The following is a 57311-nucleotide window of genomic DNA, read 5'->3' on the forward strand; positions in this document are numbered from 1 at the left end:
CTTTTTCATGTCCCACTCCTCAGTGGTCACGATGAGCCAGAAACTCTCCCTTATCAAACCGCCCTATTTGGACCCATAAGCGCTGACGTCAGACAGTCAGCGCCTATGCGCCGGATGTCGTGCCACAGGATTTTCATGCTGTGACAGAGGTCTATCTTGAAGGGCGGTGGCATTTGATTGATCTGACGGGCATGGCGCGTGTGCCGGAAATTGTACGGATCGGTGTCGGCCGGGATGCTGCCGATGTTTCGTTTATGACATCATACGGCTCTATGGAGCTTATAAATCAGTCAGTTCAGGTGTCCCGCCTGGAATGAATGGCACCATGGGGCAGGCAGTATTGCAACTCTGAGAGTATCCTCTACCATGTCTGAATGACTTCAGAACGACGTTACTTTGATGAGATGCTTTTGAGTTCTGATGACGTACGCGCGCCGTATGCTGAATATCAAAAGTGGTTTGCAAATGAAGACCCGACACGTCTTTCCAAGAAATCCAAAGAAGCCGAGGCGTTCTTTCGGCGAACGGGGATCACGTTTAATGTGTACGGCCAGGCTGCCGCTCAGGAACGGCTGATCCCGTTTGATTTGATTCCGCGCATTATCGCGAACCGGGAATGGACCAGGTTGTCCAAGGGGATCGAGCAACGTGTCAGCGCGATAAATGCGTTTTTGCATGATATCTATCATCGGCAGGAAATCCTGCGCGCCGGTGTTGTCCCGGTCGAACTGATTTCACGCAACGAGGCGTTTTTGCCGCAGATGATCGGTGTCACGCCGCCGGGCAATGTTTATACGCATATTGTCGGGACCGATATTGTCCGTACCGGCGAAGATGATTTCTTTGTGCTGGAAGACAATGCGCGCACGCCGTCAGGCGTGTCGTATATGCTCGAAAACCGCGAAACGATGCTGCAAATGTTTCCGGAGCTGTTCAGCCAGATCAAGGTGCAGCCGGTCAGTGACTATCCCAAGAACCTTGGGCGCTCGCTTGCTGCTTGCCCGCCGGACCATTGCAGCGGAAAACCGACCGTGGCGATCCTGACACCCGGAATTCACAACTCGGCGTATTTTGAGCATTCATTTCTAGCCGATCAGATGGGGGTTGAGCTGGTTGAGGGACATGATTTGCGAGTGGTCGATGGTCATATCGCAATGCGCACGACCGAAGGATATAAAGTCATCGATGTGCTCTATCGCAGGGTGGATGACGACTATCTCGATCCGCTGAACTTTAACCCGGAATCCATGTTGGGCGTGCCGGGCATTATGGATGTCTATCGCGCCGGGAACATCACGATTGCCAATGCGCCCGGAACCGGGATTGCAGACGACAAGGCGATTTATTCGTATATGCCCGATATCGTTGAGTTTTATACCGGCGAGAAGGCGATCCTGAAGAATGTTCAGACATGGCGGTGTTCGGAGCCTGACTCTCTCGCCTATGTTCTGGATCATCTGGCGGAGCTGGTGGTCAAGGAAGTGCATGGATCGGGCGGTTACGGAATGCTTGTCGGACCAGCGGCCAGCCAAAAAGAGTTGGCAAGCTTTGCGGCCAAGTTAAGAAAGAACCCGTCAAACTATATTGCCCAGCCGACCCTGTCGTTATCAACGGTGCCGATTTTTGCCAAAAAGGGTCTTGCGCCGCGGCATGTTGATTTGCGGCCCTTTGTGCTTGTGTCGCCAAAAGGCATCAACATCACGCCCGGCGGGTTGACCCGCGTGGCATTGAAGGCCGGATCGCTGGTTGTCAATTCAAGCCAGGGCGGCGGCACCAAAGATACCTGGGTACTGGAGGACTAGCGCGATGCTCGGAAAAACCGCTGGTGGTCTCTATTGGATGTTTCGGTTTCTGGAACGCAGCGAAAACACGGCGCGTCTTGTGGAGGCGGGGTTTCGCATTGCGCTGACACGGTCAAAAGATCCGGCGTCGGAATGGAAATCGGTTGTGACCACCGCCGGTGTGCGCAACAGCTATGATGCAAAATACGACAGTTATCTGGCCGCGAATGTGGTGGACTTTCTGCTGCGGGACACCACGAACCCGTCCAGCGTTATCTCGGCCATTGGGCAAGCCCGGACCAATGCCCGTATGGTTCGAACGGCCCTGACCACCGAAGTTTGGGAGGCCGTTAACGAAAGTTGGATGGGACTGAAGGAAACGCTGAAGAAACCCGTCAGGGAAACTGAGTTACCTGCGATCCTGGGCGAGATACGCCGACATAACGCGCTGGTGCGCGGCGCAATGCAAGGCACGATGCTGCGCAATGATATCTATGACTTTACCCGGATTGGCATGGTGTTGGAGCGGGCAGACAACACGGCCCGGATCATCGACGTGAAATACTATACGTTGCTGCCGACCGCCAGTTTCGTAGGGTCTGCGCTGGACAATGTGCAATGGGAAACCATTTTGCGGTCTGTGTCGGCGCATCGCTCTTTTCGCTGGCTCAATGGCGATGAGATGACGCCGGCGGCGGTTGCCGAATTTCTTATTCTTGACAGTCGCTTCCCGCGCTCGCTGTCGTTTTGCAGTCGCATTCTAGAAGAGAACTTAAGCTATCTGGCCAAGGATTACGGCATCCGCATGCCCTGTCATGATCTGATTGATGCGCAACGTGACAGGCTGCGCCAGCAGACGATCAGCACTATCTTTGACGAAGGGCTGCACGAGTTCATCACAACGTTTATCCGCGACAACAACGCCATCGGGCGGCAGATCGAAGAAGACTATAGGTTCATTGGATAGGCAATTGGCACCATGAAGCTGAAAATCACACATACCACAAGCTACTCCTATGACGCCCCGGTCACCTATGGCCTGCAACAGGTCAGGTTGACCCCGACCACCAACAAGAGCCAAACGGTTCTGGACTGGAATGTTGAAATTTCGGGTGGGGCAAAGGAGCTTTCTTTTCAGGATCAACACCAAAACCAGACTTTGCTGGTTCAGGCCGAACCTGGTGCAACGGAGGTCAGTGTTCAGGTCTCTGGCATGGTTGAGACACATTCATCTGACGGAATTTTCGGCAAGGTCTACGGCGGCGCCCCGCTTTGGCACTTTACTCAAAGCACCTCGCGCACAACTGCGGGAAAGGGTATTCGAAATCTGGCCAGAAAAATCCGTAAAGATGTCGATCCCTTGAGCGATTTGCACGACCTGTCAAAGGCCATTCTGATGGCCGTTCCCTATAGCGAAGCTGATACGGTGGCAGGGACCAGCGCAGAAGAGGCGCTCGCTGCCGGGGGAGGCGTGTGTCAGGATCACGCGCAAATCTTCATCTCGGCGGCGCGTAGCGCGGGTGTTCCTGCGCGGTATGTCAGCGGATACCTGATGATGAACGACCGGATAGAGCAAGAGGCCAGCCATGCATGGGCGGAGGCGCATATCGATGGGCTTGGATGGGTTGGTTTTGACGTCTCGAACGGCATTTCCCCGGATGAACGCTATGTCAGGATCGCAACTGGCCTCGATTCACGTGACGCAGCTCCCATAACCGGGGTCCGCCTAGGGGCTTCTGCTGAATCGATGATTGTGTCGCTGCAGATTCAGCAATAAGAACTGCGCAATCACTTCACGGTTTATTATTCCTACTGGACAAAGACAATGACTTACTGCGTTGGCCTTCGCTTGAACAAGGGCTTGGTCTTTATGTCGGATACGCGCACGAATGCGGGCGTCGACAATTTCTCTGTTACAAAGAAGATGTTCACATGGAATGTTCCGGGCGAGCGGGTCATCACACTGATGACCGCGGGAAATCTTGCAACCACGCAGGCCCTTGTCAGCCTTTTGGACGAGCGATCCAAAGTTGTCGCTGAACGCAACCCGACGCTGCTTGAGTTGCCGACGATGTTCGAGATTGCGCGCCTTGTCGGGTCGACCCTGAAAGAGGTGATCAGCGACAGCAGGCCGGATGGTCTGGAAGCATCATCGAGTTTCAAGGCATCCGTCATTCTGGGCGGTCAGGTCAAAGGCGGCGGGGCGACGATGTTCATGATTTATCCGGAAGGCAACTTTATCGAAATCACCGATGACAACCCTTTCTTCCAGATTGGTGAAGCCAAATACGGCAAACCGATCCTTGTGCGGGCCTATGACCCTGAAATGAGTTTTGAAGACACTATCAAACTGCTGCTCGTCTCGTTCGATTCAACGATCAAAGCAAACTTGTCCGTTGGGCTACCACTTGATCTTCAGGTCTATGCGAAAGACAGCTTTGAAGTAATCGAGAGGCCCCGAATTGAGTCAGGTGATAAGTATTATCAGGCCGTTTCTTCCGGCTGGGGTGATGCACTTCGCAATGCCCTCGCGCAGTTGCCGGGTTACGAACTAAAATAGGCTCTGGTCGGGCAGAGTGGTCGCCTCAGATTGGGCTTCATTCAAAGGTGAAATATCTTTGATCGAGCCGCATTCTCGACAGATGTAGATAGTTCGTTTCAAAATGAATTCACTCTGAGAGGCGTCAATTGGGTGATTTCAGAGGAAACTCGGTTGTGAAGGGTAGGGTGGCGATCTAGCTTCTGTATATGACAAAACACTCCCTTTTTCGCTCTTTCAAAACCAGTCTGGAAATCATCCGTCTGCGGTGATGATGTATGTCCGATTTCCACCATCGCTTAGAAACGTGGAAGATCTACTGGACGAACGGGGTATCGGTGTCAGCCACGAAACTACCAGGTTTTGGTAGAACAGATTTGGGCCACTGTTCGCGGCAGAGCCTCGTAAAAAACGGGTCAGTCGGATGCGATGTTACTCGAGCTGGCGTTGGCACCTCGACGAGGTTTTCGTGAAAATCAACGGTGAACGATACTACCTTTGGCGCGCGATGGATCACGAAAGGGGGGGTGTTGGAAAGCTATGTAACGAAGCGCCGAGATAAGGTTGCCGCCACTAAATATATGAAGAAACCGATGAAAAGGTACGGCAAGCCGGCGGCGTTCGTCACTGACAAATTGCGTTCTTATGGCGCGGTAATGAAAGTCATCGGGCATGCGTAGAAGCAGGAAACCGGACGTTGGAAGAACAATCGAGTTGAGAATTCTCACTTACCTTTTCGAAGGCGAGAACGAGCCATGCAACGGTTTCGTCGCATGTGAAGTTTGCAGAAATTTGTTTCCGTCCATGCATCCGTTTTCAATCACTTCAACCGGGAGCGCGGCCTTTCCCAAAGAGACCATTTCAGGCAGAATCGAACCGCCGCGCTTGCCGAGTGGCGTGTTCTTTGCTCGGCATAAAGGACAGCCATACTGGCCAAGTAGAGACTGGTTCGAATTGGTCTGACACCACCGCCACCGACCCCGACCCCGGTCTCGAATTCCCCTGCAGAATTGATTGCGATTAGTGGCGTGATTTCCGTCGGTTGCGGGGTTGCGTTTTGAACTGAGACGCACCGTGGCGCTGCATTTCCGTGACTATTCTTGAAAGTCTCAGAGACCCAGTTTCGCCGGTGGGGTTTGGGGCAGGTTTCCCGGTTCTGTCAGACAAAACTGGCTTGAGACGGGCAGGGCGGTTTCGTAGCTTCGTCGGATGGCCAAACCTGATCCATTCCGCTATTTCAAAACGAGCCGTGAGATAATCCGCCTGGCAGTGATGCTGTACGTGCGGTTTCCATTATCGCTCCGCAATGTGGAAGATCTGCTGCATGAGCGCGGCATCGATGTGAGCCATGAAGCTGTTAGATTTTGGTGGCATCGGTTCGGTCCGATGTTCGCGTCCGAGATCAGAAAACGGCGGATTGCGGGCATGAAATCCAGCAAGTGGCGCTGGCATCTGGACGAGGTGTTCGTGAAAATCAACGGCGAGCGGCATTATCCATGGCGGGCTGTCGATCATGAGGGTGAAGCCCTGGAAAGCTTCGTTACAAAGACACGCGACAAGAAAGCCGCATTGAAATTCTTAAAGAAAGCAATGCGTAAGCATGGCAGTCCTGACGTGGTCGTGGCGGACGGGCTGGCATCGTATGGCGCGGCTTTGAAGGAGATTGGCGCTGCAGGCAGACAGGAAACCGGTCGCTGGTTGAACAACAGGGCCGAGAACTCACGTCTGCCGTTCCGACGACGAGAGCGTGCGATGCTGCGTTTCAGGCGTATGCGAAGTTTGCAGAAGTTCGCCTCCGTCCACGCTTCAGTCTACAATCACTTTAATCAGAAACGCAGCCTTTCAACGAGACCAAATTTCAAGCTCAACCGCGCCGCCGCTCTGGCTGAGTGGCGTGGTCTTGACGCGAGTTAATGGACAGTGTCACTGGCCCTTCAGAGACCAGTTCGAATTAGTCTGCCAGCACCCACGTTGCTGCAATTTGCACTCTGGGCTCATACGGGACCTTAGCTGGATGATACCTGAAGGGCCGGTGAGCGGGACAAACCATCCCTTCGTTGTGTCAATACCAAGGTCTGCTTCAAGTCTAGCTTGGAGTCAGTCCGGGTTTGAGTGGGGTGTTCGTTGTTCGGTGGGCGCATTTCCAGCGATACGCCCCAAAGCCGCCGCGGCCAGCAGGCCGTTTCCGGATAGATACCCACTATCTCCACGACCGGACACACCGCAGGCAGCGCCGCCGCCAGCGAACAGATTGGGGATCGGCAAACCGTCGCGGGTGATGACCCGCGCCGAGTTGCCAACACGCAAGCCCCCCTGTGTGTGAAACAGCGCGCCGGTTACTCGCACGCCGCAATAGGGTGGCGCAAGGCGGGTCTTTCCGAAGACGCGGCCAAAGCTATCCGTGCCAGCCGCTGGGAGACTGTCTATGGTTCCCCCGAGCGCGTCAGCAGGCAGGCCAAGGGCGACGGCCAGTTCGTCCAGCGAGTTGGCGGTTTTGATCACGCCCTGCGCTTCGGCGCGTTTGAAATCTTCGAACTGCCGCGCGATTTCGGCGATGCGCGCGTCAAAGATGGCAAAGGCCTCGCCGCCGGGTTGCGACAGCACGGCGCGGGCCGCCTCGGAATAGCCTTGCGCCTCGTTCCAGAAACGCTTTCCTGCGCGGTTCACTTGCACACCGCCTTCGGTAATCGTGGCCCAGGTGATGAGGATACCGTGGGGATGGGCCACGTTGCCATGGCCCTGATAGGCGCCCAGATGCTGGGTTGCCGCGCCAATCTGATCGGCCCAAAGCACGGCCTCGCCTCGGTTGCCATCATGGCCAAACCAAAGGCCGCTTTCGATCTCAGGCATATGCTGGGCCACCAGCGCGCGGTTGCCGCCAAAGCCGTTGCAGGCAAGGATCAGGCGCTTGCAGCCGATGGTTTCCACCCCGCCATCGGGGCGTCGCGCAGCGATACCATGCACCAGGCCGCCAGTAAAATATAGCGTCTCGGCACGGCGTCCGCAGATGATGTCGATGCTTGCACGCTCGGCGGCGCTGCGCAGTGCGTCGATCAGTTCGGCACCCGCGCGCGTTGGCAGCCCGTGCATGCGGCGGCTGGAATGGCCGGGATAATCAAAATCATCGACGACCGAGAAGGGCAGCCCATGCGTATCGGTGAGCCAGTCGATCACTTCGGCGGCATTCTGCGCCATGAGATCAACAAGCTCCTGATCGTTCTCGCCATGGGCCTTGGCCTGAATATCTGCTGCGAACTGCGCCGGGTTGTCGTCTATGCCGGCCGCCTGTTGCAGCTTCGTTCCTGCCGCTGGGATCAGCCCAGCCGAAAGCGCGGTGGAACCTGAAGGGACGGCATCGGCTTCAATCACCAAAACCTCTTGGCCAGCCTCCTTGGCCGAGAGCGCGGCAATCAGCCCACAGGCGCCCGCGCCAATAATCAAGAGCTCTACCTCAAGATCAAAGCTATCGGGGGGTGGTTTAACTGTCGGAGCCGTCATACCGCGCCCCATTTTTTAACATTTCGTCGGTCCCGATCACGCCGTTAAGGCCGCCGAAATCAAACATCCGGTCGGCAAAGGGCTTGTTCGAGCCGTTGCCGGCCAGGCTCTGGTAATAGTCCTGCGCGGTGCGGGCCAGTGCACGGACAATGCCACCGGGAAAGATCACGATGGAAAACCCTAGGTTTTCAAGGTCATCCGCACCAGTGATCGGCGTGGCTCCGCCTTCAACCATATTAGCCAGAAGCGGCACGCGCTCCGCAAAGCGCGCTGCGATCTGTTCCAATTGCGCGCGGTTTTGTGGCGCCTCGATGAATAGCACATCTGCGCCTGCTTCAAGATAGGCCTCGGCGCGGTCTTCGGCGGCGGCAAAACCTTCGACGGCAATCGCATCGGTGCGCGCAATGATCAGCGTTTCGTCCGAAGCCCGAGCATCGGCCATCGCGGAAATCTTGCCGACCATTTCCGGGGCCGGGATGAGCGATTTATCCGCCAGGTGCCCGCAGCGCTTCGGATAGGTCTGATCCTCCATCTGTAGCGCCGAGGCGCCGGCCCGCTCATAGAGCCGCATTGTACGCTGCGCGTTGAGTGCATTGCCAAAGCCTGTGTCGGCATCAATGATCACCGGCAGCGCGGTGCGATCGGCGATGAGCGTCATCGTATCGGCCATCTCGGAAGCCGTAGTAAGGCCAATGTCGGGCCGCCCCAACCGCGTGTAGGCCACGGCCGCACCGCTGAGGTAGAGCGCCTCAAACCCTGCCGCCTCGGCGAGTGATGCTGTCAGCCCGTCAAAAACTCCGGGCGCGACAACGATTTCCTTGTTCTGAAGACGTGTCCCGAGGCTCATGACGTGCCCTCGATCAAGGCCAGTGCATCGGCGCAGCTCATCTGCTGAGTCACCGTGCCCAGCGACAAGAGCGTAGCGTCGTGCACCTCTGGTTTGAAGGCGGCGCAGCCATCTGTCAGAATCACGGTTTCAATGTTGCGCAGATGCGCATCGCGCAACGTAGAGGCTACACCGCCATTGGTGACGATGCCCCCAACGATAAGATGGTCGATCCCAACGGCGCGCATCAGGTATTCCAGCCGGGTCTGGTAGAAGGCTGAATAAGCCACTTTTTCGATCACGAAATCTGCAGGCTGGAGCGTATCCACTAGCGCATGCCCAAAGCTACCCGGCGCAAAATCACCCTTACCCAGAAAAGGGCGTAACTCCTTGAGATGTGGCGCAATCAGCGGCTCGCCGTCCTTGTCAGGAACCAGCGTAAACTGCGCCGAGAAGTAGCGCCCACCCCTAGCCCGCAGCGCCCGCGCCAGCGGCGCAATGCGATCGGGCAGGTCCGCAATGCTTTCTGCGGCCTGGCCGGCGCGGCCATAGGCGCCCTTAGGGTGAATAAAATCATTCTGCAAGTCAATCGTCAGAAGTGCCGTGCGTGAGATATCCCAAGTGGCTGGATTGCTCATGATACGTCCTCCAAGGGTTCGATGATGGTGTTGCCAAACTGATCGACTCGGCCCTGTAAATCGGGTTCGATAAGCACCGTGGTGTCAGGCTGCGTGAGGATCGCGGGGCCCTTGATGACAGTTCCCACAGGTAGAGCAAGCCGATCATAGATCGCCGTGGAATACCAGCCTTCGGCGAAATGCACCTGCCTCTGGCCCGTAGGCTCGGCCGAGCCGGTCCCGGACGGGGCTAGAGCGCTCAGGTCGAACTTTGGTCGCTTGCCGGTCACGGCGCTGCGCAGGTTCAGGATACGTCGCACCCCGTTCTGCAAGAGCCTGCCAAAGGTTGCGCGGTAGGCGGAATCAAAGGCCTCTTCAATCTCGGTGCGTGTCGGAGCAGCGACCCTACCACCCACCGTTTTCACGGTTAGAGGAACCGACACGGTATGCGTCTGCCCGATATAGGCCATGTCGAGCTCGAAGCTCAGCTCACGCGCTTCGAATTTGGTACGGGCGGCATCAAGCAGCGCCATTCCCTGATCGGCATGATCCTGCATGAAAGCACCTAGTGCTGTCTCATCAAGCGTGTCCACCAGCGAGTTGATTGTCTGTACGAAATCCTGCCGCATATCGGCAATTACACATCCCATGGCCGATGTGACCCCGGGATAACGCGGCACGATGGCCCGCGAGATGCCCACTTCGACCAGCATCGCACCTGCATGGAGCGCGCCACCACCTCCAAACGGCATGAAGGCAAAGCGCTTGGGATCAAAGCCGCGCTCGATGCTAACAAGGCGGATCGCGCCCGCCATGCGGCTGTTGGCGACCTTGAGTATCGCCTCGGCGGCGTCCACCGTGGAAAGCCCCAGTGGGCCGCCGACATGTTCATCAATTGCCCGGCTTGCCGCGTCCACATCCAACCGGTCAAGTTTGCCGCCGATGGGATTGTCCGGATCGATCCGGCCCAGGACTACATTGGCGTCAGTCACCGTCGGGCGGGTGTTTCCAAGGCCATAAGCTACGGGGCCGGGGTTGCTGCCGGCGCTTTCGGGGCCGATGTTGAGCAACCCGCCCTTGTCGACCCAGGCAATAGATCCCCCCCCCGCGCCGATGGTGGTGATCTCGATCATCGGGTTTCGCACGACCATACCGAAATCAATCGAGGTCTGTGGCGCCAACATGGATTGCCCTTCGGCAATCAGGGAAACGTCAAAACTCGTCCCGCCCATATCGCCAGTGATGATATTCTCGAACCCGGCCGACCCAGCGATATAGCCCGCGGCGATCACCCCAGCCGCAGGGCCAGAAAGCGCCGTACGCACGGGAAGACGGCAAGCGGTGTCCACGGCCATGACGCCGCCATTGGATTGAACGATCATGAATTCGCCATCGAACCCGCCCGCCTTGAGTGCGTTTTCAAGCCGCCCCAGATAGCCCGACACCTCGGGCTGCAAATAGGCGTTGAGCGCGGTGGTCGAGAAGCGCTCGAACTCGCGGATTTCGGGCAAAATCTCGGAGGATGCCGACACATGTTCATTGTGCCAGACCTCGCGCAGCGCTGCGACTGCAGCGTCTTCGTTGGCGGTATTAGCGTAGGAATTGGCAAACAAAATCGCCACGCCTTCGCAGCCTTGTGCCTGCAGTGTTTTGGCAGCGGCGCGTACGGCCTCAAGATCCACAGGGGTGCGCACAGTGCCATCGGCCAGGGTGCGTTCCGGCACCTCGAGACGGTTGCGACGGTCCACTACGGGTTCGAAGTCGCCGCGCAGTCCCCATGTGCGCGGCCTGTCGCGGCGGCGCATTTCCAGCACATCGCGCAGACCTTCGGTGCAGATCACACCTGTTTTCGCGCCCTTGCGTTCCAGAAGCGCGTTCGTGCCCGCTGTGGTACCATGCACCACCACAGCAATCTCGGACAGGTCCTGAACCTCGCGCCCGATTCCGTCGAGGAAACCGCTCGATTGGTCGGGCCGTGTTGTTGGAACCTTGGCAACGCTTGCCGTGCCTTCGGCCTCATTCAAAACGAAGACATCAGTAAATGTGCCGCCCACATCGACACCGATCATTCGGCTGCTCATGCTGTGACCTCTCGCCATTGCGTGCCATATGCGGCATCTGCTTCTGCGCCGCTTACCAGTCCTCGCGCAACATCGCGGGCCACGGTTTTGGGATCTCGCTCGGACGCCACGCCGTAGCCGCCGCCGCCCGGCGTTTCAAGCCGCACAGCTTGTCCCGGCTTGAGCTTGATGCCGCGCATCTTCGAGGCCAGTGGTGGGCTGTGCCAGCCGTCATCCTGCTCATAGGTGAAGGCGTTAAGCGCGGCATCGCCGCCGCCGGCAATCCCCTTGGGAGCAAAGCGCCCGCGTTCGCCGAAGAGGAACGCCTCGGCGCCGTTTTCTTCCAGTACCTCGATCTCGTAGACCGCGCCAAGCCCGCCGCGATGTGCACCCGCACCGGCGCTGTCGGGGCGCAGTGCCCATTTGCGGAACATGACGGGATAGGCTGCCTCGAGGATCTCCATAGGCGGGATCGTGGCGGTCGAAATGGGCGCATTGCCGTGGTTGAGCCCGTCGGTTTCAACTGACCCTCCATGGCCGCCGCCATAGAAGGAGAACATGACCCATGGCTGGCCATTGCTGCGCTTGCCGGCGATGGAAAGCGCATTGATGGTGCCATAGGCGTTGGCGACGACACGCTCGGGTGCGGCCTTCGCGAAGGCAGAAAAGACCACGTCGATCATCCTCAGGATGGTTTCGGTATAGCCGCCTGTGGGCGCGGGGAACTGCGCGGCCAAAAGGCTACCCTCGGGCACGATCACATCAATGGGCCGCATTACGCCTGCATTGGCAGGCAGCGCGGGAAAGACGTGTTTGATGGCCACATAGGCGGTCGCCACGGTTGTCGGCACAGCGATGTTCACAGGGCCAGCGCATTGCGGCGAAGACCCGGTGAAATCAAGCGTCATTTCATCGTCTTTGATCTCAAGCGCGATCTTGATCTTTAGTGGTTCGTCGGTGATGCCGTCATTGTCTAGGTAATCCTCGGCCTCCCAGCGGCCATCGGGCAAATCGGTCAACTCTGACCGCATCAACGCCTCTGCGCGGTGGCCGAGTGCCGCAAGCGCAGCGGTGATCGTCTCCGCTCCGTATTCATCCAGTAGTTCGTCCATCCGCTTGACGCCCAGATCCAGCGCGCCAAGCTGGCCATTGAGATCGCCCATGGCCGATTGCGGCAGGCGCGTGTTGCGCAAGAGAATGTCGATGATGTCCTGATTAATTTCGCCTTTTCGGGCGAGCTTCACAGGCGGTAGGTTGAACGCTTCTTGGAATACATCGGTCGCCGCCGGGTTGTAGTTGCCCGGCACAGCGCCGCCCACGTCATGCCAGTGGCCGACAGAAGCGAGATAGCAAAAAAGCTTGCCATCGTGGAAGTAAGGCCGCACGAGACGCATGTCCGACAGGTGCGTGCCGCCGATGTGGGCATCGTTGAAGATGTAGATGTCGCCATCTTCCAGATCGCCATCCCTGGCGGCCTTTTCGATCACGGCTTTCACCGCAAAGGACATGACGCCCACGAAAATGGGCAAGCCCGATTTCCCTTGCACGAGCGTATCGCCCGACACTGCGTGATAGATCCCGTGACTAGCATCATGCGCCTCAGCGATGATCGGATTGAAGGCCGCGCGAAACAGAGTAGCGTCCATCTCGTCTGCGATCTGCTCCATGCGGCCCGCAAGAACCGACAGGGTAATTGGGTCAATCTCGCTCATGCATTCGCCCTCACTTCGGCCATGTCGTTCCATACATCCTGCCGTGTGATCCTGCCGCCGGTGATCTCGAAACGATCCACGAAACGAATACCTTCAAAGGTGCTGCCATCGTGGTATTCGCCTTGCAGCATGCCGCGGCAATAGACGATGGCGGCATCCCCCACGCCCTGCATAGCATCAAACCCGTCATACGTCTTCGTGACAAATTTATAACGCGGTTTTGACCATTCGATCAGTTCTTCCAGCGTGCGCATGGGCGCTGTTCCAGGGAAGGTCATGGCAAAGCCGTCCCCCAGCATGGCGCGCGCCGTTTCCAGTTTGCGGGCCTCCATCGCGGCGAGGTAGTCTTTCACGATCTGCGCTGGATCCGGGAGCGCGGGCGCGGGGCTGCGCTGTATGCGGCCACGATAGTAATTGTCTGTTGGCACATCATGGATCATCACCGTCACAAGCTCCGGCGCGGCGGGGATGACGAATCGCACCGCATCCGTCAAAACTTCGCTTAGACGTTGTTTTTCCAGAGAATTATAGCCTTCAAGAACATGCAATTCGACGATCGGCATGGCTTCCCCCAATGTTCAATTGGTATTATCTGTAATACAAATAATGTATCTTACCAGAAAAAAAATTTGGATATCTGAAATACTAATACTTGCTTTTGAATGTAACATATCTACCCTCCACTGAGAAATACGGGGGAATCACAGGTGCGGGCGGAAGCTGTCCAAATACTGCCAGAGGGGGTCAAGGCGCGGCGCGTTTACCTTTCTCTGCGCGATCAGATCACCGGTGGTGTTTTGCGCGATGGTGAGACCTTGCCAGGCGAACAAAAGCTTGCCGAAACCTTTGGGGTCAGCCGTGTCACCGTGCGTCGCGCGCTTGATGCGCTGGCCCAAGGCGGCCTGATTGAGCGGCGCGCAGGCAGCGGCACCAAAGTGCGTGCGCGCCCCGCCAACGGCCAGGCAGCCGCGATGGATTTCACAACGCTGATGCCGCAGCTGGTCGAGATGGGCCAGAAAACCACAGCGCGGCTCTTGTCGTTTTCTTATGGCCGCGCGCCTGATTTCGTGGCCTCCGCCATGCGGCTTGGCGGCGAAAGCAAGGTCCAGATCGCCACGCGCGTGCGCCTCACGGGGGACGTGCCGTTCTCTCATCTCACAACCTACGTGCCGGCCCAGATCGCGCAGAACTATTCCGAGAATGACCTTGCGACGACGCCGCTGTTCAAGCTTTTGGAACGTAGCGGCGTGCAGATCGAAGAGGCACATCAATCGGTGAGCGCCACGCTTGCGGGTCCGGATGTGGCCGAGGCGCTTGAGGTCGATGTCGGCTCGGCGCTTCTTTCGCTGCGCCGTGTCGTTCGCGACATCGAAGGCAATGGCGTTGAATATCTCTCGGGGCTTTACCGCCCGGATATGTTCCGTCTTGAAATGCCACTTACCCGCGTCGGCCAAGGCGCCGCGCGCCATTGGGAGCCGGCGATTGGTCAGAGCGAGGGAGAGGGCTGATGCACACCCCGCAGACCATGCTCGACAAGCTTTGGGCCGCGCATGAGGTGCTGCAACGCGAAGATGGCGTTTCGCTGCTCTGGGTCGATCGGCATCTTGTGCATGAGGGCTCGCATCACGCTTTCGCCAAGATAAAGGAACGTGGCTTGCCCGTGGCCGAACCGTCGCTCACCTTCGCAGTGGTCGATCACTACGCGCCAACGCAGGGCCGCTCAAGGATCGCCGACCCCCAGATCGCGCGGATGATCGACACTCTGCGCAGCAATGCCAACATCCATGGCTTGCGGCTCTATGATCTTGCCGATCCGCATCAGGGCATCGTGCATGTTCTGGGGCCGGAAGAGGGGCTCACGCTGCCGGGCCTGCTGGTCAACTGCGGTGATAGCCATACGTCCACCCATGGGGCTTTCGGCGCGCTGGCCTTTGGGATTGGCGCGACCGAGGTGGCCCATGTTCTAGCCACGCAAACGGTCTGGCAGCGCAAGCCTAAAGCCATGCGCATCACCGTTGATGGCGCACTTGGCGCAGGCGTCACGGCCAAGGATATCGCGCTTGGGTGGATCGCCAAGTTGGGCACGGACGGTGCACAGGGCCATGCGGTCGAATACGGGGGCAGCACGATCCGGGGCCTTTCGATGGAGGGCCGAATGACGCTATGCAATCTGTCGATTGAAGGCGGCGCGCGTTTGGGCATGGTGGCACCGGACGAGACAACGTTTGCCTATCTTGAAGGTCGCCGTTTTTCGCCCAAAGGCGCGGATTGGCATGCTGCTTGCGCCGATTGGGCAGGGATTGCCAGCGACGAATACGCGCGCTTTGATCGCGAGGTCACGCTCGACGCCGCCGAGATCTCCCCCAATGTCACGTGGGGCACAAGCCCCGAACAGGCGGTACCTATCAGCGCGACCATCCCCGATCCCACCGATGTGCCGCCCGATAAGGCCGAAGCCGCTCGCGCGGCGCTTGATTACATGGGGCTGAAGGCGGGAGAGATGCTTGAAGGCACACCTATTGATCAGGTCTTTATCGGCTCTTGCACAAACGGGCGGATCGAAGATTTGCGAGCCGCAGCCGCCGTACTAAGGGGGCGCAAAGCCAAAGTTCCAGGGCTTATCTCGCCCGGCTCGACACAGGTCAAAGCGCAGGCCGAAGCCGAAGGGCTTGACCGGGTCTTTATCGAGGCAGGCCTTGATTGGGTCGCCTCTGGCTGTTCAATGTGCGTGGGCATGAACGGCGATCTTGTGGGAGAGGGCAAGCGCTGCGCCTCGTCCACCAATCGCAATTTCAAAGGCCGTCAAGGCCGCGGAGCGCGGACCCATCTGATGAGCCCGGCCATGGTTGCCGCCGCTGCGGTGACAGGTGCGCTTACCGATGTGCGCCCGTTTCTTGAAGGACGGGTGAACTGATGACAGGGTGGCGCACACACAAGGGCAAGGTGCTTGGCCTGGCGGTCGCGAATATTGACACCGATCAGTTAATCCCGGCGCGCTTTATGTCCGTGCCGCGCGCTGAGGGCTACGGATCTTACCTGTTGCACGATATGCGCCGCGGCGAAACCGGAGAGCCGCGCGTGGATTTCCCGCTTAATGTCCACCCAGAGGCAAGCGTGATCCTTGCAGGGCGCAATTTCGGTAGCGGCTCTTCGCGCGAGGCAGCGGTTTATGCGCTTGTCGATGCCGGTATCCGCGCGGTCATCGCGCCTGGTTTCGGCGACATCTTTGCCGCCAATGCCATCAACAACGGCCTACTGCCGGCCAAGGTCGACGAAGGCAGCTACGCTGCGCTCGACGCGGCACTGGCAAAGGGCCCGCAAGACATCACCATCGATATCGATGCCCGCACTCTCACACTCGGAGCCCTTCAGGTCTGCTTCGCGCTTGATGACAGCTGGGCGACCAAGCTCATCAATGGCTGGGATGACATCGATCTCACGCGCAATCATAGCGCGGCGATCACAGCGTTCAAACACATCCGCAGTCAAACCGCAGCCTGGGCATGGCCCGCAGCGGCGGATTGAAAACGGCCGCAAAACGCGGCAGCCAGGGCCTGAGGAGGGCCAGACAAACGGGGCATAAGCCCTAATTCATTGGAGGACGACAAGATGAAGATGAAATTACTGGGAAGCCTACTTGCAGGAGCCACGCTCGTTGCGGGCACGCTCAAAGCAGAAGAGACCATCTCGGCGGTACATGCCTTCCCCGAAACGCTGATCTACACAAAAAGTTTTCTGAGCTTTGTCGATAAGGTCAACGAGGCAGGCAAAGGCGTGATCCAGATCGATGTGCGCGGTGGCCCCGAGGCGATCGGCATGTTCCAACAACCCGATGCCGTGCGCGATGGTATCGTGGATATGGTTTACACTCCCGGCTCGTTCTATGGTGGCGCCCTGCCCGAAAAAGATGCGATGGTCGCATCCAACCTGACAGCCGTTGAGACACGCGCCAATGGCGGCATTGCCCTGATCGATCAGATCCATCAGGAAAAGATGGGGCTCAAGTACCTTGGTTGGTTCGACAGCGGCGTCTGCTACAATCTCTGGACACGCAACGAGCCGAAGTTCGATGCTGATGGCAATCTGGAGGTCGAAGGCCTCAAACTGCGGGGCAACAACGTCTACAACGCATTCTTTACCAACTATCTAGGCGCGCAAGTCATCGACCTGCCGACAGGCGAGGTTTACTCCGCGCTCCAGCGCGGCGTCGTGGATGCGACAGGCTGGACGCAGATCGGCCTCATTGACCTCAAGTGGAACGAGTTCCTCAACTACCGTATCGAGCCGTGTTTCTTCTCGACCGACCTTGGCGTGATCGTGAACAACGAAAAATGGAATTCGCTGTCGGATGATGCCCGGAAAGTCCTTCAGGACGTGGCGATCCAGCATGAGAAAGACAGCGTTGAAGCCCTTCGCGCCAAGCGTGATGAAGACTTCGCCGCGCTTGATGCGGCGGGCATGAAAGTTGTCTCGCTCGAAGGCGAAGCCAAGGCCAACTATCTTGCTGCGGCCCGTGAGAAAACGTGGGAACGCATGAAAGAGGTCATGTCAGGCCAGCCCGGCGGCACTGGCAACTATGATCGTCTGATCGAGCTCTTCTACGATCTTGGCGCCGAATAATAAGCCCCGTCGCAGGCCTGCCAATTGGTGGGCCTTCAACTTCTTTGGAGCCATGCATTGATCAATACAACCTATAAGGCGCTGCTATACGGCTTAGCCGGCATTTCCGGCCTGATGCTCGTGTGGATTATGGTCTCTGTCATTGCATCTGTCGTGATGCGCAACATGGGGATCCAGCCCTTCGCATGGCTCTTTACATCGGCTGAATACGGCCTTCTCTACATGACGATGCTCGGCGCGCCGTGGCTGGTTCGCGAAAAGGGCCACGTGCATATCGAACTGTTGACTGCCGCCTTGCCTGGTGCCGCCCGTCGCCTTCTTAGCCGCGCCGTGGCCGCCGCCTGCGTGCTGATCTGCGTGATCCTCACATGGAAAGGAATTGAGCTGGTGATGACCAATATCGAGCGGGGCGATTTCGACACGCGCGCGTATTATTATCCACGCTGGCTTCTGACCATCGCCTTTCCGCTCTCATTTGGCATGATGGCTGTTGAATTCTCCCGCTTTGTCTTTGGCCGAGAGCTAATGCACAGTGGTGAAGCAGGGATACATGAGTAATGGAATGGTTCGAGGCACTGGCCCTGCTGCTTGGTACGATTTTGCTTCTTATGGCGATCGGAATGCCGATTGCGCTGGCTTTTCTGGCGGCCAATATCATCGGTGCATGGGTCTTCATGGGTGGCGAACGCGGCGTGATGCAGCTCTTGAACAACGGTCTTGGGGCGCTCACCAAATACGCGCTGATGCCGATTCCGCTATTCTTGTTGATGGGCGAGATCTTCTTTCACACAGGTCTTGGCGGGCGCATGTTCACCGCCATCGACAAGCTCCTTGGCCGCCTGCCGGGACGGCTCAGTTATGTTACGGTTCTGGGCGGCACGGCCTTTTCCACACTCTCTGGCTCATCCATGGGCTCAACAGCGCTTCTGGGCTCTCTCATGGTCCCGGAGATGAGCCGCCGGGGCTATAAATCACACATGAGTATCGGCCCGATCCTTGGCACCGGCGGCCTTGCGATCATCATTCCGCCCTCGGCTCTGGCCGTGCTTTTGGCAACCCTGGCGCAGATCGACGTGGCGGCGCTACTCATCGCGGGTGTTATACCGGGGCTGATCCTTGCAGGTTTTTACATTGCGACGATCTGGTTGCAGACCCGTATCGACCCGACAGCCGCCCCGGCCTATGACGTGGCACCTATGTCATTCCTGTCAAAGCTGGGCCTTTTGCTGCGCGAAGTCATCCCAATGGTCAGCGTCATGGTCATCATCATCGCGCTGATGATCAGGGGTTTTGTCACCCCCTCCGAGGCCGCCGCCTTTGGCGCGCTCGGCGTGCTGATCCTGGCGGCAATCTTCCGCTGCCTGACATGGGAGGCGATGAAAAAATCGGTCATCGGTGCGCTCAAGGTCACACTGATGGCCTATCTCATCGTTTTTGGTTCGGCCACATTCAGCCAGCTTCTGGCATTCTCCGGAGCATCGCGCGGGCTTGTGACCTGGGCGACCAACTTTGACCTTGCACCCTTGGCTATGCTGCTGGTGATGTTTGCCGTGCTTCTTCTTCTCGGCATGTTCATGGAGCAGATCTCGATCATGTTGTTGACGGTGCCGATCTTCTTTCCGCTCGCACAAACGCTTGGCTTTGATCCGATCTGGTTTGCGCTCATCATGTTGCTTTCTCTGGAGATCAGTTTCACAACACCGCCGTTTGGATTATTGCTGTTCGTGATGAAAGGGGTGGCGCCCGCAGGAACAACCATGCGCGAGATTTACACCTCGGCGTTTCCGTTCATTTTCTGCTCGCTTTTCTTGGTGGCACTGCTGATCGTCTTTCCGCAATTGGCTCTTTGGTTACCATCACTCTAAATTGGTCTTCCGGCAGGAGCGAAAGATCCGGGCCTCCCCTAAAAAACCAAGCCACTGGATCTACTGAAACTTGAAAACGGTACGCAGCTGGCGGTGCTGGGTTTCAGCCAAACCGTCGCCGCCCGAGTTGGGATCAGGAAACGCGGAACTAATCAACGCAATGTCGCGCCATGTAACGGGGCGGCGCTCCATTTCACCGTTCCAGCCACCATGTGCCAGGAACTGCCGCAAGCCAAATCGGGCATTGCGCTGACACTCGTCCTTGCCGTTATCCTTCCGTTCAGCCTCATATTCGGCACGTCATCCCGCTTGCTTTTGACGGATTGGCTATGAGCTATCGCGCCTGCCAAATCTTGAAGACCGGCCATTCGCCTGATAAGCAGCATTCGGTAAAATGGGCTCTTTTTACTCTTTCCTCGCGCGGTGCGTTAACGGCTGACCTGGGATGAACTGACCTTCGCCGCATGGCGCACGAACTGGTAAGTTGCGGACAAACCGGACATGTGCAGGTGCGGCTGTTGCTGACGCAGCATTTTCTCGCAGATGCAGAATCTCGTTCGTCAGCTCACGGCGGCTATCGCCTTTCCGGTCTTTCGTAGACATCGGATTGCCTGAAACCGAAGCCGCACTTTCGCTGTCATGTGCTTGAACAAGATTGACGCGGGACAAGAACGGGCGTTCGAATCGCGCACGCGCGGTAGCCGCTCAGGACCACTGATCAAAGGTCCGAAAATGGTTCGTTACGACCCGAAGCCGTATGAAAGGCGCTGTCAGAAGAAACTCGGTTGTGAAGGGCAAGGTGCCGATCTAGCCTTCGGTCATGACAAACCGTTCACCATTTCGCTACTTCAAAACCAGCCCAGACATCATCCGCTTAGCGGTAATGCTCTACGTCAGGTTTCCGCTCTCGCTTAGAAACGTGGAAGATCTGCTGCACGAACGGGGCATTGATGTGAGCCATGAAACTGTACGGTTTTGGTGGAACAGATTTGGTCCTATGTTTGCTGCTGAAAAACGCAGAAAACGGGTCAGTCGGATGGGATGCTACTCGAACTGGCGTTGGCATCTCGATGAAGTTTTCGTGAAAATTAACGTTAAACGACACTACCTTTGGCGCGGTAGATCACGAAGGGGAGGTGCTGGAAAGCTATGTGACGAAGCGCCGAGATCGCGCCGCAGCTCTTCAGTTCTTGAAGAAAGCGATGAAAATATATGGGTCACCGGAAGTCATCGTGACCGGCAAATTGCGTTCGTATGGTGCCGCGATGAAGGTTATTGGGAATGTGGTGAAGCAAGAAACCGGCCGTTGTAAGAACAATCGCGCAGAAAATTCACATCTACCTTTTCGAAGACGGGAGCGAGCGATGCACCGCTTTCGTCGTTTGCGAAGTCTGCAGAAATTTGTGCCCGTTCATACGTCTGTTTCCGACTATTTCAATAAGGAGCGCAGCCTTTCCCAAAGAGATCAATTCACGATTAACCGCACCGCTGCTCTTGCCGAGTGGCGCGGTCTTTGCGCGGCTTAAAGGACAGCCATACTGGCCAAGTAGAGACTGGTTCGAATTGGTCTGACACCACCCTTTTTGGCTTTCGCGCCGGGAGGGCAGGCCGAGATGACCGTTCTGTCCATTGTGGTCGGGGCGGATCTGGGTTTTGTGAATGCTCACCACCTCACCCAGATCGTGCTTGTGATCACTGGGTTACCGATTGTGGCTACGATTATGAGCCGGACCAGACCTCGGGATTAATCATATGGATCGGGGTGCCGTCGGCAAAGGCATTGAGTTGTTCATAAATGTCAGAAAACTGAAGGTCGAACTCGTCCTCGGTCACAAATCCAATATGCGGAGTTGCAATCAAGTTGGGATGCGCAAGTAGCGGGTCGTTGGGATCGGTCAGCGGCTCGGTATCAAACACGTCAATTGCAGCCTTGCCTGGATGGCTGGCGGTCAACGATTCCAGCAACGCGCCCGACACGATGAGCCCTGCGCGCGACGTATTCACGAACAGCGCATCAGATCGCATCACTGCAAAATCATTCGCTGTGATGATCCCTTTGGTTTCCGGTTTCAGTCGAACGTGCACGGAAACGATGTCGCTATCTGCAAAGAAGGACGTGCGATCAGCCGCAATTGTTCTACCGTCTGCAGCTGCGCGTTTGCGACCCTCGTCGGACGCCCACCAGACTACACGCATTCCAAACGCCTCTGCGTAGCCTGCAACAGCTTTGGCAATCCGGCCGTAGCCGTAAAGCCCCAATTGCCTGCCGTTCAAGGTCTTGCCCAAACCGGATTGCCAATTGCCTGCCTTTACACTTCCCATCTGTGCAGGAAGGTCACGCATGCCCGCCATGATGAGAGCCCAGGTCAGCTCGGCGGCAGCGTGATTGGTGCCACCACCGCTGGGTATTTTAGAGCAAACAAGCACTTTGTGCTCGGTACATGCGGGGATATCAATGTGCGGATAGACACCGCGTTGACTGATCAGGCGCAGGTCAGGCAGACGCTTAACAAGGTCTCTGCTGACTTTGGTTCGCTCTCGAAACAGGACCAAGGCATCTGCATCCGACAAGCGGTCAGCCAGCATGTTCACATCCTTGACGTGGTCGGTCCAGACCTGAACTTCGTGACCATCCAGCTTTCTGAAACTGGGCAGCTTGCGCAACGTATCAAACCAATCGTCCAGGATGTGAATGCGCATGATTAATTTCCGCGTTTGTAGGCTTCGATCGTCTGGGCGACACGATCATGCAGCTCGGACAACTGCCGCTTTTCACTGGATTGGCAGCTTCCGTCGACAAGTTGCTTGCCAAGGGTGTCGCGCACGGCGCGAAGGCGGTCGATAGCTGTGTTGATTTCGACAATGGCGTCGTGGCTGGTCATTCTTTCGTTCCTTCAGTGGGAGAGCAAGACAGGGATCGGCGCGTCCCGCAAGACACGGGCGGTTACGCCGCCAAGGAAATCTTCGCGAAACTTTGAGTGTTCATATGCCCCCATGACAAGCAGGCACGGATCGGTCTCTCGGCAATAGGCGATCAGCGCACGTGCGATACCCGGCTCGGCGGGGATGGCTTCGTGGGTGGCGTCGACATTGTGGCGCGCAAGATGGGTCATCACATCTGCGACCGGACGCGGGGTTGGTTCATTCCCGACAGTCAACACTGTCACGCGCCCCTGATCTTCCAGCAGTCCCAGACTGTCGGACAAGGCCCGCGCCGAGGCCCGGCTTCCGTCCCAAGCAAGCGCGGCATGGGCGTGGCTTGCATCCGCATCATGGCCTTTTGGCACGATCAAAACGGGGCGGCCACTCATTAGCGCAATGCGGTCCGGGTGGATCGAGACATGTTCATCCACTTCTTCCGTGCCTTCGTGTCCGACAACCAACAAGTCATAGTTGCGCGCGGTTTCCGATAGGACCGCATCAACGCGACCGGAAACCTGTTTGACGTGCAAACGGTCGCCAAGGGAAAGCCTTGGCCGCAAATCCTCGAAACGGGTTTGGATCCCGGATAGGATGTCGGCGTTGGCCTGCGCAATGATCTCGCGCGCCTTGGCAGGCACCCACGCCGCATTGCTGTTCACTGCCTCGTGTTTCGAATGCGCCAGCAAGGCGGTGACATGGGCGCCATTGCGCGCCAGTGACGCTGCGTATTTCAACGCGTATACCGAGCTGTCCGAACCGTTGAAGGCGACAAGTATGTTGTGAACGCTCATAGATTATCTCCTTGTCCCTGCCAGAGGCTCGCAGGAACATATACATTTCCGTCTGCTAGTTTTCTTGCCGTGCGTACAAGTCCGGCAGTGTTCAACGAAAAGCCGTTTTCGATTGAGAAGTCGATCAACACGTCGATCTTGCCAGAGGCATGTTCCAATACCAGTTCGGTCGGGCTTTCGTTGGCGCGCTCTAACAGCCCATCCGAGACGCTGCCCGGGGTTAAAGCGCAAGATGCCAGGCACTGTGCGCCGGTCACGGCCATAGTGGGATGGGTTTTCCACGGCATGAAATAACGAACCGCAATGCTTCCACCTTCACGTGCGGGGGCCAGCAGGCCAAATTTTGGCGTCACCGATTTTGATACATCGCCCATGCCCATCTTTTCACCGGCAGCAACGCGGATGGCTTCCATGCGGGCAAAGAAGTCGGTATTGGCGTCCAGTTTGTCCGCACTTTCATAGCCGGTCAGGCCGAAATCTTCGGCGCGCGCGATGGCCACGGGCATGGCCACATCCATGCAAGTCACCTCTATCCCGTCGATGGTGTCGCGCAGGTTGCCCGTGGGCAGAAATGCCCCGGTCGATGACCCGACGACGCCCATGAAGCTCAACTGGATGGGGGCCGACGTTCCGGGAGCGCCAGCGATCTCGGTCGTGCCCTCATAGGACAGTTTTCCGCTCGGGGTCTGCACCTTGGCAATCACCTGCGCTCCGGTGTTCACAGCGCGAATGCGAATTTCAGTCACATCGCCAGTGGGGGTAACCAATCCCATTTCAATGGCGGCGGGGCCGACGCCGGACAGGATGTTTCCGCAAGTGGGCTTGTAGTCAACCAGTCGATCCTCGACCGAGACCTGAGCGAAGAAGTAATCCACGTCGGCCCAGTCATCCATGCTTTCGGACAGTATCGCGACCTTGGTGGTCACGGCGGCCCCGCCGCCGATCCCGTCGATGTTCAGGCCATGGCCCGAGCCGACCGCCGCGATCAGGACCTCGGACAAGGTGTCCAGATCTTCGGGCAGATCTTCGCGGCGGAAATAGGGACCTTTCGAGGTGCCGCCACGCATGTGGACATAGGGGATAGCTGTCTGGGTCATTTCAACGGCCACGGCAGATCAACCGCCCCTTGCAACAGGCCCGGAGGGAAGTCGCGGTTCAACGCGCCTGCCATCAGGCACATGAAGCCGATACCGCAGGCGGCCAGGATTAAGGTTTTGCCCCAACCCGCGCCCGCGCGCACCCGCAGGAAAGCGATCAGGAAGCCAACCAGCGCAAGGATGAAGCCCAGGAACCACGTGGCGACGATCAACCCGGCGAACCAGGCCAGCGTGGACCACAGCCCATAGGGCGCATCCGCGTCCTCGCCCGCGACTTCCTTATCGGCAAAGATCGCGTCTCCTTCCTGGCGTCGCATCATCTGCACCAGCAAGATCAGGCAGCACAGCAAAGCAAGGCTTCCCACCACCAGCGGGATGATCTTGTCGGTCAGGTTATAGTCCGGGATCATGTTGGCGTTGATCAGGGCGACCACCAGATAGGCGGCAATCACAAGAAGGAAGATCAGCGGCGCGCGTTTCGAGCCCGACTGAACCTCGCCTTCGGCCATAATGGCTTTCGCCTGACGAAGGCCCAGCACCACCGACACAAGGGTGATGATGATCAGTACGATCACGATGGGCGAGAAGACGTAGTCGATACCTTCCTCGAAGCTTTTGCGGAAACGGAAGGACGCGATTTGGAACGCTTGGTTCGAGAACTTCTCGACCGGGTTGGACAGCACAAAACCGATCAGGAAGGCCGGGCGCGACCAGTCAAAGCGGCGCAGGAAGATGCCGATCAGGCCGATGGCGAACAGCGCCAGAAGGTCTTCGAAGTTCTGGCCCGACTGGAACGCCGCAAAGCTGATCAGCATAAACAGGAACGGCGCCAGATAGGTGAACCGGATCGTCGTCAGCTTGGCGATCCCGCCCGAAGCTGCGATACACAGGATCGTGCCCACCACATTGGCCAAAGCCAAGAGCCATACGATCGAATATGTGATGTCGAGGTTGTTTTTCAGCATCGCCGGTCCGACTTCGATGTCGCCCGAGCCCAGCAGGGCAATCGCGCCGATGAAAATCGCCATCGAGCCTGAACCGGGAATGCCGAACAGAAGGGTGGGGACCAGTCCGCCGCCCTCTTTCGCGTTGTTCGAGCTTTCCGGCCCGATCACACCCCGCACTTCGCCTTTGCCGAAGTTCGTTTTGTCCTTGGTGGTTTGTACCGTGTGGCCATAGGCGATCCAGTCCACGACTGATCCGCCAAGGCCGGGAATGATCCCCACCACGACACCGATGATCGAGCAGCGCACCGACAGCCATTTGTTTGCCATCCAGTCGCGTACGCCGTCCATCCAGCCGGCGCCAAGTGACGCACCTTTGGCGATGGACCGATCCTGACGCAGCAACGAAACGATCTCGGGGATGGCGAAGATGCCAAGGCCCACGATGACCAGCTTCAGCCCGTCGGTCAGATAGGGAATGTCATAGGTCGCCATGCGCAGAGAGCCTCCGGCATCCGCTTCGCCAATAGTGCCGATCATCATGCCCAACCCGGCAGCGGCCAGACCCTTCAAGGCAAAGCGCCCCGCAAGGATAGCGACCATGGACAGGCCCAGAATGGTGATCATCAACATCTCGGGCAGGCCGAACGCCAACACGATGGGGCGGGCGACCAGAATGAACATGGTCAGGAAGGTCGCGCCCACAAGTCCGCCAAATAGGGACGAGGTAAAGGCCGCGGCCAAAGCCCGTGCGGCCTGACCGTTTTTGGCCATTGGGAATCCGTCCAGCACCGTCGCCTGTGATGCGGATGACCCGGGGATCCCCATAAGAACCGACGCGAATGTGTCCGAGGTCGGCACAACGGCGACCATGCCAATCATCAGCGCCAGACCCAGCACCGGGTCCATTCCGAACATGAAGGGCAGAAGCAGGGACAGGCCTGCGATGCCGCCCAGACCGGGGAACACGCCCACGGCCAGACCCATGACGACACCAAGGACCAGATAGCCCAGAACAACGGGTTGCAAGATCAGAGCCCACGCGTCTCCAAGCGCAGGAAGTGCGGTGGCGAAAATCTCCATGGGAGCCGCCTTTCTGTTAGGAAATGTTGGCAAGGGCGCGCGATCGATTGCGGACCGCGCGCCGAAAAGGTCGCTTACTTCAGCGAGACACCATATGCGTTTTGCAGCCAGTCAGTGACATAGGCTTTGGCGCTGTCCGGCACTTGCGTGGCTGTGCCAAGCGCGCCCTGAGCACCTTCGCCAGTGAAGACCGGGTATTTGCCAACGCGCTTAGACGAGATCTCGGCGAAATCAGCGCGGGCTACGACATCTTGGAACGCTTTGGTGTAGGTGTCGATCACGTCCTGCGGCGTGCCAGCGGGCAGGAAGGCCAGTTTCTGAACCGGGAATCCGGCCACGAAGAAGGCTTTCCATGCGTCCCACGCATCGCCCGAGGTTTCGCAACCATCGGTGGCTTGGCAGACTTCCTTGAAGGTCGCGATATCGGGGAAGGTCGGGTCACGCACGATGTTGCCATCGGCGTCCAGAGCGCCCCAAGTCATCATCGGAATGGCCTTGCCATCATTGACCAGCGCGGTCGATCCGCCCAGATAACCGGACGAGGTCTGGTAGTCGATGTTGGCCTCGCCACGCTCGAACATCAGACGACCATCGCCGCGACCTTTGATGCCGAAGACAGGCTCAACATTCATGCCCAGCATTTGCCACGCCAGCAGGGGTACAAGGTCAAGGCGAGTTGCACCCTGCGAGCCGTAGATGAAATCGGTGTCTTTCAGCGCGTTGGCCGAGCCGTCAAACTTGGCACCATCTTCGGCGTTCAGGTAAGCAACACCGCCGGTGCCAGACGCCATGACTGGGTTCCAGTCATTATATTCATAGCGTACGCGGGGGTCGCCCAGCAGATAGGGGAATTGCGTCGACCCCGAGGTGCCGAACAACAACGTGCCGTCTTCGTGCTCTTGTTCTTGGAACCAGTTGGCCCCTTTGGTGGAACCAGCACCGGGCATAAATTTCACGACCACGGTCGGCTTGCCGGGCAGGGCTTCAGACAGCAGCGGGCCGAAGAAGTTCGCCCATTTGGCCGAGCCACCGGTTTCCGAGAACGGGATGACCCATTCGATGGTCTTGCCGGTGAAATCGACTTCGGCAGCGGCGGGAGCCGCGATGCCGGCAGCGGCGATAAAGCCCATAACAGCACGACGGGTGAAGTTAAATTTGGTCATTGGTTCCTCCCTGGTGACCAGACAAACACAAGGGCGTCCTCTTCGCCAGTGCGCAAGCCATATGAATTCTTGGGGTTGATTCCCCCTTCGATCCAACGATCATGGGAGGCCAACCTTGCGTGAACCTTGCGGAACCGAAAATGCGAATAGTCATCGTCGAAGATAATGAACCACTGGCGAAGGCAATTTCCTATCGTCTGCGTGACCGTGGGCATGCTGCGGATGTGTTACACGATGGCAGGGATGCAGATGCCTTTCTGGCGCAGGAAAGCGCCGACCTGATTGTTCTCGACATCAATCTGCCCGGCAAGACAGGCCTTGAAATCTTGCGGGACTTGCGGGCGCGGGGGGACAATGCCCATGTAATCCTTCTGACCGCCCGGATCGAGACCAGCGACCGGGTCGCCGGGCTTGACCTTGGGGCGGACGATTATTTGGTAAAACCATTCGAAATGGACGAGCTTGAAGCGCGGATCCGGGCTCTGTCACGCCGTCGGGACCTGGAATTTGGCGCGATCGAAGCCATTGGCGCGCTGTCCTTTGATCGCACCGCGCGTCAGGTGTCGGCCAACGGATCCTCGCTGGGGATCCCGCGAAAGGAACTGGCTGTGTTCGAATGTCTACTGGAACGACGTGGCCGGATAGTGTCCAAATCCGTGCTGACGGATCATGTCTATGGGATTGGTGCCGATGTTGACGAGACGGCAGTTGAGCCTTTGGTGTCCCGCTTGCGGCGCCGACTGGTCGACCACGGTGTCGCGATTAAAACTGCGCGGGGCCTTGGCTATATGCTCGATGTGGTTCCCAAATGACGCGGGTTTTTTCTCTGCGTCAGAGGCTCTTCATCCTCATTCTTGTGCCTCTAATGCTGATGGGGCTGGTGTTGGGTTATTGGCGCGTTGCCGTGGCGCAGGACACAGCCGAAGAATTTTTTGACCGCTCTCTGTTGTCTACTGCATTGGCGATCTCACGCGATGTGGCGATCTCCGGAGGCGACGCGCTTTTGCCCTCGACAAGTGACTTGATCAAGGATGCGGCGGGAGGCGAGGTGTTTTATCACGCTACTGGGCCGGGCGGGATCTATGTGACGGGCTATGCCTATCCGCCCACTGGGGCCGAATCAGAGATCGATCCTGATACACCACACTACTTCATGGCCGAATATCGCGACGAAGGAGTGCGTGTTCTGAAAATCGTGGAACGGGTCACCAGCGATGGTGTGTCCGGTAATGCCACAGTGACCGTCTGGCAGAGGTTGTCCGAACGCAACCGCTTTGCCACGCAACTTGCCTTTCGTGCCGTTGGACTGATCGGGGGGTTGCTTCTAACCCTTGCCTTGGTGGTGTGGTTTGGCGTTGCACGTGGATTGCGCCCGCTGCTTGACCTTCAACAAGCCATCGAGGTCCGTTCACCCGACGACCTGGGTCAGATCCGACGCCCTATTCCAATCGAGGCGCAGGGCATTGTCGAAACGCTTAACCGCCTGTTTGCTAGGGTGCAGGACAGCATGACGGCCCAACAGGTCTTTATCTCAAACGCTGCCCACCAGTTGCGCAACCCGGCTGCGTCAGTGCAGTCCATGGCCGAAAGTTTGCGCGATGCGCAAAACAGTGAGGACCAACAACAGAGAATCGAAGACCTTGTCGTTGCGGCGCGCGCGTCGACACGCGTGACAGAACAGTTGCTTTCTATGGATCGACTGCGCCAGCCCATGCCCGGCAATCGCCGATCGAGATTTGACCTGTCCGAATTGCTCAGGACGATATGTGCAGATATGGGTCCCGAGGTGTTGTCGCGTAATATCGAGTTCGAACTTATCGCGACGAGACATCCGATCGAAATGACGGGTGACCGAGTGTTCATTGCCGAGGCAATTAAAAACATGATCGACAATGCGACGAAGCACGGCGGCCCCAAGCTGAGCTCGATTGTGGTGTGCTTACGGCAGGACGGGAACAAGGCATTGATCACAGTTTATGACGATGGAAAGAACTTGTCCCCAAGTGAAAGTGAAACGGCCCTTGGGCGTTTTTCACAAGTTGAGCCGTCGCAGGGAAGCGGTCTTGGTCTTTCCATTGTTTCAGCGGTTGCAGAGCGACACGGCGGGAATCTTGTGATTGACCAAGTGGAAATTGGCGCAAGTCTAACTCTTTCTTTGATGCTTCAAGCAGAAGGAGAATCTGAGCCACATTGGACGCCATTCAGATGATTGTAGAGCAACAGCAGATATTTGCGGAAAGGAACATCAGGATAAAACAGTAGGCAATGCTGACCGACTTGAAACCACTTACCGGCACTGTCAGAAGAAACTCGGTTGTGAAGGGCAAGGTGCCGATCTAGCCTTCGGTCATGACAAACCGTTCACCATTTCGCTACTTCAAAACCGGCCCAGACATCATCCGCTTAGCGGTAATGCTCTACGTCAGGTTTCCGCTCTCGCTTAGAAACGTGGAAGATCTGCTGCACGAACGGGGCATTGATGTGAGCCATGAAACTGTACGGTTTTGGTGGAACAGATTTGGTCCTATGTTTGCTGCTGAAATACGCAGAAAACGGGTCAGTCGGATGGGATGCTACTCGAACTGGCGTTGGCATCTCGATGAAGTTTTCGTGAAAATTAACGTTAAACGACACTACCTTTGGCGCGGTAGATCACGAAGGGGAGGTGCTGGAAAGCTATGTAACGAAGCGCCGAGATCGCGCCGCAGCTCTTCAGTTCTTGAAGAAAGCGATGAAAATATATGGGTCACCGGAAGTCATCGTGACCGGCAATTTGCGTTCGTATGGTGCCGCGATGAAGGTTATTGGGAATGTGGTGAAGCAAGAAACCGGCCGTTGTAAGAACAATCGCGCAGAAAATTCACATCTACCTTTTCGAAGACGGGAGCGAGCGATGCACCGCTTTCGTCGTTTGCGAAGTCTGCAGAAATTTGTGCCCGTTCATACTTCTGTTTCCGACCATTTCAATAAGGAGCGCAGCCTTTCCCAAAGAGATCAATTCACGACGAACCGCATCGCTGCTCTTGCCGAGTGGCGCGGTCTTTGCGCGGCTTAAAGGACAGCCATACTGGCCAAGTAGAGACTGGTTCGAATTGGTCTGACACCGCCAAAGTTGTACTTTAAGGTTCGTCAGGAATTGGCTTTGGAGGGCCAACGGGTCCTTGGGCCGCCTCTTGGGCTGCACCTGCAACGGCACTGCGTTGTTCTTCGGATAAATGTTCACCACCCTCGATTTCGACTTTGACGTTTCGTTCGGCCATACGAATGCCGTTTGCCTCGAAGATGTCCCTAACCTTTTGATAGGCGTCGCGTCGGACCAACCATTGTTCGCCCGGTTTGGTCATGAATTTCACCCCGACGACCATGTTGAACTCCTCCATCCGGCGAACGCCCTGAGACTTCAATGTGCTCAAGATAGAAGGGCCGTAATGCTCATTTGCTTGCAACTCGGCGCCTACCTTTTTGACGAGCTTTTTGACCAATTGCAGATCGGTGTCGAATGGAACGCGGAATTCCAACTTCATGATCACCCAGTCTCGGCTGTGGTTGGTCAGGCTTTTGAGCTCGCCATAGGGTACTGTGTGCACCTTGCCACGATGGTGGCGGATGCGCATTGATCTGACAGAGATGCCTTCGACTGTACCCATGAGATCGCCCACTTCGATGTATTCACCCAGCCTGAACGCGTCGTCGATAAGAAAAAAGATGCCGGCCACAATGTCACGCACCAGAGATTGGGTGCCAAAGCCAATTGCGATGCCCACGATTCCGGCGCCCGCGAGGATTGGAGCAATGTTCACACCAGCGGCGCTCAGCACGCTTAGGATGACCATGATAAGCAAAGTTACCATCAATATCGTCCGTAACAGGGGCAACAATGTAATCATTCGGGCCTCTGGCCCCGGAGCCTGACCGTCGACAGGTGGTTCGTAGTCGGCAATGCGTTTGTCGATTACCGATTTGGCCCATGTCCAAACCAGATCTGCGAGGAGCAGGGCAACAATACTGTCGATCAGAATTTCGAGAATTCTGCCAACGAGACTGCGATCGGAGGAAAGGTCAAAGATATTCACACCCCAAGCGGACGAGAGCACCACGACACCCGAAATGATGAAGACAAACCGCGCCGCGCGCTGCACAATTGGGCGAGTGGCGACATAAGGGTCGGCAAACTCTGGTACATCAGGCTGCGGCTCGCCTTCCAGCAACTTTCCTTCGCCTTCGGCTGCTGCAAAGTCATCTAGTGCCTTTTGTGCTTCGCCCATGTGTGCTTCGTTTAATGCGGCGGTAGACTGATCAAAGAAGTGATCGATCCAAGCGCGCATCAATTTTAGGCTAGGCACCATCATGCCAATGACCAAAACGGCCCACATAGCGGAGAACAATCCGCTGAGCCAAAGGGCGAACACGACCCCCACAAGGATCATGAGAAAGTTGCGCCAAAAAAGGATCGCGCGCGGCGCGACAGCCATGTCACAAAGGACCGGGAGCCGCCTGAATGCTACCCATATGCACGACCAAATCACGAGAAGAACAGCCAGTGCCAATGTCACGGTTTGTGCCAGCGCTACGGTGGCGAGGCTGGTGTCGATATCCATTCCGTGTTGCTCGACGATGCGGTTCAGCGTGTATGACAAAGCGAAGGCAAGGACGATGGCAAATGCCATAATGCAAATCAGGCGGTGCAGGAATTTGGCGGCCTTTGTCCCGTAGGGAACCAGACGCAATTCAGGCGCTCTTGGGGCCTGGAAAAACAGTGAAATGGTGGTCAAGATACGGAACAACAGCACAGACACCAGTAAGTCCAAGACAATGCCCTCCAACAATGGATGCCAGTCAAAGCTGTCGAATGCGCCAATGCTGCCCACGGCAAAAATTGCAAGACCTGTAAAGATGATGGCAGCGCGAACGAGTGCTCCGACAAATTTCTGAGAAGGCGCGTCTTTGGGGGCTTGTTCAATACGCAGCAGAGGTCGGCGCAGAAATTGACGATAGAGCCATTCCAGTCCGAATCCGATGAGTAAAAAGATCAGAATATAAGTGACAGAGCGAACCTTTTGGGCGTGAGAAAGCTCAGTGTCCCAGACATCCTGTAGCACCGCAGGCATCTGCGGTAACACTTCCCAAGCCAAAATCAGAGACTGAGCGCGGGCTGAAATCCGTTCGATTTGCGTATCAATCTGCTCTCTGAGAGTCAGCACGGATCCGTTGTCGAGCGAGCCATCGGTGTTAGCACTTTCTGTGATCCAGTTTTGAATAGTTGGATCACCCAGCAGGCGCAGGAACTCTTTAACATCGTTTGGGGATGGGTCAGAGACTGCGACCGTCTCGGAACTGGCGGAGCTTGGAGCAAACTGGGCTTGTGCCGTCATGGCACATGCGTGCAGTACAACAAATGTTAGGGCAATTCTCAGAAAACCCATCATGTTGCGCTCGCCGCCTTTTGTGCTACTTGGCGAGGCTGGTCATAATCCAAATTGGAATAATCAGGTTCAATGACACGCTCTACTTCCAGAGCGCCGGTCGTAGGCTTTACTTGGCACGCCAGCCGTTCGTTGGGGCCGGCTTGCCATCGCTCCAGAACTTTTGCCTCACCGTCGCTCGGAGGTTGAAGGGTTTCGGCTCCTGCAAGGATTTTGACACGACACGTACCGCATCGACCACGTCCACGACACACGCTTGCATGCGCGATATTGTTTTCTCGCGCCAATTCAAGAAGTGTTAATCCGGTTGTGGTGTTAAATGTCGAAGATCGTTTGCCTGTATAGGTGATGCGAAGCTGTCCGTTTTGCAGCCTTCTCAGTCGGAACCAGCGAGCCAGGAACGCGAAGGTGATCAGGCCAAGCGAAACGCTTGTAACAAGTTCCTGGCGGTCTCTTGCCTGATCAATAATGTCCGGAATCAGTTCAGGAGCTACCGTGGGGCCATTTAGATTAGGATCGGAGTCCAAGACAAACCCCATACCGCCCTCTTCGACAGGAATAATTTGCCGGCCGGCCTCGACGTAGCCGAGCATAGCGAAAATCGGCAGGGCCACGACAAACGGATAGAAGAACCGCATAGTGCGCACCGAACCGTCTCGGGACTGCAGCCAGGTGTAGACCCCGATTGCACCATGGATCCATGCGACCACCAGCATGACAATCTGTTGCAATCCATCAAACGGCGACACGACCCAAAACTGCCCAAGCACGAGCGCGTAGGTCGGTTCAAGACCAAGCTCTTTCGCGGCCATTACACCAAAGACGTGTTTCGCCAATAGGGGGATAATCAGTATTCCGGCGATCATTTGGGTCATGTCGTATGCCGGAATACGAAGTGTATTTCGCCTGTAGAGTGACAGCAGCGCCAGTAAAAAGTGCAAAATTAGAGATAACTGCAGCAAGATTTTGAGCGGCAAGAAATTTGACCATATGCCACTCAGAAGCCAGCGCCAATCTTCCATCAGCTGAACCGAGAATAGGCCCAAAGCGAGATTTGCGAGGTGCATCGTCACAAAAATGAACATCACTAGGCCGGTCAAAATCATAGCGCGAGTTCGAAAAGATGCGGCCCAAGGTCGTGTGGTTGTTGCGCTGGCCATGATGACATCCCTCAATTTTAAATCAGCTCTGCAGAACGCTGATCTGGTGGGCCGTGAGCCTCTAGAAAATGCGCCAACTCGTCAACCCAAGCCGCTAATTCTGAACAACATGCGGTCAACGTGGATTGTAGTCTTCCATTGCGGATTGTTACGACAGAATGGGTTGGGTGCTACAGTTGTTTGGGTCGCGAGCGCCAAGCTTTAGGTTGAATCGCGGTTTCAATACCATCTGGCGGAACAGTCACCGCAAAATAAGTACGGAGCATGGGGCGCGACGGGCGACACGGGCTGCTGTTGAGCCAAGCGCATATCCTTTGGCGTGGGGACTATGCGAGCCGATGATGATGAGATCAACTGCGTTTGCCCTTGCGAACTCAGCGACTTCCACACCCGGCTTGCCGGACGTCACCTGAGTTAGAATATCCGAGGCATCGCCAGCGGCGGTTTCCAGGGCGCGTTTGACCCGATTGGACAGGTGGTTGCTTTCTTTGATGGTTACGAATTCATTGACGAATCCGGGGATGCTTTCAAGGATCGTCAAGAGAGTAATGCGCCCGCCGTCGTCGAGTACTTTGCGTGCCGTCGTTATCTTCCTTTGAACGAGGTCTTCGTGATCAAGGGCGACTGGTATCAGAATGTGTTTGTGCATCTTCTATTCCTTTTCGAACGAGTAGAGATCAGTCGTATAATTTGATGTACAGTGACGTATGTGGTGCGCCTTTTGGCGCGCGGGCGAGCACAGAGATCACACAATTTGGCCAGCGGTTTCACGGAGCTGGTCGACATAGTGTTTTGGCACGTTGATCCCGTTTTGTCGGGCGCTGGTGATTGCGGCGGTGCGCCGCTCGCCGGGGAGGCGGGCGCCGTCCAGCTCTGATATCAGGGTGAGTGTTGGTTCCAACCGATCCATGAATGCGCCGGGATCAGACGGCTTGAGAACAAGCAGAAATTGACCAGAGCCAGACGGCGGGCCATCTGCGGTAAAGAAGGACGCAACGGACCTGCTGGGGTTTGCCGCGGGCAGGATGGCGGCCAGGATTTCCACCATAAGCGCCAGCGCGGTTCCTTTTGGACCACCCATTGGGAGCATTGAGCCCGCCAAAGCAGCGTCAGGATCGGTTGTTGGCAAGCCGTCAGCGTCGACGGCCCATCCTTCAGGAATGGATTGGCCGTTCTTTTTGGCATGCATGACTTTTCCGCGTGCGACTTTGGAAAGGGATAGGTCAATGACCAAGGGTTCCCCGGTCTTTCGCGGTGCTGCGAACGCAATGGGGTTTGTCCCAAAAACTGGCACACTCGCCCCCCATGGTGCAATGGCGGCGGGCGCGTTGGCGACCATGAGGCCGATCATTCCTTGGCGGGCGATCTTGTCAACTTGCACCGAAAGAGAACCGCAGTGATGTGAGCGGGTCACGGCAACCGACGCGCAGCCGTAGCGTTGGGCAGCTGCGGTTCCAGCGCGAACTGCCAAATCAAGTGCTGGGTAAGCAAATCCGTTGCAAGCATCGATGGTTAGGGCTGCTTCGCCATCCGTACTGCAACCGGGGATCGCGTATCCGTCAACCTTACCCGAACGGACTTGGGCTATGTAATCAGCGAGACGCGAGAAACCATGCCCGACCTGACCTTCTGCTTCTGCTGAAACAAGTGCTGTGGCGACGGATTGCGCATTTTCCCGACGAGTACCAGCCGCGACAAGGGTGGCCGTGACCAGTTTTTCGGCTTCGGCAAGAGTTAGGTGAATTGTAGATGAGGTCATATACGTTGGTCGGGCAACCATGCGGCCGCCCGACCCCTTTTGTTATGCGCTGCGATAAAGCTTGGTCATCGAGAACTCTCGGTGGCCCAATGCCTCGGCGGCAGTGCTGCGCCCATTGGCGGTACGGCAAATCATGTCGATCAGTGCATCTCCTGCCTCATCAATGGTCAGCTCGCGGCGCAGGATGCCAGAGACATCCACGTCGACATGCTCGCTCATGGTGCGCACGGTGCGCGGATTAGCGGTGATCTTGATAACGGGCACAATTGGGTTGCCGACGACATTTCCCTGACCCGTTGGGAATGTATGGATGACAGCACCACCAGCAGCCATCAGAGTCACGCATTCCGCCGCCGCAGACGATGAATCCATGAAGTAGAGGCCATTGCCCGAACTTGGGGCTTCGGCGGGTTCGAGGATGTCGATATATTGTGACGTACGACCGATTTTTTCTAGGTTGCCCAAAGCCTTTTCTTCGATTGTGGTCAAACCACCTTCGATATTGCCCTTGGTAGGCTGGCTGTCAGACAAGTCGTCGGTTTGATGGGCAAAAATGACGTCGTCCTGATAGGCCTTCCACATTTTGTACCAGCGTTCGCCGACTTCTTCATTAATCGCGCGCTTTTGGCAAATGTGCTCGGCGCCAGTGATTTCAGAAGTTTCTCCAAAGAATCCGGTGATCCCCTCGGGCAGAAGCTTGTCGTACATGTTGCCAACGGTCGGGCACGAGCCTAGCCCGGTGGTGGTGTCGCTTTCGCCACATTTGGTCGAAACCCAAAGCTCGGAAATGGAACATTCCTCGCGTTGGTATTCGGACGTCATGTGCACAAATTCCTTGGCGGCCCAGCTGGCTGCGCGGATTGTTTCGAAGTCGCCCTTTTGCTCGATCGAGAACTCTGCAACGGGTTTGCCGGTTGCTCGGATCCCGTCGGCAATGCGTTTTGTCCAGCCGGGTTCGATACCGATGACAACAACGGCAGCAACATTGGCGTTTGCACCGGTGCCGATCATGGTACGAAAGTGCAGATCGAGGTCTTCTCCGAATTGCAACCTGCCATATGCGTGGGGCAGGGCCATTGTGCCTTTGACATTATTAGCGACAGCCTCACAGGCCGCGTTCGAAATGTCGTCGACTGGCAAGATGATCACGTGATTTCGAACACCTACGCGTCCGTTTTCGCGACGGTATGCCTTCACCGTCATGTTGGAATATTTTGATGCCATCTGATCGGTTCCTTACCAGCGTTTCGTCTTGCAGTTATGGGTGTGGACATGGTCGCCCTTGACGATGTCGGCGACGATTTTACCGATGTCTTCACCGTATTTGATGGCAGTGTCGCCCTCCTTGAAATCCTTCAGAGCGATCTTGTGGCCAATCGGAACATCCGCACCCGCAGTCAGTCGGAATGTAGAATTGTCGTGGGTTACACAGCACAGCATATCTGTGCCGGCGGTCAGTCCCTCGACGACAACAACGCCAACATTGTCGTCGTGCTCGTGAACGAGAAGGTGGGGGATTTCAGACATCTTTTTGTCTCCTTGGTGAAATGCACCGTTTTCTGGCGCTATGGTTTCAGAACGATTTTGGGGGCGGCGACCCGCCCGAATTTGATGTCAGCAAAGGCAGCGGCGCCGTTGGAAAGCGGGCGTTGTTCGATCCAGTCGAGCGGGCCCAGACGACCATCAAAGAGGGCCTGCGCGGTGTCACGGAAATCCTGAGCTGTGTAAGTGTAAGTGCCGATGAAGGTGATTTCCTGAAGCGTCAGGCGGCGGATATCGAGGCCGCCAGTGTCTTGACCCAAGCCGATGTGCACGATCACACCACCGGGTAATGCGAGCGCCGATGCGGTTTCGCGGGTTGCCGCATAGCCGACAGCGTCAACGATGATCGAGGCGTGGGAACTGTGCTTAGCAACCGCGGTCAAATTGCAATTGACCTCAAGAAAGCTTCGCCTTGCTGGGTTTGGCTCGACAACTACAACGTCGGGTATTCCCATCGCCTTTAAGGCGAGGACAGCGGCGAGGCCGATGGCCCCACCGCCAATGACGACGGCGGTGCGTTCCATACTCGGATGTAGCGCCTCGATGCCTAGTCGTGCCGCGTGCCAGCTTACGGCAAGTGGCTCGGCCAGCGCGGCCTTTTCGATACTGACTGTGTTTGGAACACTAATCAGGTTGCTTTCTGGCATTGACACAAACTGTGCGAATGCGCCCTCACGCGGGGCCATCGAGATTATCTGACGATCAGGGCAAAGGTTCTCTCGGCGCGCAAGGCAAGCGGTGCATCTACCACATGCAACAAGTGGGTTGATCGTGACACGCTCGCCATCCCGAGAGCCGCCCACAACGACACCAGCGGCTTCGTGGCCTAGGATGATTGGGGGAGGGCGTCGTGCGTCGTGACCGAGAAACGCGTGCATGTCAGAACCGCAGATGCCAACCGCCTGCACTTGGATCAAGAGCTCCTGCTCAGCGGCCTTGGGCTCGGGCACATCGCGAAACACAAGGGTTTCCGGGGCGTCATAAACAAGTGCTTTCATTTGGCGGTAAATCCTCCATCGACCATTAGGACCTGGCCAGTCACGAACCGGGACGCCTCGGAACACAAGAACAGCAGCGGGCCATCAAGGTCGCGAAGTTCGCCGTTACGTCCAACACAGGTTTGATCTGCGTTGCGGGCCGCCCGATCACTGTCTTCGAAAACCGCTTCGGTCAGTTCAGTAGGGAAAAAGCCCGGACCGATGGCGTTGACGTTGATACCTTTGCCAGACCACGCCTCTGCCATGGCGCGGGTCAATTGGGCGATGCCGCCTTTGCTGGCGCCATAGGCGAGACCGGCCGGAAACGCGCGAAAGGATTGCAAGGACGCAAAATTCACGATCCTTCCCCAGTTTTTGGCTTGCATAGCGGGAGCTAATTTTTGGCTCATAAAGAAAGGAGCGGTCAGATTTACCGCAATCGTCGCATCCCATCCTTGAGTAGAGACATCATCCGCAACTTCGCGCGGGTTCAGGCCAGCTGCGTGGATGAGTATGTCTGGTGATCCGAAAGGGTGCTCAATGGCGCGCGCGCAGGACGTTAGGTTGTCACGGTCCGCTATGTCAGCGGCCACTGCGGCGAAGCTGTCGCCGACACTGTTGCGCAGTTCCTCCAGCGCCTCTGCCCGTCGAGCTACGCCGACAACCTTCGCGCCAGCGCGTGCCAAAACACTAGCGGCGTGACGCCCCAGACCGGAGCTTGCCCCGGTAACGCAGGCCACCCGACCGGATACACTAAACAAGTCTTGTTCGCTCATGCGCTTACCCTTCGGCCGAAAGGTCGAAGTTTTCCTCTGGGAAATACTTCTTCAAGCGGATGTCGGCCGTGCGGGCGTGACCTTCCATGCCTTCAAGGCGGGCAATGCGCGCCGTCGCCTCTGCGACTGGTTTTGAGCCCTCGCGGGTTGCGCGTTGCCAGGTTACGATTTTCATGTATTTGTGCACGCTGAGCCCGCCGGTGTAGCTGGCAGCACCCGAAGTTGGAAGAACGTGATTTGTGCCAGAGGCCTTATCGCCAAAGGCAACGGTCGTTTCCTCGCCCAAGAAGAGCGAGCCATAGCATGATAAACGTTCGAGCCACCATTCGAGGTCTTTAGCCTGTACGGTCAGGTGTTCGGGCGCGTAATCATCTGAAGTTGCCGCCATTTCCTCGCGATCGGCGCACAGGATAACTTCTGCATAGTCGCGCCAGGCAGCCGTTGCGTTTTCGCGGTTCACGTCCGGCAAATCGTCAATCAGAAGCGGCACGAGGCGCATGACTTCTTCGGCAAGCGCTTTATCATCTGTAACCAGCCAGACCGGCGAGTTATAGCCATGCTCAGCTTGGCCAACGAGGTCGGTCGCTACGACCATGGGGTCGGCGGTGGCGTCTGCGAGGATCAGGCTATCGGTTGGGCCTGCGATCATGTCGATCCCTACGCGTCCGAACAACATCCGTTTTGCTTCGGCAACAAATTGGTTTCCCGGGCCGACCAGAATGTTTGCTTTGGGGAGATTAAAGAGACCAAATGTCATTGCCGCGACGCCCTGTACTCCGCCCATAGCCAGAATCTTGTCAGCGCCGCACACATGCGCCGCGTAAATGATTGCCGGTGCGATGCCGACATCTGGCCGGGGGGGAGAGCATGCGATAATATGTTTGCAACCAGCGACTTTGGCTGTGGTTACGGTCATAATGGCGCTTGCGATGTGGCTGTAGCGTCCGCCGGGCACGTAACAGCCAGCCGCAGCAACGGGAATGGCCTTTTGGCCCGCGATCAAACCGGGCACAACTTCGACTTCGAAATTGCTCACAGTTTTCTTTTGCGCCTCGGCAAAGCGTTTCACATTTGCATGAGAAAACTGGATGTCACGTTTGAGCTTGTCCGGCACCAGCTCGGCTGCGGCCGCAATGCTTTCTGGCGACAACAGCACTTCGCCTTCGTATTTGTCCAGCTTCTTGGCATAGTCCAGTGCAGCCTGATCTCCTCCAGCTTCGATGTCGTCAAGGATGCTGCGAACGATCTTCTTGGTTTCCGAGGCGTCGCTCTTGGCGGTGAGCGTTGCTTTCTTGAGGTAGTGTCTCGGCATTGTCGCGTCCTATTTGTAGATGTCTGGTAGAAGAGCGGTGGAAATGATCGGCATGTAAGCGATCATCAGTGTAACGATGAGCATGCACAGCACAAAGGGTACGGCCCGGTAAGCGATCTTGAGGATCGATTCACCTGTTATGCCCGCCACCACGAAGAGGTTCAGCCCCAAGGGCGGAGTAATGAACCCAACACCCAACGCGGTGATCATCATGATGCAGAACTGAATTTCGTTCATACCGATGTCATCAGCGAGCGGCTTAAGGATGGGGGCAAGAATAACGATGTTTGGTGTGGTTTCCATCACGCAGCCCGCCGCAATAAGGATGCAGATCATCATAAAGATCAGAACCATCGGATTGTCGCTGACCGAGGTTGCAGCAGAGACGAAGCCCTGCGGAACGCCAATGATTGCCAGTGCTTCGGCCAGTGGTGCGGAAAAGGCGATGATCGGAAGAATGACACCATTTACTTTGGCGGAGCTGACAAGCATCGCTGGAAAGTCGCTGAGCTTGAGCGTTTTTAGGAAAAAGCCCATTAGAATGGTTACGACAACGGCGGTTGCGCCGGCCTCGGTTGGAGTGAGGCGGCCCGAGAAGATGCCGTAAAAGATGATGCCGGGCACGAGAAATGCATACCAGCCAGATTTCAACGACGTTCCCAGGCGGGAGAAGTATTCCGACATGGAAATGTTTCCGCCGCCTTCCCAGCCGTTCAGGCGGTTCATGATCACGTTGGTCGCAAGGATCGACAACAGAATGGCGACACCCGGAATGAGCGCGGCGAGAAACAGCGTGGACGCAGATATGCCCAGTACCAAACCGATAATGATATAAGCAATCGATGGTGGAATAAGGATGCCAGTACAGGCACCTGCAGCCACCAGTGCGCAGGCATAGGGACGCGGATAGCCTGATTCAACAAGGCGATCGATGGTCATGCGACCGACCGCAGCTGCGCCTGCCGCGTCAGAACCAGAGATGGCTGCGAACATGCCGCACACAAGAACTGTTGCAGAACCAAAGCCACCTTTGGCAAATTGCGTCAGTGCCTCGGCCACGTCGAGAAATTTTCGGCTCAGGCCGGTGCGCACCAGGACGTCTCCGGTTAGGATAAAAAGCGGCACGGCGGTCAGCGCGAAGAAGTCTATTCCTGAAAAGAGCTTTTCTCCCACAAGGCTAAGCGGCAGCGCACCGGACCAGACCAGCATGAGGATCGCAGATGCGCCAATTGCGGCCCAAACAGGTACAGCGAGCGCAACAAAGACGACGAAGAGAATGACGGGCCCGTAAAAATCCCATCCAAGAATAACGGATTGATCAAGTTGGTTCCAAAGCATCGTTGTATCCCTTAATCAAATAACTTGTCGCCTTCGTAGACAGGGCGACCCGCTCGAAGGTCCGCGAGATCACGGATGATGGATTGAAAGAGGCGTAGTAGAACGAGGCCAAAGCCGATTGGCACAGCCATCAGGAACCAGACCCTACTGATGCGCAGCCCGTCTGTTACGGAGCCGAATTTCGCGGATACGTGAACGGTCTCGTACGAGTAATAGAGGGCGACAACGGAAACGGCGACCATCACAAAATCACCAAAAAGGTAGAGCAGTGCTTTTACCCGTGGTGGTACGTAATGCATGATCACGTCGATCCGAATATGCCCCCGTTCGCGCACTGCTGCTGCTGCGCCGATCCATGCGAGATAGATGAACGAGTAGCGGACAATCTCTTCGCCCCAGATCGACGAGTAAGAAAGCAGTTCACGTCTCAGGACTTCGACAAACATCGTCACGACCAACATCGTGTAAAAGACCAGCAACGCCCATCGTTCAGCGTTTCGGTTCAAGCTTTGCAATATTCGTGCCATGCACGTTTCCTCCCCGCGCCACTACGTGACGCCATCGACCATGTGATCGTTTTCGCGTCAGGAACTCGGATAGATTGGGGGCGGCAAATATGCGCCGCCCCGGATCGAGCGGTTATGCGTCGTGAACGTAATAACGCCCTTTGGTGCCGGCGGCCGCTTCCAACTTGGCAAAGGTGTCCATGGATCCGGCAAGCTCTACTTTGAACTCGTCCCATTCCGGGCGTTGGTATCCGCCCGCAGCCTGCCATTCACCAAGTTGGTCATCGCTGAGCGAGTGGAACTCGACGCCAGATTTGACAAGCTCGGCCATGGCATATGCACGTGCCGATGGAACCTTGGCTAGATTTTGGTGCGCAGTCAGTTCGCCAGCAAATTCAACACCTTCCTGTACATCGGCAGGCAGCGAATTGAACCATTCGAGGTTCATCGAATAGACTTGGCTATCCGGTACAGCCTGGGTGAATGTGACGTGGCTCAGGATGTCTTTGAAGCCAAACACGAACAATGCGCCAACTGATGGGTCAAGCGCGTCGGCCACACCTTGTTTGATCGCCGATGGTGTTTCGCCCCAAGCAACCGGTGTCGGGTTAGCACCAACCATTCGATAGTATTGCTGGAGCATCTTTGAACCCGGAACGCGGAATTTCACACCCGACATGTCGCCTGGAGTAATAACGGCGTTCCCACCCTTGCGAACGGCCACAACGCGCGGGTCGATGTTGATGTAGAAGAGCGCTTTGAAGCCTGCAGCTTCGATCTTGGGGTGGACTTCTGATTTCCACGCATCAGACGTCACGAGGTTCGTGAAACGTTGATTGGAACCGCAGAAGTAGGGCATGTTGATCAGATCTGCAGCGCTAGCGAAGGGCGCGAAGTTAGACAGTGAATGCTGTGCGCACTGGATTGTGCCAGCCTGAACCGCCTGAACAAGAGCGCCACCCGCGCCAAGCTGTCCGCCGGGTGCAAGTTTGACATAGATTTTGCCGTTCGTGGCGTTCTGGATGTTTTCCTTGAGGTCGAGCTGCATGATCGGGTAGCTGCGCGATGCGCCAAGAACATATGCAGTTGCCAACGTCATTGTGTGATCAGCAGCAGCCTGGCGTTCACGCTCTTCCTTGGCAGTCTGAGCCGAGGCTTCGCTCGACCAGAGCAAGCCACCTGCACCAGCGACGACGGCTGCGGTAAAACTGCCGGACCCGGCCAGCTTTAGAAAGTTACGCCGCTCTTCCGAAGCCAGTTCTAGTTTGTCACGGTCCATGTTTTCCTCCCTTTGGATCATGTAGTGTTCAATTGTCTTTTGATTTTTCGGCCGTCTCTTTTTGCAAAGTCACAACGACAAACGCCAAAGATGCGCAGAACAAGACGATCATCTCGCCGACGTCGCCAAGAAACTGAGTTCCGCCATTCGCACCGATTACGACGTTCGCAACAAAGACCGAAAACAAACCGATCGCAGTAAATGTAAACAAAGCAGCCTCCCCACTCCGATTCTTGATGAATGTAAGCGCTTACATTGATTTATGCAAGCGCTTACATTTGGCGTGGTGCGAGATAAGTTGCTACTGGTTGAAACTGGAGTTATTGGGCGAGGGCCACGCACTAAGGGCTGATTTAGATATGGGAAAATCGGGACAACCTCGGGCGAGCGGTAAGCGACCTTCGTCTCCTACATTAGAAGATGTCGCGCGCATGTCGCGTGTTTCGACAGCAACGGTGTCGCGCTGTCTGAATAATCCATCTCAGGTTTCAGAGGCGACGCGTGAGCAAGTTCTGAAGGCGGTCAACGCATTGGGGTATGCGCCGAATTTCGGTGCGAGGGCGCTGGCGGCAAAAAGAACGAACACGTTCGGCGCAATCATTCCAACCATGGACAACGCCATTTTTGCGCGTGGCTTGCAGGCATTTCAGGAAGAGCTGGGTCGACATGGTGTCACAACACTTGTGGCGAGTTCGTCTTACAGCCCAGAGTTGGAAGAAGAGCAAATTCGCGCGCTAGTGGCACGGGGTGCAGATGCTCTGTTGTTGATCGGACATGATCGCACCGAAAAAAGCTATGCATTCCTCGAGCAACACCAGATACCTTATGTTGTCGCCTGGACATTCAACAAGGATCAGGCCCGACCTTCCATTGGCTTTGACAATCGCAAAGCAATGGCAAGTTTGACTGAACATGTTTTGCGGCAAGGGCACAGGCGCATTGCACTTGTGTCTGCACCCAAATCGGGAAATGACCGCGCCCGAGAACGATGCGACGGTGTGCATGACGCCATGATGGCTAATGGCTTAGAACCCGCTGACCTTGTCGTCATTGAAACGCCGTATTCGATTTCCAATGGCGCCAAGGCATTTGAACGCCTGATGGAGCAGACAAATCGCCCGACTGCTGTTTTGTGCGGCAACGACGTGTTGGCGGCGGGTGCGCTGACGATGGCGAACAAATTGGGCGTAGACGTACCGGGCGAAGTGTCGATCACTGGCTTTGATGACATTGAAATTGCGGAAATTGTCTCACCGGCTCTGACGACTGTGCATGTTCCGCACAGAAACATGGGGGCGGGCGCGGCCAAGTTGTTGGTAGGCATGCGAAACGGGGCGAGTGGCGCGACGCGCATTGAGTTGCAGGCGGATATCAAACTGCGTGCTTCGCTTGGGCCCGTTTAACCGACAGGTGCGCATTTTGGCGGCGCGGGCGGTTTAATCTGACCCCGAACAAGTGGTGCAGCGAAGGCTTTGCGCAATGGCGAGTCTCGCTTGCGCCCCGGTCAGCGGAGGGGTAAACGCTTGCTGCACGTATTTACCGGAGAGAGCCCGCTTATGTCGATCGACACCGATACCGCCGCGCGCGTTGCCAAGCTTGCGCGCATCAAAGTCGAAGAAGATGCGTTGCCTGCGTTGGCGCAGGAGTTCAATACGATTCTCGGCTTTATTGAGCAGCTGAACGAAGTGGATGTTGATGGGGTTGAGCCGATGACGTCGGTCACGCCGATGCGTCTCAAGCGCCGCGAAGATGTGGTGACCGATGGCGGTCAGCAAGACAAAGTTCTGTTCAACGCGCCTGACGCGCGCGAAGGTTTTTTTGCGGTTCCTAAGGTGGTTGAATAATGAGCGATCTAAACACGCTGGGGCTGGCTGAAGCCCGCGATAAACTGCGCAATGGTAATGTGACGTCGGTCGAACTGACTGAGGCATGTTTGACCGCGATCGAAGGCGCCGGGGCGCTGAATGCCTTTGTGCACAACACGCCCGAGTTGGCCATAGAGCAAGCCAAGGCCGCGGATCTGCGGATCAAGGCGGGAGATGCGCCGGATATGTGCGGTTTGCCGCTGGGGATCAAGGATCTGTTTTGCACCAAAGGTGTTCCAAGTCAGGCGGCCAGCGGCATTTTGAACGGTTTTGTGCCAGGGTACGAGTCCACCGTTACCCAAAACCTGTTCGATGCGGGCGCAGTTATGCTGGGCAAGTTGAACATGGATGAGTTTGCGATGGGGTCGTCTAACGAGACGTCCGTCTATGGCAATGCGGTTAGCCCGTGGCGTCGTGGGAATGAAGAGACAGCCTTGACGCCCGGCGGAAGCTCGGGTGGATCGGCTTCGGCTGTCGCCGCGGATCTGTGCCTTGCCGCGACAGGGACTGATACAGGTGGGTCCATCCGACAGCCTGCAGCCTTTGTAGGTATCACGGGTATCAAACCGACCTATGGGCGCTGTTCGCGTTGGGGTGTGGTTGCCTTCGCGAGCTCGCTAGATCAGGCGGGACCGATGACGAAGAATGTCCGTGATGCGGCGATCATGCTGGAAACGATGTGCAGTCATGACCCCAAGGACAGCACAAGTGCCGATCTGGCCGTGCCAAATTTTGAGGCGATGCTGACCGGTGATATCCGCGGCAAGAAGATCGGTATTCCAAAGGAGTACCAAATGGATGGTATGCCTGCGGAGATTGACGCACTTTGGGCCGAAGGGCGCGAGATGCTCAAGGTGGCTGGGGCTGAGATCGTGGATATCAGTTTGCCGCATACAAAGTATGCGTTGCCCGCGTATTATGTGATTGCGCCTGCCGAGGCCTCCTCGAACCTCGCACGGTATGATGGGGTGCGCTACGGTCAGCGCGCCACTTTGGCGCAAGGTGATGGCATCACTGAAATGTACGAAAAAACCCGTGCTGAAGGGTTTGGTCATGAAGTGCAGCGTCGCGTTATGGTTGGCACCTATGTTCTGTCAGCAGGTTTTTATGACGCCTATTATAACCGTGCCCGCAGGGTCCGTGCCTTGATCAAGAAGGACTTTGAGGATGTGTTCGCACAAGGTGTGGACGCAATCCTGACCCCGGCAACGCCGTCTGCGGCTTTTGGCCTTGGTGAGATGACAGACGCGGATCCGGTTAAGATGTACCTGAACGACGTGTTTACAGTGACAGTGAACCTCGCTGGGTTGCCCGGGATTGCAGTGCCAGCCGGACTGGATTCACAAGGTTTGCCGCTTGGCTTGCAGTTGATCGGGCGTCCATGGGAAGAGGGTGATCTGCTGAACGCCGCCTATGCGCTGGAACAGGCTGCCGGGTTTGTGGCCAAGCCGCAAAAATGGTGGTAAAATAGCCGCCAGGCAAGAAAAGCAGGTCAAATAAATGAAACGGTTTATCCTAGCGGGATGTGCGCTGGTGGCACTTGGTGCATGCCAGCCAAAAATACCGGACAGCGCGGCGGGTGTTGGGTTTGATAACCAGGTAAATTCACCACAAGCACGTGCGCGCCGTGATGCGCAACTTAGCGGGCAGGCGGTTCCACCGTCACAGGTTGTATCACAGGAGACCATACCAGAGGCTCCACGTGTTACTGCACAGCCCTTGAGTTCGGGAGAACCGCTGTCGGCAACGTCTGCTGTTAATCGCCCGGCGCCAACCGCAACGGTAACAGCTGCTAGTACTACAGGTGCGACGACGCAACGTACTAGCGCGCCAGGCACGTCAGGTAACGATGCATCCGACATTGCAAGAGACACTCAAGCAGCCCTTGCAGCCGCGCAAACCAATTCTGGACAAGCACCGCTTGAAGCGAGCCCGTCCAATCCACCGCCACCTGTTTTGTCCAATCCAGGTATCTCGGACGAGAATGACTTTGCCGCAGTAGGGGAGCGTCGCTCGCTTGAGGCGGATGCTGCACAGCGCGAGCGCAACAAGGCAAATTATACACTGATCCAGCCAACAGAAGTGCCAAAGCGCAGCGGGAATTCCGGGCCGAATATTGTGGCTTACGCGCTATCTACAAATAACCCTAGAGGTACACGCGCCTACCAGCGCATTGGATTTAGCTCGGCTTCTAGATATGAAAAGAACTGCGCAAAATATGCCCGTGCAGATCAGGCACAAAGCGCATTTCTGTCTCGCGGTGGCCCAAAAGTGGACCGGCTGGGGTTGGACCCTGACGGGGACGGCTACGCTTGTGATTGGGACCCGTCACCGTTTCGCAAGGCAGCCCGGAACTGATTTTTGGCTGGGCAGTTGGATATAGTTGATCGCCCGTCGCCAAATTTTGGACCCCGTAGGGACGAGTTGAGGCCTGAGTATGTCGTCCTGCACTATACGGCAATGAAAACGGCTGACGCGGCGTTGGAGAGGCTGTGTGATCCAGAATTTGAGGTTTCGGCACATTACCTAATAACAGAAGTTGGGCAAGTCATTCGGCTGGTCGACGAGCGATTTCGCGCTTGGCATGCCGGGGCAGGGATGTGGCAGGGCAAGGATGACCTGAATTCGAGATCAATCGGGATTGAATTGGCCAATCGGGGCAATCATCCCTTTTCTAATTTGCAAATGAACGCCTTGGAATTGCTTCTTGCTGGTATTCTGCAACGCTGGGAGCTTTCTCCGTCTTGTGTAATAGGACATTCGGACATGGCACCGGATCGCAAGAAGGACCCTGGTCGGCGTTTTGACTGGCGGCGGCTAGCGCACCAAAGGTTGGCAGTTTGGTCTGATCTGGGTGGCAATCCATTGTGCAAGAGTTTGCCATGGTCTGAGAGCGCGGCAAGGATCGGATATTCGTTAGACGATCAGGTCGCAGCTTTGGACGCTTTTCGCGCGCGATTTCGGCCGTGGAAAACAGGGCCGCAAGATGGTGAGGATGCTGTTTTGGCTGAAAGCGTGGCGAACCTAATAGAGCGCTGAAACTCTGAGTCAGCGCCGCGCAAAACACCCGCCCCCCCTTTTTGAAGAGGGAATGCGGGTATTTTGGTGTTCGTACCTTAGCGTGAGAACTTCTTGTGTTTCAAACGCTTGGGTTCCAGCGCGTCGGGACCAAGGCGCCGCTTTTTGTCTTCTTCGTAGTCTTCAAAGTTGCCTTCAAACCACTCAACATGGGCATCCCCTTCGAACGCGAGGATGTGCGTGCAAATCCGGTCGAGGAAGAAGCGGTCGTGCGAAATGACGACGGCGCAACCGGCAAACTCTGTCAGAGCATCTTCTAGTGCGCGCAGGGTTTCAACATCCAGATCGTTTGTCGGTTCATCGAGGAGCAGCACATTGCCGCCTTCTTTGAGCAGGCGCGCCATGTGCACACGGTTGCGCTCACCACCAGACAAAAGCGAGAGTTTCTTTTGCTGATCGCCGCCTTTGAAGTTGAAGGACGAGCAGTAAGCGCGAGAATTGACCTGTGCGTCGCCCAATTCAATGATTTCAGCGCCGCCAGAGATCGCTTCCCAGACGGTATCATTGTCCTTGAGGTCGTCGCGCGACTGGTCGACATAAGACAGCTGCACAGTGTCGCCGTAGCTGACCGAGCCTTCGTCTGGCTGTTCCTGTCCGGTCAACATTTTGAACAATGTCGACTTACCCGCACCGTTGGGGCCGATAACGCCGACAATGCCACCCGGAGGCAGCGAGAATTCCAGGTTTTCGATCAGTTGCTTATCGCCATAATGTTTTCCAAGACCTTCAACGTCGATAACCTTGGAACCCAAACGTGGACCGTTTGGAATAACAATCTGGGCGCGGGACAGCTTTTCGCGCTCGGACTGGTTGGCAAGATCGTTATAGGCATTGATCCGGGCCTTTGACTTGGCCTGCCGCGCCTTTTGTCCCTGACGCATCCATTCCAGTTCGCGTTCCAGAGTTTTCTGCTTGGATTTATCTTCACGGGCTTCTTGCTCAAGGCGTTTTGCTTTTTGCTCCAGCCAAGCGGAATAGTTGCCCTCGTACGGGATACCACGGCCGCGATCCAGTTCTAGGATCCAGCCGGTGATGTCGTCGAGGAAATACCGATCGTGTGTCACGATCAGGATTGTGCCCTTGTAATCGATCAGGTGCTGTTGCAGCCATGCGATGGTTTCCGCGTCAAGGTGGTTGGTCGGTTCGTCGAGCAGCAGCATTTCGGGCGCTTCGAGCAACAGTTTGCAAAGCGCGACACGGCGTTTTTCACCACCCGAAAGGTTGGCAATTTCGGCATCATCTGGAGGGCAGCGCAACGCCTCCATAGAGACGTCGATCTGGCTGTCCAGATCCCAGAGATTTTCCGCGTCGATCTTATCTTGAAGCTCGGCCATTTCATCGGCCGTTTCATCCGAATAATTCATGGCCAGCTCGTTGTACCGGTCAAGGATCGCCTTTTTCCCGGCAACGCCGAGCATCACGTTTTCACGCACCGAAAGCGACTCATCAAGCTGTGGTTCCTGAGGCAGGTAGCCAACTTTAGCTCCTTCAGCCGACCAAGCTTCGCCGGTGAAATCCTTGTCGAGCCCGGCCATGATTTTCATCAGGGTCGATTTGCCGGCGCCGTTGACGCCGACAACACCGATTTTCACACCGGGCAGAAAGGATAGGTGGATGTTCTCGAAACACTTCTTGCCGCCCGGGTAGGTCTTGGAGACCCCCTGCATGTGGTAGACGTATTGATAGGATGCCATTGGCTCGACTCCGTTCGCCATAAGTCACGTTGGCGGGTGTGATAGCGGAACGGAAGAGGAGGGCCAAGCGATTTCGGATTGCATAGCGTTTGATTGAGTGAGCTGCAGCTGGTGGCCAGGTTAATCCGTCTAGAGATGCTTTTCGAAGAAAACATCCGGGTAAGGGTCATCATTGAAGCGATCGATTTCCTGCCATCCTGTCGAGCGGTAGAGTTTGACAGCTTCGGGAAGAGCTGAGTTGGTGTCGAGCCGAAGAGTTTTCATGCCAAGGGCGCGGGCTTCTTTTTCTGCTTTGTCCATCAGACGTTTTGCGAGGCCAAGGCCGCGCGCCGTTTTTGAAACCCATAGGCGTTTTATCTCGCCATAACCTTTGTCCGTTCCCTTGACGCCGACACAACCAACAGGCAGCCCATCTAGATAGGCGACCAAAAATGAGCCTCTTGGCGGTGTTAGGTCAGCTGCGTCTGGATCAGCCGACAAGTTGACATCAAACCCCGTGTCAAGCCGTTCGGAGAGCTCTGAATAATACGCTTGCAGGCAGTTTAGGGCATCATCAGCCGCTGATGATATCTGCAAGATAGTCAAGCTTTCGTGTGTCAGCGCGTTCGCGATTGTATCCATGGCGTTTAATAACTCTTCTGGTTCAGGGCAGCGCAGCAGCATTCCTCTTGCACTGTCTTCGGATAATTTTTCATAGGCTTCGAATTCAATTTCGCCATACCTTGTGAGCGTCGCCTTTCGCCTGCGGCCATCCTTCGCATCCTGTTGAACGATCAAAAGGCCTTCATCCGAGAGAGTTCGCAAATAGCGGCTGAGCAAAGTCTTGTCCAAGCCGAGGTATTCGCGGATTCTTTCCAGATCTTGGCCAACCGTACCAATCGCGTGAATGACGCGCGCCAATCCTAGGGCGCGTCCCCGGCCAAGAAATGACTGATTCAGCGCCCCGGTTTCGCGGGTAATGGCGCGGTTGAAGCGGCGAACTCTGAGTATCGGATCGAATGTCATAGTTTACCATGGTCAATTAAATTCGACCTGTGCGCAAGTGGACAATTACGCTTTGAGGTTGACACGACATTTGCGTGGGCAGAGGTATTGCAAGCAATGACTTTTGGACTGCCATATGTGCCTGCGGGGCAAGTTGTCGGGTTGCTGGGCGGTTCATTTGACCCGCCACATACCGGGCACGTTCAGATCACGAAGGAGGCGTTAAAGCGTTTCGGGCTTGATCGCGTGTGGTGGCTGGTGTCACCGGGAAATCCACTCAAGAACAATGGGCCTGCGCCTTTAGGGCTTAGGATGGATGCCGCACGGGCGCTGATGACACATCCCAAGGTCACAGTCTCTGATTTTGAAGTTCAGGCGGGCACGAAGTATACGGCTGAGACGATACGTTTGTTGCAATCCAGATATCCCAAAGTCCGGTTTGTTTGGTTGATGGGTGCTGACAACCTTGCTCAATTTCATCAGTGGAAAGATTGGCAAGAGATCATGGAGCGTGTTCCAGTTGGCGTTTTGGCGCGTCCGGGCGATAGGCTTGGTGCGCGGCAGGCCAAAGCCGCGCGAATGTATGCATCCGATAGAATTCGGTCTGAAGCGAGTAGAGGCTTAGCGCTGTGTGACGCACCCGCATGGTGTTTTTTGAATATTCCTATGACGGCCGAAAGTTCCAGTCGCATCAGAGAGAGCGGACATTGGACAGTGTGAACAGAGTTCGCGATGCATGTTTCGCCTATCTGGTTTGAGCATAACGCCACCGAGCGTAATCAGTTGCATTTTCGTGGCGACCTCTGCGCCATGAGAGTGGTTAACACGCTGGCAAAGCTGTTTAAAACATGTTCTGATATGCTCAGTAAATAGTTCAGCAGGGGTGCTGTCAGGCCATGAAGAACCCATTTTCAAGAAGGCAATTCTTGGCAGGTTTGCTCGCGAGTACGGCGTTGCCTGCTTTGGCGAACCCGCCGTCTGTATCGCTTCGCCCTGTTTTGCGGCCAAAATCAATCGCAGTTAAGGCTGCCCCCAGCATAGACTCGGTGCTACAGGAAGCTGGTTTAAGTGGGCGTGTGAGCTTTGCTGTCGCGAATGCGGCAACAGGAGAAATCCTTGAACAGCATGGCGGTGCCACGGGTCAACCTCCGGCCAGTGTGACCAAAGCTCTTACTGCGCTTTATGCGCTCGAATACCTTGGGCCTTCACACAGTTTTCAAACGCAATTGATCGCCGTCGGCAATGTGTCGGGGGGTGTTTTAGACGGAGACTTGGTGTTGCGGGGCGGTGGCGATCCAACGCTTGATACAAACGGTCTTGCAGATTTGGCTCGTATGTTGAGAGACGCGGGAATTCGCGAAGTCAAAGGGCGTTTTACCGTTTGGGGCGGGGCGTTGCCACATGTCGAGCAGATTGACGACAAACAACCCGCGCCAGCGGGGTATAACCCGTCGATTTCGGGATTGTCGCTGAATTTCAATCGTGTCCATTTCGAATGGAAAAAGGGCGCGAACGGTTACGCCGTTTCCATGGACGCACGCTCAAACAAGTATCGACCCGAAGTGTCTGTCGCTAAAATGAAAATCGCTAACCGCAATTTGCCTGTTTATACATATCAGCAGGTCAATGGCACCGATCGCTGGACGGTCGCGCGGTCTGCGCTTGGGCAGGGTGGCGCAAGGTGGCTGCCGGTTCGGCAACCGGAAAAATACGCTGGTGAAGTTTTTCGGGGTTTGGCGAGGGCGTTCGGGATTGTTCTGAAAGAGCCAAAGGTTACGCAGAGTGCACCGCGAGGTTCGGTTCTGGCATCGATTAAGAGCCCGCCGTTGATCAACATCCTGCAAGGAATGTTGAAGTATTCAACCAATATCACCGCTGAAATGGTCGGGATGGCGGCAAGTCAGGCACGGGGCGTTGCCATTTCGGATCTGCGCAGTTCGGCACAGGGTATGAACGCCTGGGCAGCGGAAACGTTGAACATGCAGAGCGCCAGATTGGTTGATCATTCGGGACTAGGAGAGGCGTCGCGGATGCGTGTCGATGAACTGGTCAAGGTTTTGAGTCTAAGCAATCGGCAAGCTGCGTTAAAGCCGATCATGAAGGAGATCGCGTTACGTGATCGTACCGGTAAGGTCGACAAGGCTCATCCCCTGAAAGTGCGCGCAAAAACGGGTACCTTGCACTTTGTTAGTGCGCTTGCGGGTTATGTCGACGCCCCCGGCGGAGCGGAGATGACCTTTGCGATCTTGACCGCAGACCTTGATGCACGAAAACGCCTGATTGGCCCGGATCGGGAAAGGCCAAAGGGTGCACGCACGTGGAACCGTAGATCGAAGACACTTCAGCAGTCACTTTTAGAGCGTTGGGGAAGCATCTATGGCTCTTGAGCCCAAGAGCCGGGGTGATCGATTTTCGACCTGGGGGCTCTTGTGGGGCGGCGTTGTCGCTATTTGGATCTGCGCAATTGGTGCAGAGTTTCTCGTTCAGAGCGCATGGCACACGCACCCTCTGGAAACGCCATCGGATACCGTGATTTTGCTCACCATGGATGGGGTGCGCATGCATGAGATGTTCGAAGGGTTGGACCCGGACCTCGCCAAGTCAAAAGGCGAGCAAACGTTAATGCCCTTTTTTACGAAGGAAATGGTTCCTCTGGGTGCGTTTTTGGGCGCGCGGGATTTCGGCAGTCGGTTTGAGTTGGGGCATCCGATTGGCATCAGTATGCCGTCGTACCATTCGATATTCACCGGGCGTTTTACATGGTGTTTCCGAAACGAGTGCGGTCCTGTTTGGGGGCAGACACTCTTGTCGCGCGTGATTGACACGTTTGGGCAAGGTGCGTTGGCGTTCTTTTCAACTTATGGGGACCTTTGCCCGGCTTTTTCCGTTCCGAATGATGTAACACAAATTTGTTTGGGCCGCTCCAACAACGTTGTTGAAAATTTCTCTGAAACGTTTGGATACAGACTTGGCGACAAGGATGCTGCGGTATTTTCTGTCGCGTATGTCCACGTCAAAGAAGCGAACCGCAAACTTATTTACGTTGGGCTTGAGGAGACGGACATAGCTGGGCATCTGGACCAGTATGATGACTACACGCGTATTTTGCGGGAATATGATCAGTATCTTCAATTTTTGGTCGCCGAGATTGATCGCCAGATTGCGACAGGGCGACGGGTGACGCTGATCGTGACAACGGATCACGCGCGTGGAAGTGGGGAAAACTGGGGCCAGCACCGATGGAGCATTAAAGGCACTGGCGACCTGTGGCTAGCTGCCTATGGCAGCGGCATTCGCCCGGTTGGGTTCGACGTCACTGGACCAAACCGGTCGCTTTATGATGTCCGCGCGACCATTGAATACCTGCTTGGTCTCGATGTTGCGCGCGCGGATGTCATGAGCGAAATTCTAGAAATTCCCTGACCCAAGTGGAAAGTGTCAGGAGATGTGGCGCGCGCGGGCCCCGCGCTCAATCCCGGCGGCGTGTAGCCTGTCGATTGTTAGCTCGTACCGGATTTCTTCAAGAAGGCGCAGCTCTGGTTCCGCCAAAGACCCATCCGCAGCCGCCACGTCACATGCGAGCGCATAAGCGGTTTCAAAGAAGCGTTCAGGCAGATTGTCACGGACCAAACCAAATAAGGCCGCCAGCCCGTCTTCCTGCTCGAAGAGATCGAAGACGATTTGGCTCACGATTTTCATGCGATCAATGTCATATTCAGCAAAAACCGGCAGATGGTTCACAGCGGACTGGATTTTGACCAACTCGGCTGTTCGTATATTCTCGTCACTTGCAGAGACGGCGACCATTACGGCGACCAGGCAATCTTGCGGGGTGAGCGGAGTAAGTATGTCTTGGGACAAATATCGTTCCTCGCGATAACGGCGTTGCAGTGCAGAATATTGACTGGCACCGTCAGGAGCAATAGGTAGCGGCGCATTGCCCTGTACATTGTCGTATGGGGAGCGAAACACCGCCTGAACCGGAGAAGAAAATGTCTGAACTGCGCGAAGCAGCCCTCGTATCGAAAGCATGGCCCTTTGAAGAAGCGCGCCGGGTGCTGAAACGGTACAAGGACAAGGCTCCGGAAAAGGGGTATGTTCTGTTTGAAACGGGTTATGGGCCATCGGGTTTACCGCATATTGGCACCTTCGGAGAGGTCGCGCGCACAACAATGGTGCGTCGCGCATTTGAAGCAATCTCTGACATTCCGACCAAGTTAATCTGTTTCTCCGATGACCTTGACGGCATGCGTAAAGTGCCCGGCAATGTCCCTAATCCCGATGCGTTGCAGACGTATCTCCAGATGCCGCTCACATCAGTTCCGGATCCGTTTGGTGAATACCCAAGTTTTGGTGAATACAACAACGCGATGTTGCGCCGGTTTCTGGACACGTTTGGATTTGATTACGAGTTCTACTCGGCGCGCGACTTTTATCGGTCCGGTCAGTTTGACGAAATCCTAAAGCGGGCCGTTGATCGGTATGACGATGTCATGGCCATAATGCTCAAAAGCTTGCGTGAGGAACGGCAGAAATCCTATTCGATTTTCTTACCGATCCATCCGGAAACTGGGCGTGTTTTGTATGTACCCATGAAGAAGGTTTGCAAAGAAACCTACACTGTGACCTTCGATGACGAAGACGGCAAGGAGTGGACTCTTCCCGTTACGGGCGGGAATGTGAAGCTTCAATGGAAGCCTGACTTTGGCGCGCGCTGGGCCGCCTTGGATGTGGATTTTGAGATGTATGGCAAAGAACACGCCACCAACGAAAAGATCTATGACGCGATTTGTCGTAAGTTGGGTGGACGCCAGCCAAACCATTTCTCTTACGAGTTGTTTCTCGATGAAAATGGTCAAAAGATCTCCAAGTCTTCGGGCAATGGTGTGTCGATCGATCAGTGGCTGACATATGCCTCCGCCGAGAGCTTGGCCTATTTCATGTACCAAAAACCCAAAACGGCCAAGCGTATGCATTTTGATGTCATTCCAAAGGCTGTCGACGAATACCATCAACAATTGCGCGCCTATCATGGGCAAGACATCAAGGCGCAGTTGAACAATCCTGTTTGGCATATCCATGGCGGCGACGTGCCTGAGAGCAACTTAGTTGTGCCTTTCGCAATGCTATTAAATTTGGCGTCCGTGGCCGGCGCCGAGGAGAAAGATCAGCTTTGGGGCTTCATTCAGCGGTACGCGCCAGAGACCAGCGCCGCGACGCATCCGGACATGGATGATGCGGCCGGGTTTGCCGTGCGGTACTTCAATGATTTTGTGAAGCCATCCAAGGTTTACCGCGCACCCACAGAGGATGAGCGTGCGGCGCTTGAAGAACTTCGTGATAAGCTCAAGGCATGGGATGGCGGTTTGGATGCTGAGGCATTGCAATCGCTGGTGTTCTCGGTTGGGCGGGACCGCTTTGACCCGATGAGAGACTGGTTCAAGGCCCTTTACGAGGTTTTGCTTGGTGCATCACAAGGGCCTCGGTTTGGTGGCTTCATTGCGCTTTACGGTGTAGCGGAAACAGTCGATCTGATCGAAGCCGGTCTGGCTGGTGAGCTTACACAGGCTGGTTCCTGAACACCTGCCTGCTGACCATGGTTGGCGTCCTGCTCAGGCGCCAACCTTTTGATCCGCTGAGCCGACCCTTGCGTAACCACAGCGTGGAGGGTTTCGTTATGAAGAATTTTATGGCCATCATGTTTGCCGTTTGCCTGGGGTTTCCAGGAGCAGCGCAAGAACAACACATTGAAGATGTGATCCGCCAGCAAATGCAGGCATTTCAGCGCGACGATTTTGACGGCGCATTTGATTTTGCTTCGGATGGCATTCAGCAATTTTTCCAAACCCCGGATAATTTTGGAAACATGGTGCGTCGCGGCTATCCGATGGTCTATCGGCCCGATAACGTTCAGTTTTTGGAGTTGCGAGAGGTGGCGGGCAACCTCTGGCAGAAAATTATTGTAACTGACGCCACCGGAGTCGTGCATTTCTTGGACTATCAGATGCTCGAAACGTCAGAAGGATGGCGTATCGGTGCAGTGCGATTGCTTGAAGCACTAGAGGTAGGTGTTTGAAAGCAACGCTTAAAGTGTTGATTT

General features: G+C 56.1%; 53 protein-coding genes and 4 pseudogenes. 28 read left to right on the forward strand and 29 right to left on the reverse strand.

Going from position 1 to position 57311, the window contains the following annotated elements; translation table 11 throughout:
- The first annotated feature begins 140 nt into the window (after positions 1 to 140).
- The 7 genes and pseudogenes from CLV88_RS15965 to CLV88_RS15995 all read left to right on the forward strand — a co-directional run bounded on the left by CLV88_RS15965 (position 141) and on the right by CLV88_RS15995 (position 6234).
- Complete coding sequence (locus CLV88_RS15965; protein ID WP_207797078.1) at positions 141 to 317, forward strand: hypothetical protein; 177 nt, start codon at positions 141 to 143, stop codon at positions 315 to 317.
- Positions 318 to 404: 87 nt separating this feature from the next.
- The gene (locus CLV88_RS15970; RefSeq protein ID WP_423827740.1) at positions 405 to 1802 is read left to right on the forward strand and encodes a circularly permuted type 2 ATP-grasp protein; all 1398 of its coding nucleotides are present in this window, start codon (positions 405 to 407) and stop codon (positions 1800 to 1802) included.
- A 4-nt stretch (positions 1803 to 1806) separates the two neighbouring features.
- Entirely contained in the window at positions 1807 to 2748 is a 942-nt protein-coding gene (locus CLV88_RS15975) for an alpha-E domain-containing protein (protein ID WP_106609419.1), read from the forward strand.
- Positions 2749 to 2760: 12 nt separating this feature from the next.
- The gene (locus tag CLV88_RS15980) at positions 2761 to 3558 is read left to right on the forward strand and encodes a transglutaminase family protein (RefSeq protein WP_106609420.1); all 798 of its coding nucleotides are present in this window, start codon (positions 2761 to 2763) and stop codon (positions 3556 to 3558) included.
- A 48-nt stretch (positions 3559 to 3606) separates the two neighbouring features.
- Positions 3607 to 4341, forward strand: a complete 735-nt coding sequence (locus CLV88_RS15985; RefSeq protein ID WP_106609421.1) for a proteasome-type protease — start codon at positions 3607 to 3609, stop codon at positions 4339 to 4341.
- Between the two features lie 188 nt (positions 4342 to 4529).
- Positions 4530 to 5237: pseudogene (locus CLV88_RS15990) on the forward strand (IS6 family transposase).
- A gap of 292 nt (positions 5238 to 5529) precedes the next feature.
- A complete protein-coding gene (locus tag CLV88_RS15995) occupies positions 5530 to 6234 on the forward strand; it encodes an IS6 family transposase (protein ID WP_106609422.1) in 705 nt (234 codons plus the stop codon).
- Positions 6235 to 6417: 183 nt separating this feature from the next.
- Here the strand turns inward: CLV88_RS15995 and CLV88_RS16000 are convergent, their stop codons facing one another.
- The 6 genes from CLV88_RS16000 to CLV88_RS16025 are packed head-to-tail and all read right to left on the reverse strand — an operon-like array spanning position 6418 to position 13596.
- A complete protein-coding gene (locus CLV88_RS16000) occupies positions 6418 to 7818 on the reverse strand; it encodes an FAD-dependent oxidoreductase (RefSeq protein ID WP_106609532.1) in 1401 nt (466 codons plus the stop codon).
- Complete coding sequence (locus CLV88_RS16005; RefSeq protein ID WP_106609423.1) at positions 7799 to 8665, reverse strand: isocitrate lyase/PEP mutase family protein; 867 nt, start codon at positions 8663 to 8665, stop codon at positions 7799 to 7801. Before CLV88_RS16005 ends, CLV88_RS16000 begins: the two co-directional genes overlap by 20 nt.
- Complete coding sequence (locus CLV88_RS16010; RefSeq protein WP_106609424.1) at positions 8662 to 9282, reverse strand: cysteine hydrolase family protein; 621 nt, start codon at positions 9280 to 9282, stop codon at positions 8662 to 8664. Before CLV88_RS16010 ends, CLV88_RS16005 begins: the two co-directional genes overlap by 4 nt.
- Entirely contained in the window at positions 9279 to 11342 is a 2064-nt protein-coding gene (locus CLV88_RS16015; RefSeq protein WP_106609425.1) for a hydantoinase/oxoprolinase family protein, read from the reverse strand. Before CLV88_RS16015 ends, CLV88_RS16010 begins: the two co-directional genes overlap by 4 nt.
- Entirely contained in the window at positions 11339 to 13033 is a 1695-nt protein-coding gene (locus CLV88_RS16020) for a hydantoinase B/oxoprolinase family protein (RefSeq protein WP_106609426.1), read from the reverse strand. The genes CLV88_RS16015 and CLV88_RS16020 overlap by 4 nt, the downstream gene beginning before the upstream one ends.
- Positions 13030 to 13596 carry a tautomerase family protein gene (locus CLV88_RS16025; RefSeq protein WP_106609427.1) on the reverse strand — a complete coding sequence of 189 codons (567 nt, stop codon included), beginning with the start codon at positions 13594 to 13596 and terminating at the stop codon, positions 13030 to 13032. The genes CLV88_RS16020 and CLV88_RS16025 overlap by 4 nt, the downstream gene beginning before the upstream one ends.
- Before the next feature lie 144 nt (positions 13597 to 13740).
- On the opposite strand from CLV88_RS16025, the gene CLV88_RS16030 reads away from it, so the two are divergent.
- From CLV88_RS16030 to CLV88_RS16055, 6 genes are all read left to right on the forward strand, one after another.
- Positions 13741 to 14541 carry a GntR family transcriptional regulator gene (locus tag CLV88_RS16030; protein ID WP_106609428.1) on the forward strand — a complete coding sequence of 267 codons (801 nt, stop codon included), beginning with the start codon at positions 13741 to 13743 and terminating at the stop codon, positions 14539 to 14541.
- On the forward strand, positions 14541 to 15947 hold the full coding sequence (gene leuC, locus CLV88_RS16035) for a 3-isopropylmalate dehydratase large subunit (protein ID WP_106609429.1): 1407 nt from the start codon (positions 14541 to 14543) through the stop codon (positions 15945 to 15947). The genes CLV88_RS16030 and leuC overlap by 1 nt, the downstream gene beginning before the upstream one ends.
- The gene (gene leuD / locus CLV88_RS16040) at positions 15947 to 16558 is read left to right on the forward strand and encodes a 3-isopropylmalate dehydratase small subunit (RefSeq protein WP_106609430.1); all 612 of its coding nucleotides are present in this window, start codon (positions 15947 to 15949) and stop codon (positions 16556 to 16558) included. The genes leuC and leuD overlap by 1 nt, the downstream gene beginning before the upstream one ends.
- An 84-nt stretch (positions 16559 to 16642) precedes the next feature.
- Positions 16643 to 17653 carry a TRAP transporter substrate-binding protein DctP gene (dctP, locus tag CLV88_RS16045; RefSeq protein ID WP_106609431.1) on the forward strand — a complete coding sequence of 337 codons (1011 nt, stop codon included), beginning with the start codon at positions 16643 to 16645 and terminating at the stop codon, positions 17651 to 17653.
- A 114-nt stretch (positions 17654 to 17767) separates the two neighbouring features.
- Entirely contained in the window at positions 17768 to 18211 is a 444-nt protein-coding gene (locus CLV88_RS16050) for a TRAP transporter small permease (protein WP_106609533.1), read from the forward strand.
- Entirely contained in the window at positions 18211 to 19518 is a 1308-nt protein-coding gene (locus CLV88_RS16055) for a TRAP transporter large permease (protein WP_106609432.1), read from the forward strand. Before CLV88_RS16050 ends, CLV88_RS16055 begins: the two co-directional genes overlap by 1 nt.
- Positions 19519 to 19578: 60 nt before the next feature.
- On the opposite strand, the gene CLV88_RS23595 is transcribed toward CLV88_RS16055, so the two are convergent.
- The gene (locus CLV88_RS23595) at positions 19579 to 19710 is read right to left on the reverse strand and encodes a hypothetical protein (RefSeq protein WP_279338356.1); all 132 of its coding nucleotides are present in this window, start codon (positions 19708 to 19710) and stop codon (positions 19579 to 19581) included.
- A gap of 628 nt (positions 19711 to 20338) precedes the next feature.
- Here CLV88_RS23595 and CLV88_RS16060 point away from each other — a divergent pair.
- Both CLV88_RS16060 and CLV88_RS16065 read left to right on the forward strand, forming a co-directional pair.
- Positions 20339 to 21044: pseudogene (locus tag CLV88_RS16060) on the forward strand (IS6 family transposase).
- 54 nt (positions 21045 to 21098) lie between these two features.
- A pseudogene (locus CLV88_RS16065) lies at positions 21099 to 21266 on the forward strand (AbrB family transcriptional regulator); the annotation flags it as partial.
- Here the strand turns inward: CLV88_RS16065 and CLV88_RS16070 are convergent.
- From CLV88_RS16070 to CLV88_RS16095, 6 genes are all read right to left on the reverse strand, one after another.
- Positions 21238 to 22218 carry a D-2-hydroxyacid dehydrogenase family protein gene (locus CLV88_RS16070; protein WP_106609433.1) on the reverse strand — a complete coding sequence of 327 codons (981 nt, stop codon included), beginning with the start codon at positions 22216 to 22218 and terminating at the stop codon, positions 21238 to 21240. The pseudogene CLV88_RS16065 and the gene CLV88_RS16070 sit on opposite strands and share 29 nt — an antisense overlap.
- Positions 22219 to 22220: 2 nt before the next feature.
- Positions 22221 to 22400, reverse strand: coding sequence for a hypothetical protein (locus tag CLV88_RS16075; protein ID WP_106609434.1), 180 nt, complete (start codon positions 22398 to 22400; stop codon positions 22221 to 22223).
- A 12-nt stretch (positions 22401 to 22412) separates the two neighbouring features.
- The gene (locus CLV88_RS16080; protein ID WP_106609435.1) at positions 22413 to 23231 is read right to left on the reverse strand and encodes a universal stress protein; all 819 of its coding nucleotides are present in this window, start codon (positions 23229 to 23231) and stop codon (positions 22413 to 22415) included.
- Complete coding sequence (locus tag CLV88_RS16085) at positions 23228 to 24328, reverse strand: 4-oxalomesaconate tautomerase (RefSeq protein ID WP_106609436.1); 1101 nt, start codon at positions 24326 to 24328, stop codon at positions 23228 to 23230. Before CLV88_RS16085 ends, CLV88_RS16080 begins: the two co-directional genes overlap by 4 nt.
- Positions 24325 to 26355, reverse strand: coding sequence for a tripartite tricarboxylate transporter permease (locus tag CLV88_RS16090; protein WP_106609437.1), 2031 nt, complete (start codon positions 26353 to 26355; stop codon positions 24325 to 24327). Before CLV88_RS16090 ends, CLV88_RS16085 begins: the two co-directional genes overlap by 4 nt.
- A 74-nt stretch (positions 26356 to 26429) precedes the next feature.
- Positions 26430 to 27518, reverse strand: a complete 1089-nt coding sequence (locus CLV88_RS16095; protein WP_207797079.1) for a type 2 periplasmic-binding domain-containing protein — start codon at positions 27516 to 27518, stop codon at positions 26430 to 26432.
- A 140-nt stretch (positions 27519 to 27658) separates the two neighbouring features.
- On the opposite strand from CLV88_RS16095, the gene CLV88_RS16100 reads away from it, so the two are divergent.
- From CLV88_RS16100 to CLV88_RS16110, 3 genes and pseudogenes are all read left to right on the forward strand, one after another.
- Entirely contained in the window at positions 27659 to 28330 is a 672-nt protein-coding gene (locus tag CLV88_RS16100) for a response regulator transcription factor (RefSeq protein ID WP_106609438.1), read from the forward strand.
- Entirely contained in the window at positions 28327 to 29727 is a 1401-nt protein-coding gene (locus CLV88_RS16105) for a sensor histidine kinase (RefSeq protein ID WP_106609439.1), read from the forward strand. The genes CLV88_RS16100 and CLV88_RS16105 overlap by 4 nt, the downstream gene beginning before the upstream one ends.
- A 140-nt stretch (positions 29728 to 29867) precedes the next feature.
- Positions 29868 to 30573 (forward strand): annotated as a pseudogene (locus CLV88_RS16110) (IS6 family transposase).
- A gap of 64 nt (positions 30574 to 30637) precedes the next feature.
- Here CLV88_RS16110 and CLV88_RS16115 read toward each other — a convergent pair.
- From CLV88_RS16115 to CLV88_RS16175, 13 genes are all read right to left on the reverse strand, one after another.
- Entirely contained in the window at positions 30638 to 32944 is a 2307-nt protein-coding gene (locus CLV88_RS16115; protein WP_106609440.1) for a mechanosensitive ion channel family protein, read from the reverse strand.
- The gene (locus CLV88_RS16120) at positions 32941 to 34101 is read right to left on the reverse strand and encodes a 2Fe-2S iron-sulfur cluster-binding protein (protein ID WP_106609441.1); all 1161 of its coding nucleotides are present in this window, start codon (positions 34099 to 34101) and stop codon (positions 32941 to 32943) included. The genes CLV88_RS16115 and CLV88_RS16120 overlap by 4 nt, the downstream gene beginning before the upstream one ends.
- 241 nt (positions 34102 to 34342) lie before the next feature.
- Entirely contained in the window at positions 34343 to 34750 is a 408-nt protein-coding gene (locus tag CLV88_RS16125; RefSeq protein ID WP_106609442.1) for a universal stress protein, read from the reverse strand.
- Between the two features lie 96 nt (positions 34751 to 34846).
- Positions 34847 to 35860 carry an Ldh family oxidoreductase gene (locus tag CLV88_RS16130; protein WP_243403692.1) on the reverse strand — a complete coding sequence of 338 codons (1014 nt, stop codon included), beginning with the start codon at positions 35858 to 35860 and terminating at the stop codon, positions 34847 to 34849.
- Between the two features lie 42 nt (positions 35861 to 35902).
- A complete protein-coding gene (locus CLV88_RS16135) occupies positions 35903 to 37084 on the reverse strand; it encodes a UxaA family hydrolase (RefSeq protein WP_106609444.1) in 1182 nt (393 codons plus the stop codon).
- A gap of 12 nt (positions 37085 to 37096) precedes the next feature.
- Positions 37097 to 37387, reverse strand: a complete 291-nt coding sequence (locus CLV88_RS16140; protein WP_106609445.1) for a UxaA family hydrolase — start codon at positions 37385 to 37387, stop codon at positions 37097 to 37099.
- A 38-nt stretch (positions 37388 to 37425) separates the two neighbouring features.
- A complete protein-coding gene (locus CLV88_RS16145; RefSeq protein ID WP_106609446.1) occupies positions 37426 to 38400 on the reverse strand; it encodes an alcohol dehydrogenase catalytic domain-containing protein in 975 nt (324 codons plus the stop codon).
- On the reverse strand, positions 38397 to 39155 hold the full coding sequence (locus CLV88_RS16150; RefSeq protein WP_106609447.1) for an SDR family NAD(P)-dependent oxidoreductase: 759 nt from the start codon (positions 39153 to 39155) through the stop codon (positions 38397 to 38399). The genes CLV88_RS16145 and CLV88_RS16150 overlap by 4 nt, the downstream gene beginning before the upstream one ends.
- Before the next feature lie 4 nt (positions 39156 to 39159).
- Positions 39160 to 40467: a histidinol dehydrogenase gene (gene hisD / locus CLV88_RS16155; protein ID WP_106609448.1), complete on the reverse strand. Its 1308-nt coding sequence runs from the start codon at positions 40465 to 40467 to the stop codon at positions 39160 to 39162.
- Between the two features lie 9 nt (positions 40468 to 40476).
- Complete coding sequence (locus tag CLV88_RS16160) at positions 40477 to 41805, reverse strand: TRAP transporter large permease (RefSeq protein ID WP_106609449.1); 1329 nt, start codon at positions 41803 to 41805, stop codon at positions 40477 to 40479.
- Positions 41806 to 41816: 11 nt separating this feature from the next.
- Complete coding sequence (locus CLV88_RS16165) at positions 41817 to 42332, reverse strand: TRAP transporter small permease (protein WP_106609450.1); 516 nt, start codon at positions 42330 to 42332, stop codon at positions 41817 to 41819.
- 112 nt (positions 42333 to 42444) lie between these two features.
- Positions 42445 to 43590: a TRAP transporter substrate-binding protein gene (locus CLV88_RS16170; RefSeq protein WP_106609535.1), complete on the reverse strand. Its 1146-nt coding sequence runs from the start codon at positions 43588 to 43590 to the stop codon at positions 42445 to 42447.
- Positions 43591 to 43618: 28 nt separating this feature from the next.
- On the reverse strand, positions 43619 to 43801 hold the full coding sequence (locus CLV88_RS16175) for a hypothetical protein (protein ID WP_106609451.1): 183 nt from the start codon (positions 43799 to 43801) through the stop codon (positions 43619 to 43621).
- Positions 43802 to 43949: 148 nt separating this feature from the next.
- On the opposite strand from CLV88_RS16175, the gene CLV88_RS16180 reads away from it, so the two are divergent.
- The 5 genes from CLV88_RS16180 (at position 43950) to CLV88_RS16200 (ending at position 48494) form a co-directional block, all read left to right on the forward strand.
- Positions 43950 to 44993 carry a LacI family DNA-binding transcriptional regulator gene (locus CLV88_RS16180; RefSeq protein ID WP_106609452.1) on the forward strand — a complete coding sequence of 348 codons (1044 nt, stop codon included), beginning with the start codon at positions 43950 to 43952 and terminating at the stop codon, positions 44991 to 44993.
- A 153-nt stretch (positions 44994 to 45146) separates the two neighbouring features.
- Entirely contained in the window at positions 45147 to 45434 is a 288-nt protein-coding gene (gene gatC, locus CLV88_RS16185) for an Asp-tRNA(Asn)/Glu-tRNA(Gln) amidotransferase subunit GatC (RefSeq protein WP_106609453.1), read from the forward strand.
- Positions 45434 to 46921 (forward strand): Asp-tRNA(Asn)/Glu-tRNA(Gln) amidotransferase subunit GatA, encoded by a 1488-nt coding sequence (gatA, locus tag CLV88_RS16190; protein ID WP_106609454.1) that lies wholly within the window; start codon positions 45434 to 45436, stop codon positions 46919 to 46921. Before gatC ends, gatA begins: the two co-directional genes overlap by 1 nt.
- Positions 46922 to 46955: 34 nt before the next feature.
- Positions 46956 to 47813, forward strand: a complete 858-nt coding sequence (locus tag CLV88_RS16195) for a hypothetical protein (protein WP_106609455.1) — start codon at positions 46956 to 46958, stop codon at positions 47811 to 47813.
- A 21-nt stretch (positions 47814 to 47834) separates the two neighbouring features.
- Positions 47835 to 48494: an N-acetylmuramoyl-L-alanine amidase gene (locus CLV88_RS16200; protein WP_480935825.1), complete on the forward strand. Its 660-nt coding sequence runs from the start codon at positions 47835 to 47837 to the stop codon at positions 48492 to 48494.
- A gap of 77 nt (positions 48495 to 48571) precedes the next feature.
- Here the strand turns inward: CLV88_RS16200 and ettA are convergent, their stop codons facing one another.
- Complete coding sequence (gene ettA, locus CLV88_RS16205; protein ID WP_106609457.1) at positions 48572 to 50227, reverse strand: energy-dependent translational throttle protein EttA; 1656 nt, start codon at positions 50225 to 50227, stop codon at positions 48572 to 48574.
- A 129-nt stretch (positions 50228 to 50356) separates the two neighbouring features.
- Positions 50357 to 51232, reverse strand: a complete 876-nt coding sequence (locus CLV88_RS16210; RefSeq protein ID WP_106609458.1) for a helix-turn-helix domain-containing GNAT family N-acetyltransferase — start codon at positions 51230 to 51232, stop codon at positions 50357 to 50359.
- 96 nt (positions 51233 to 51328) lie between these two features.
- Here CLV88_RS16210 and CLV88_RS16215 point away from each other — a divergent pair, with 96 nt between their 5' ends.
- From CLV88_RS16215 to CLV88_RS16225, 3 genes are all read left to right on the forward strand, one after another.
- Entirely contained in the window at positions 51329 to 51931 is a 603-nt protein-coding gene (locus tag CLV88_RS16215) for a nicotinate-nucleotide adenylyltransferase (protein ID WP_106609459.1), read from the forward strand.
- A 176-nt stretch (positions 51932 to 52107) separates the two neighbouring features.
- Positions 52108 to 53598 carry a D-alanyl-D-alanine carboxypeptidase/D-alanyl-D-alanine endopeptidase gene (gene dacB, locus CLV88_RS16220; RefSeq protein WP_106609460.1) on the forward strand — a complete coding sequence of 497 codons (1491 nt, stop codon included), beginning with the start codon at positions 52108 to 52110 and terminating at the stop codon, positions 53596 to 53598.
- Complete coding sequence (locus CLV88_RS16225) at positions 53588 to 54634, forward strand: alkaline phosphatase family protein (protein ID WP_106609461.1); 1047 nt, start codon at positions 53588 to 53590, stop codon at positions 54632 to 54634. The genes dacB and CLV88_RS16225 overlap by 11 nt, the downstream gene beginning before the upstream one ends.
- 15 nt (positions 54635 to 54649) lie before the next feature.
- On the opposite strand, the gene CLV88_RS16230 is transcribed toward CLV88_RS16225, so the two are convergent.
- Positions 54650 to 55018 carry a tellurite resistance TerB family protein gene (locus tag CLV88_RS16230; protein WP_106609536.1) on the reverse strand — a complete coding sequence of 123 codons (369 nt, stop codon included), beginning with the start codon at positions 55016 to 55018 and terminating at the stop codon, positions 54650 to 54652.
- A 185-nt stretch (positions 55019 to 55203) separates the two neighbouring features.
- On the opposite strand from CLV88_RS16230, the gene CLV88_RS16235 reads away from it, so the two are divergent.
- Entirely contained in the window at positions 55204 to 56790 is a 1587-nt protein-coding gene (locus tag CLV88_RS16235; RefSeq protein WP_106609462.1) for a lysine--tRNA ligase, read from the forward strand.
- A gap of 98 nt (positions 56791 to 56888) precedes the next feature.
- Positions 56889 to 57287, forward strand: coding sequence for a DUF4864 domain-containing protein (locus tag CLV88_RS16240; RefSeq protein WP_106609537.1), 399 nt, complete (start codon positions 56889 to 56891; stop codon positions 57285 to 57287).
- The last annotated feature ends 24 nt before the right edge of the window (positions 57288 to 57311 follow it).

The sequence above is a fragment of the Shimia abyssi genome (assembly GCF_003014475.1).
Lineage (GTDB): Bacteria > Pseudomonadota > Alphaproteobacteria > Rhodobacterales > Rhodobacteraceae > Shimia > Shimia abyssi.

Coding starts and splice junctions, on each gene's coding strand:
- CLV88_RS16225 (WP_106609461.1), top strand. CDS start 53,588: ATGGCTCTTGAGCCCAAGAGCCGGGGTGATCGATTTTCGACCTGGGGG.
- CLV88_RS16055 (WP_106609432.1), top strand. CDS start 18,211: ATGGAATGGTTCGAGGCACTGGCCCTGCTGCTTGGTACGATTTTGCTT.
- CLV88_RS16075 (WP_106609434.1), bottom strand. CDS start 22,400: ATGACCAGCCACGACGCCATTGTCGAAATCAACACAGCTATCGACCGC.
- CLV88_RS16240 (WP_106609537.1), top strand. CDS start 56,889: ATGAAGAATTTTATGGCCATCATGTTTGCCGTTTGCCTGGGGTTTCCA.
- CLV88_RS16095 (WP_207797079.1), bottom strand. CDS start 27,518: ATGACCAAATTTAACTTCACCCGTCGTGCTGTTATGGGCTTTATCGCC.
- CLV88_RS16140 (WP_106609445.1), bottom strand. CDS start 37,387: ATGTCTGAAATCCCCCACCTTCTCGTTCACGAGCACGACGACAATGTT.
- CLV88_RS16170 (WP_106609535.1), bottom strand. CDS start 43,590: ATGGACCGTGACAAACTAGAACTGGCTTCGGAAGAGCGGCGTAACTTT.
- CLV88_RS16235 (WP_106609462.1), top strand. CDS start 55,204: ATGTCTGAACTGCGCGAAGCAGCCCTCGTATCGAAAGCATGGCCCTTT.
- CLV88_RS16050 (WP_106609533.1), top strand. CDS start 17,768: ATGCTCGTGTGGATTATGGTCTCTGTCATTGCATCTGTCGTGATGCGC.
- CLV88_RS15975 (WP_106609419.1), top strand. CDS start 1,807: ATGCTCGGAAAAACCGCTGGTGGTCTCTATTGGATGTTTCGGTTTCTG.
- CLV88_RS16005 (WP_106609423.1), bottom strand. CDS start 8,665: ATGAGCCTCGGGACACGTCTTCAGAACAAGGAAATCGTTGTCGCGCCC.
- CLV88_RS16105 (WP_106609439.1), top strand. CDS start 28,327: ATGACGCGGGTTTTTTCTCTGCGTCAGAGGCTCTTCATCCTCATTCTT.
- CLV88_RS23595 (WP_279338356.1), bottom strand. CDS start 19,710: ATGGAGCGCCGCCCCGTTACATGGCGCGACATTGCGTTGATTAGTTCC.
- CLV88_RS16180 (WP_106609452.1), top strand. CDS start 43,950: ATGGGAAAATCGGGACAACCTCGGGCGAGCGGTAAGCGACCTTCGTCT.
- CLV88_RS16015 (WP_106609425.1), bottom strand. CDS start 11,342: ATGAGCAGCCGAATGATCGGTGTCGATGTGGGCGGCACATTTACTGAT.
- CLV88_RS16145 (WP_106609446.1), bottom strand. CDS start 38,400: ATGAAAGCACTTGTTTATGACGCCCCGGAAACCCTTGTGTTTCGCGAT.
- CLV88_RS16135 (WP_106609444.1), bottom strand. CDS start 37,084: ATGGCATCAAAATATTCCAACATGACGGTGAAGGCATACCGTCGCGAA.
- gatC (WP_106609453.1), top strand. CDS start 45,147: ATGTCGATCGACACCGATACCGCCGCGCGCGTTGCCAAGCTTGCGCGC.
- CLV88_RS15970 (WP_423827740.1), top strand. CDS start 405: ATGCTTTTGAGTTCTGATGACGTACGCGCGCCGTATGCTGAATATCAA.
- hisD (WP_106609448.1), bottom strand. CDS start 40,467: ATGCCGAGACACTACCTCAAGAAAGCAACGCTCACCGCCAAGAGCGAC.
- CLV88_RS16080 (WP_106609435.1), bottom strand. CDS start 23,231: ATGAGCGTTCACAACATACTTGTCGCCTTCAACGGTTCGGACAGCTCG.
- gatA (WP_106609454.1), top strand. CDS start 45,434: ATGAGCGATCTAAACACGCTGGGGCTGGCTGAAGCCCGCGATAAACTG.
- CLV88_RS16160 (WP_106609449.1), bottom strand. CDS start 41,805: ATGCTTTGGAACCAACTTGATCAATCCGTTATTCTTGGATGGGATTTT.
- CLV88_RS16215 (WP_106609459.1), top strand. CDS start 51,329: ATGACTTTTGGACTGCCATATGTGCCTGCGGGGCAAGTTGTCGGGTTG.
- dctP (WP_106609431.1), top strand. CDS start 16,643: ATGAAGATGAAATTACTGGGAAGCCTACTTGCAGGAGCCACGCTCGTT.
- CLV88_RS15985 (WP_106609421.1), top strand. CDS start 3,607: ATGACTTACTGCGTTGGCCTTCGCTTGAACAAGGGCTTGGTCTTTATG.
- CLV88_RS16210 (WP_106609458.1), bottom strand. CDS start 51,232: ATGACATTCGATCCGATACTCAGAGTTCGCCGCTTCAACCGCGCCATT.
- CLV88_RS16230 (WP_106609536.1), bottom strand. CDS start 55,018: ATGGTCGCCGTCTCTGCAAGTGACGAGAATATACGAACAGCCGAGTTG.
- CLV88_RS16125 (WP_106609442.1), bottom strand. CDS start 34,750: ATGCACAAACACATTCTGATACCAGTCGCCCTTGATCACGAAGACCTC.
- leuC (WP_106609429.1), top strand. CDS start 14,541: ATGCACACCCCGCAGACCATGCTCGACAAGCTTTGGGCCGCGCATGAG.
- CLV88_RS16150 (WP_106609447.1), bottom strand. CDS start 39,155: ATGAGCGAACAAGACTTGTTTAGTGTATCCGGTCGGGTGGCCTGCGTT.
- dacB (WP_106609460.1), top strand. CDS start 52,108: ATGAAGAACCCATTTTCAAGAAGGCAATTCTTGGCAGGTTTGCTCGCG.
- CLV88_RS16020 (WP_106609426.1), bottom strand. CDS start 13,033: ATGAGCGAGATTGACCCAATTACCCTGTCGGTTCTTGCGGGCCGCATG.
- CLV88_RS16090 (WP_106609437.1), bottom strand. CDS start 26,355: ATGGAGATTTTCGCCACCGCACTTCCTGCGCTTGGAGACGCGTGGGCT.
- CLV88_RS16165 (WP_106609450.1), bottom strand. CDS start 42,332: ATGGCACGAATATTGCAAAGCTTGAACCGAAACGCTGAACGATGGGCG.
- CLV88_RS16085 (WP_106609436.1), bottom strand. CDS start 24,328: ATGACCCAGACAGCTATCCCCTATGTCCACATGCGTGGCGGCACCTCG.
- CLV88_RS16100 (WP_106609438.1), top strand. CDS start 27,659: ATGCGAATAGTCATCGTCGAAGATAATGAACCACTGGCGAAGGCAATT.
- CLV88_RS16010 (WP_106609424.1), bottom strand. CDS start 9,282: ATGAGCAATCCAGCCACTTGGGATATCTCACGCACGGCACTTCTGACG.
- ettA (WP_106609457.1), bottom strand. CDS start 50,227: ATGGCATCCTATCAATACGTCTACCACATGCAGGGGGTCTCCAAGACC.
- CLV88_RS16195 (WP_106609455.1), top strand. CDS start 46,956: ATGAAACGGTTTATCCTAGCGGGATGTGCGCTGGTGGCACTTGGTGCA.
- CLV88_RS16070 (WP_106609433.1), bottom strand. CDS start 22,218: ATGCGCATTCACATCCTGGACGATTGGTTTGATACGTTGCGCAAGCTG.
- CLV88_RS16000 (WP_106609532.1), bottom strand. CDS start 7,818: ATGACGGCTCCGACAGTTAAACCACCCCCCGATAGCTTTGATCTTGAG.
- CLV88_RS16115 (WP_106609440.1), bottom strand. CDS start 32,944: ATGATGGGTTTTCTGAGAATTGCCCTAACATTTGTTGTACTGCACGCA.
- CLV88_RS15980 (WP_106609420.1), top strand. CDS start 2,761: ATGAAGCTGAAAATCACACATACCACAAGCTACTCCTATGACGCCCCG.
- CLV88_RS16025 (WP_106609427.1), bottom strand. CDS start 13,596: ATGCCGATCGTCGAATTGCATGTTCTTGAAGGCTATAATTCTCTGGAA.
- CLV88_RS16120 (WP_106609441.1), bottom strand. CDS start 34,101: ATGGCCAGCGCAACAACCACACGACCTTGGGCCGCATCTTTTCGAACT.
- CLV88_RS16130 (WP_243403692.1), bottom strand. CDS start 35,860: ATGACCTCATCTACAATTCACCTAACTCTTGCCGAAGCCGAAAAACTG.
- leuD (WP_106609430.1), top strand. CDS start 15,947: ATGACAGGGTGGCGCACACACAAGGGCAAGGTGCTTGGCCTGGCGGTC.
- CLV88_RS15995 (WP_106609422.1), top strand. CDS start 5,530: ATGGCCAAACCTGATCCATTCCGCTATTTCAAAACGAGCCGTGAGATA.